The following is a 56,065-nucleotide window of genomic DNA, read 5'->3' as shown; positions in this document are numbered from 1 at the left end:
CGGTGGCTGGCCGCTATTTCCTGGTGAAGTCGGTGCTCGATGATCCGAGAGAGACCAGCACCTACTGCATCGATGCGGGGACGAAGAAGGCGCTCGCCAACGTCATCCGCAAGGCGTCGGCCGCCAGCTACGACGCCGATCCCGTCGGCAATGCCGGGCTGAAGGACCAGCCGCTCGACGGTCTCGCCTACAGCGCCGTCGTCGACTACATCCTGACGACGGCGAACAACTGGGCCGGCCCGATCGGGCATTTCCGCCTGATCGTCGACAAGGGCGCGCCCGGCAATGTCGTCAGCCTCTGCCGGGACGGCCTGAAGAAGACCTCGCCGACGACCTTCACCTTCGAGGCGACCGACTACGTTCCCGAACGCGATCTGAAGATCCTGTTCGCCTCCCCCGACAATACCGGCCTCGGCGCGGATTAGGCGGGCCTGCCGCTACGGCTGCCGTATCGCGCGGGAAGCCTACCGCCGGCCCCGGGCGCGCAGCCGCGCGGCCTCGACAGCGACGGTCAGGAGCGTCTGGCGGACGATGGTGCCGGCGAGCGCCGATTCCTTGCGGCTGGCGAGAATATCGGCCTCGATACCGGAAAGCACCGGCGCCACCGCGTCGAGGCTCCACAGGCCGACGGCGGCCTCCATCGCGGCCTTGCGGCGGAAATGCGGGCGTCGGCTCTCGACGACGCGCGACACCGTCTGGCCGCCGCGCTCGACCGACTGGCGCATCAGCTGCAGCGCCTGGAAATAGCGCAGCAGTCCCTGGTGCAGGAGGAAGGGCGCGGTGCCGGCGGAGGTGAGGCGGGCGATCAGCTCGGGCAGCTTGCGCACTTCCCCCGAAGCGGCCGCGTCGATTGTTTCCTCGACGGTGTCGACCGAGACGTCGCCGACGATCGCCTCGATGTCGGCCTCCTCCACCGCGGTCTTGCCGAGGCAGTAGAGACAGAGTTTCTGCACCTCGCCGCGCGAGGCCAGACGGTTGGCGCCGAGACGGGCGCGCAGCGCGTCCTTGGCGTCGCGCGAAATGGCGAGGCCGGCCCGCTTCATCTCCTCGTCGATCATCCGGTCGAGGGCCTGGCCTTCGTCCTGGTAGCAGGGCAGCGCCATGGTCGCCCGGCCCTTTTCGGCGGCGGTGCGCAGCGGTGCGCTCTTCTTCAGATCGCCCGCCTCGACGACGATGGTGACGTCCACCGGCGGCTCCTTGCCGAAGACGGCGACGGCCTCGGCCAGGGCCTTGCCGCTGCCGGTGCCGGCGCCGCGCACCCGGATCAGCCGGCGGCCGCCGAACATGGAAATGGTGCGCACCTCGTCGTGGAGACGGCCGATGTCCTTTTCGAGCTCGTCGGCGGCGAGCGAAATGGCGGCGAAGGGGTCCTTCAGGTCGACGCCCGAGAGGGCGGCGATCTTCGCCGCGCGCTCGGAAACGAGGCCGGCGTCGGGGCCATAGAGGAGGACGGTCGGAAAGCTGGTGTCGGGCCGCGACAGAAAAGCCTCGACCTCGCCGGCCTTCTTTTCCGCCATCAGGCCGACGCCGCGCCGCGGCTCATTTCTGCAGATCCTTGCGGATCGCCGCGGCGACGGCGATCTCGACCTGACCGGCCACCAGTTCTCCGGCCCGCTCCTGCGCGTCGAGGAGCGCGCGCGAGGAGGAGAAGAGCTGGGACGAGCGATCGAACGGCGCCGTGGCGTTGCGCGAGCCGGTGGCGATGACGGTCTGGTCGGCGAGACGCACGACCTGGTAGGTCGAGGTCATCTTGTAGGTGCTGGCCGACGGCACGCCCGAACCCGCTTGGATGGACACCACGGTCTCGGTGCCCGCGACCCTGTTGCGGACCTCGTAGACCGGCGCCTCGGGCTTCTTGCCGCCGTTCAGATTGAACAGGAGGGCATTGCGCACGATCTGCGTCGTGCGGTTGTCGGCCGGCGAGACGCTGATGCGGCCGCGCATGTCGGCGAGGCCGGGGGTCGGCAGGCCGGCCGAGAGCCCGTCGGCCGGCGGCTTGGCATAGAGCGGCGCGACCGTGCAGGCCGAGCCTGAGAGGGCCACGAGGGCGAGGCAGACAAGCGTTCCGGCCTTCATGCGGCGAGCCCGATCAGACGACGACATTCACGATCCTTCCGGGAACCACCACGATCCGCTTGGGGACGCGGCCTTCCAGTGCCGCCTGGACGAAGTCGAGCTCCATCACGGCGCTTTCGATGTCAGCCTTGCCGGCCTTGACCGACACCGTCAAGTCGCCGCGCTTCTTGCCGTTCAGCTGGACCGGCAGGACGATCTCGTCGACGACCAGGAGATTGGCCTCGACCACCGGCCAGGGCTCAGCCGCGCAGAGGCCGGCGTGACCGAGCGTCGTCCAGCATTCCTCGGCCAGATGCGGCATCATCGGCGCGACGAGGCGCGTGAGGATCGACAGCGACTCGGCCGCCGCGGCCTCGATGCCAGCGAGGCTCCGACCCTCGCCGAAGGCGGCGAACAGCGTGTTGACGAGCTCGTAGAGCCGGGCGACGGCCTTGTTGAAGGCGAGCCGCTCGATGTCGTCGGCCACGCCCGCGATGGTGCGATGCGCGGCTCTTCGGATCTCGGTCGAGCGGGCGGCGTCAATCTCGCCGGCGGCCGACGCGGAAAGGCGCGGCGCGGCGTCGGCGACGAGGCGCCAGAGCCGCTGGACGAAGCGGTGGGCGCCCTCGACGCCCGATTCCGTCCAGATCACGTCGCGCTCGGGCGGGGAATCCGAGAGCATGAACCAGCGCGCGGTGTCGGCACCGTAGGAGGCGATGATGTCGTCGGGGTCGACGACGTTCTTCTTCGACTTCGACATCTTCTCGATGGCGCCGATCTCGAGCACGGCGCCGTCGCTCATCCGCGTCGCGGTACGGACGCCTTCCGCCTCGGTGATGCGGATGTCGGCCGGGGCGACCCAGTCGCGGCCCGCGCGGTAGGTCTCGTGCACGACCATGCCTTGCGTGAACAGGCCCTTGAATGGCTCGTCGATGGCGACATGGCCGCAGGCCTTCATCGCCCGGACGAAGAAGCGGGAGTACAGAAGGTGCAGGATCGCGTGCTCGATGCCGCCGATATACTGGTCGACCGGCAGCCAGGCATTGGCGCGCTGCGGATCCGTCGGCTCGGTCGCATGCGGCGCGGTGAAGCGGGCGAAATACCAGGAACTGTCGACAAACGTGTCCATCGTGTCGGTCTCGCGCAGCGCCTGGCCGCCGCATTGCGGGCAGGTGGCGTGGCGCCAGGTCGGATGGCGATCGAGCGGGTTGCCCGGCTTGTCGAAGTCGATGTCGTCGGGAAGTTTGACGGGCAGGTTCTCGCGCGCCTCGGGCACGACGCCGCAGGAATCGCAGTGCAGGACCGGGATCGGGCAGCCCCAGTAGCGCTGGCGCGACACGCCCCAGTCGCGCAGGCGGAAATTCGTCTCGCGCGTGCCCCAGCCCTCGCGCTCGAAGATGGCGAGCGAGGCGTCCATCGCCTCCTGGCAGGTCTGCACCGTCTCCTCGCCAGCCCATTGGACGTAGCGCACTTCCTGCGTCTTCGGCGGGACGAAGGCGACGTCCTTCACGCGCTCGCCGGTGTCGGCGGGGACGAAGACGTCGATGACGTCGAGCCCGTATTTGCGCGCGAAGTCGAGATCGCGCTGGTCATGCGCGGGGCAGCCGATGATGGCGCCGGTGCCATAGTCCATCAGCACGAAATTGGCGATGTAGAGCGGCAGCTGCCAGCTTGGATCGGCGGGATGGGTGACCTTGATGCCTGTGTCGAAGCCGAGCTTTTCGGCCGTGTCGATCTCGGCCTGCGAGGTGCCGAGCCGGCGGCAGGCCTCGACGAAGGCCAGAATCGTCGGCTGCTCGGCGGCCAGCGCCTTGGCCAGCGGGTGGTCGGGCGCGATGGCGGCGAAGGTCGGGCCGTACATGGTGTCCGGCCGTGTGGTGAAGACCGGCAGCGTCTCGAAACCTTCGGGCGCGCCGACGAGACCGAAATCGAAGCGCAGGCCTTGCGACTTGCCGATCCAGTTCTTCTGCATCACCCGGACCTTTTCCGGCCATTGCGGCAGGGTGTCGAGCGCGGCGAGGAGGTCCTCGGCATAGTCGGTGATGCGGAAGAACCACTGCGTCAGCTCGCGCTGCTCGACCGGTGCGCCCGAGCGCCAGCCCTTGCCGTCGATCACCTGCTCGTTGGCGAGCACGGTCATGTCGACCGGGTCCCAGTTGACCTTGGCATTGCGGCGGTAGGCGATGCCCGCTTTCAGGAAGTCGAGGAAGAGCATCTGCTGGCGGTGGTAGTATTCGACGTCGCAGGTGGCGAATTCACGGGACCAGTCGAGCGACAGGCCCATGGACTTCAGCTGGGCGCGCATCGCCGCGATGTTCTGGTAGGTCCAGTCGCGCGGATGCACCTTGTTCTGCATCGCGGCGTTCTCGGCCGGCATGCCGAAGGCGTCCCAGCCCATCGGGTGCAGCACGTTGAAGCCGCGCGCCCGCTTGTAGCGCGCCACGACGTCGCCCATGGCGTAGTTTCTGACATGGCCCATGTGGATGCGGCCGGAAGGGTAGGGAAACATCTCGAGGACGTAGTATTTTTCGCCCGGGGCGTCGTCGTTCGTCTCGAACAGCTTTTCCGCGTCCCAGGCGGCGCGCCAGCGCGGTTCGGCTTCGCGGGGATTGTAGCGTTCGGTGGACATGGATTTCGCTCACTGGGACGGCGGGGTTCGGCCGAACGGCCGCCGGAAGAAGGGCCGCGGCGGGGCGTTCGATGCCGCGTCCTAGCATCCGGGCGGCATCATTCCTAGACTTGGGCGTGGCCGGAGAGTGGTCTTCGGCTTGACAGGGCGAGCCGGCGGCGGCTCTTCAGCACGAAGTGCCGCGCTGGCGGCGGCGATGGGGGAGGCGAGGATGACCGAGAGCGTCGAACAACTGGCCGCCGTGCGCGATGCCATCGCCCGGGCGGCGGGCAGCCAGCCACCGGCGACGCTGGTGGCGGTCTCCAAGACCTATGACGCCGAGGCCATCCTGCCGGTGCTGGAGGCGGGTCAGCGTGTCTTCGGCGAGAACCGGGTGCAGGAGGCGATGGCGAAGTTTCCGGCTCTGCGCGAAAGATTTCCGGACATCGAACTGCACCTGATCGGACCGCTGCAGTCCAACAAGGCGGCCGAAGCGGTGGCGGTCTTCGACGTCATCGAGACCGTCGACCGCGAGAAGATCGCCAAGGCGCTGGCGGTGGAAATGGCGAAGCAGGGACGGACCCCGCGCCTCTACGTGCAGGTCAATATCGGCGAGGAGCCGCAGAAGGCCGGCATCGCACCGGCGGAGGCCGTCGCCTTCGTCGCCCGCTGCCGCGACGTGCACGGGCTCACGATCGAAGGCCTGATGTGCATTCCGCCGGCCGAGGACGAGCCGGGCCCGCATTTCGACCGGCTCGCGGACCTCGCGCGCGCGGCGGGGCTGGACAGGCTGTCGATGGGCATGTCGGGCGACTACGAGACGGCCATCGCCCATGGCGCCACCTCGGTGCGGGTGGGATCGGCGATCTTCGGGGCGCGGCCGAAGCCGGTTTAAGGGGCACGGCGGGCCATCGGGCCCCAAGGGCGGCGGATCCTAGCGGGCCGGGGCTGCTGCCGGGGGCGCCGGCTCGCCGCGCAGCGTGGCGCTCTTGGCGCCGAGATCGTCGAACGTGTTGGGGACGGTCGTGACCGCCCGGTTCATGCCGCCGCAGCCGGCAAGCAGCATCAGCGCCGCCGTCAGTCCGATCACCTGTCGCATGTCGTCTCCCTCTTCAGCCCTCCTGCCTGCCGCGCAAACATGGCGCGGTGACGGCCGCTCAGCGCCGCTTGACGAAGCGCCAGGTGATGGCGTCGTGGTCGCGCGGGTCGAAGGGGACGACGATCTGCAGCGTGCGCCGCGCCCCGGAATTGTCGGCGAAGAAGATCGAATCCTCGATCTCGACCGGGGCACTGGCGGAGAAATGCCATTCCTCGCGGCCGGCGGCCAGCGTCACGCCCTCGCCGGTGCGCAGCGCCGCGACGCCGGGATGGAGATGGAAGCGCAGCGCCGCGGGCGTGCGGTCGGGCAGGCGGACGGGACGCTTGCCCGCCGGAAACAGCCGGTCGGCGCCCTCGATCAAGCCGCCGCCGCGGGCCAGGAACAGTGTGCGCTCGTGCGCCAGGCCGAAGCGGGCGGCATAGCCGTCATGCGCGGCGGTGAAGCGCTGGCCGGCGTCGCTGTCGTCGCGGCTGACCGGCACGCGCCGGGGACCGCCGATCAGCGGCGCGCCGAGAAAGCGCTCGACGAGGCCGGGGCTGGAGAAGCGGGCGGAGGAATGGTCGGCGACCGTCAGCGTCGAATGGGCGGCGGTGGTGCGGGCGAGGCGACGCCAGTCGGCGTCCTGGCGGGCCGGCGCGCCGCAATTGACGACGAAGCGGTGGGCGCCGCTGGAGAACTCGAAGGCGAGCGTGCCGGCATGCGCCTCGCCGGAGAGGGCGATCGGCGGCGGCATGCCGGTATCGGCGATGACCACCGTGCCGCCGGCGGCGAGCCGCTGGTAGCCCGAGGGCCGGGCATGGCTGATCGGGTCGCCGAGCGTCTCGTCGTGACGCAGCAGTGCGGTCATCAGATGCGCCTCGGACACGCCGGCGCCGTTGAACAGCGCCAGCGCGCCGTCGCCATGGCGGAAGAAGCGCAGCGCCGGCAGCATGCGGTCGATGGCGCCGATCAGGCCCTTGGGCACCGGCTGGTTCTGCTCGGCAAAGGTCTGGCGCAGCGGCAGGAGGTCGGCGAGGATGACGAGGCCCATGGCCGGATTGCGCGAGAGATGGACGCCGTCGGCCAGGATCTGCCGGTCGAGCTCGTCGGAGAGGTGACGGGCGGCGCTGCGCATGTGGGCGACGCCGGTCGGCAGGCAGAGCGACAGATAGGCCAGCGCGATCCGGGCGCGCAGGCGCGGCAGGCCGTCCGGCGCCTCGGGCGCCACCGAGCGCAGGAACCGCATTTCGCGGGCGAGGCTCCTGAGGAAGCGGCGGTAGAAGGCGAGATCGGCGTCGGCGAGGATCAGATTGGCATTGGTCAGCCAGGCGATGGCGCGCCGGGCGGCGACGTCCACTTCGTGACTGCGGCCGGCGATCGCCGAGCCTGCCTGCCGCTGCCAGTCGGCGACCAGCGCGCGGGCATTCGCCGCGGCCAGGGCATCGCCCGCGGCGCTGAGATGACGCAGCCATTCAAAGGACTGCAGCTCGGCGTTCCAGCCGGGCGTCGGCGGCACGGCCTGAAAGGGCGACTGCCCCGCCGTGTCGACGAGCCGGCCGGAAAAGTAGAACTTTCCGGCATAGAGATCGGCGGCGATCAGCGGGTCGCCGCGCCGGAGCTCGGTCGGCGTGACCAGCAGGCGGTCGGGCGCGCCGCCGGCGAATCGCCAGCGGTAGAGGGGCCCGATCCGCAGGCGCCGACGGGCCCGTCGCCAGGCCTCCTTCAGCATCAATGCCGCCAATTGCGGTTCTTCGGCCAATTGCGCTGCCACTCCCGCCTGCTCCAGACAGATCCACGATGACCCGTCCGAACCCCAGGGAACGACCGAGCGGGGGCGAACACAGGATGTGTCGCCCCACGCCAATTTCCGTCATTAAGGTAAATGCATTGCTAAGGCGGCGCGAATGGCTTGCTCAGTAAGCTACGCATCCTCCGCCGCCGGCAGAGGCGGCGGGGACGGACGACCCGCGGAAACGCTTGCCGGAAGGCCTCAGGCCTTGCGCAGCCGCGCGGCGAAAAAGCCGTCGAGACCAGCGAGTTTCGGGTCCTCCGCCGGCAGCATGTCGGGCCTCGTGCGCAGCATGCCGCGCGAATCGATCGCCGCTTCGAGGCCGGGAAGTTCTTCGGCGCGGACCGGATCGACCGAGAAATCGCCGTGCGTGGCCAGGAAGCGGGTGATCATGTGCTCGCCCTCCTCGGGGTCGAGCGAGCAGTTGGAGAACACCAGGAGGCCGCCCGGCCGCACCATGCGCGCGGCTTCGCCGAGGAGCCGGGCCTGGACCTCGGCGAGCTTCTCCACCTCGGCGGCGTCCTTGGTATAGGCGACGTCGGGATGGCGGCGGATGGTGCCAGTCGAGGAACAGGGCGAATCGACGAGAACCGCGTCAAACGGCGTCTCGGGCATGTAGCGGGCGAGATCGGTCACCACCGTCTCCACCTCGAGCTGCAGCCGGCCGAGATTTTCCTGCAGGCGCTTCATCCGGTTGGCATTGATGTCGAGCGCCGTGACCTTGGCGCCGGCACTGGCGAGCTGCGCGGTCTTGCCGCCCGGGGCGGCGCAGAGGTCGGCGATCCTGAGGCCCGCGACGTCGCCGAAGAGTTTCGCCGGCAGCGCGGCGGCGGCGTCCTGCACCCACCAGGCGCCCTCGGCAAAGCCCGGCAGCCCCGTCACCGGCCCGTCGAAGGCGCCGAGCCGGACCGTGCCGGTCGGCAGGAGGATGCCGCCGAGTTTTTCGGCCCAAAGCGCTGCATCGCCCTTCACCGTGATGTCGAGCGGCGCGGGCGTCAGATGCGCGGCGGCGATGGCGAGCGCGCGCTCCTTGCCGTACGCGGCGACAAGGCGCTGCATCAGCCATTCCGGCACGTTCTCGCCGGGCTTGGAGACGAGCTTCAGGCTCTCCTTCTCGCGCGCCAGGCGCCGCAGCACGGCATTGACCATGCCGCCGAAGCGCTGGCTGCGCGAATCCACGGCGCAGGCGGCGACGGCAAGGTCGACGGCGGCCGAATCCGGCACGTCGAGATACAGCACCTGCGCGGCGCCGACATGCAGGATGTGGCGCAGCGCCGTGGCGTTCGGCGGCAGCGGCCGGTCGAGGCAGCGGTCGATGGCGCGCTCGATCGTGCCGCGAAAGCGCAGAGCCGTCAGGATGATCGCCTTGACGAGGCCCTGGTCGCGTCCCTCCAGCGCCCGGAAGCCGGGATGGCCGTTGCCGCCGTCGAGCAGGCCGTCGGCCGAGGTCCTGGCATCGACGATCGCCGACAGGAGTTTGGCGGCCACGAGGCGGGCGCCGAGACCCGGCCGGTCGCCGGCGGAGTAGCCGTCCTGGACATAGGAATCATGGCCGCCGAAGGGCGCGGACTTGCCCGGCAGCGGCTTCTTGCGGGGAGCGGAACGGGTGGCGTCGAAATTGCCCCCGCGGCGCGGTGTGTCGGCGCTCAACCCCACGGTCCCTTGCCCGAAGGCGGTGTCCTTCGATCGGCGCCGCGCGACCAGGGGCCGGGCTGGCCGTTGATGGCAGCGCGCGGCGCGCGCGCATCGCGGGCGAGCGAAGGTCCGGGCCGCGGACCGATATCGGTCATCGCCTGCAGCGCCGCGATGCGGTTGGCGGTGTCGGGATGGGTGGAGAACAGGCTATCCATGCGTTGGCCATTCAAGGGGTTGATGATGAACATGTGGGCCATGGCAGGATTGCGCTCGGCATTCTCGTTCACCGTAAGGTGGGCGGCGCCGGCGATCTTGGCCAGCGCCGAGGCGAGCGACATCGGCGATCCCGAGATCTCCGCGCCGCGCCGGTCGGCGGCGTATTCGCGGGTGCGCGAGATCGCCATCTGCACCATCATGGCGGCGAACGGCGCGACGACCATCGCCACGATCACGCCGATAAAGCCCAGCGGGTTGTTGTTGTCACGGTTGCCGCCGAAGAAAAAGGCGAAATTGCCGAGCATCGAGATCGCGCCGGCGAGCGTCGCGGTCACCGTCATGATCAGCGTGTCGCGGTTTTCGACATGGGCGAGCTCGTGCGCCATGACGCCGGCGACCTCGTCCGGCGTCAGACGGGCGAGAAGCCCGGTGGTCGCGGCGACCGCGGCATTCTGAGGATTGCGGCCGGTGGCGAAGGCGTTCGGTTGGTCTTCCTGGATGAGGTAGACGCGCGGCATCGGCAGGCCGGCATTGTGCGCCAGGCGCTCGACGAGGGCGTAGAATTCCGGCGCGGTGCGGGCGTCGACCTCCCTCGCATTGTTCATCCGCAGGACGAGCTTGTCGGCATTCCAGTAGGAAAAGACGTTCATGCCGAGCGCCACGACCAGCGCGATCATCATGCCGCCGCGGCCGCCGAGAAGCAGGCCGATGCCCATGAACAGGGCGGTCATGAAGGCGATCAGCATCGCCGTCTTCATCATGTTCATGAAACTCTCCAAGGCAGTGGCGAACGGGCCTCATAGCGGCGCCGTCGGACCGACGAACACCCTGGCGAATTGGGGATCGGGCGTTCCGCGTTCAAGCTGGTAGCCATCGCGAGCCCGCTGGCCGACCCGCACCGCTACACATTCCGTCCGCCATCGCTACATGTGAGTAGCACAGGCGCGCCCTGCCGGCGATGGCGCGGCGCCGAACGACAAGCGGACAAGATGGACACCATGACCGACCAGCCGACCGACCGGCAAGCCACCGAAGAGACCCAGACGCCGCTGGCGCGGGTGGTTTCGCCTGCGGCCGAGCGGGCGCTCGCCGAAGCGGCCGAGCGCCGCCGCCGGGAGGCGGAAACCGAGCGGCCGCCGGAACAGGGCGGTCGCGCAGGTCCCGATCCCGTCCGTTACGGCGACTGGGAGCGCAATGGCATCATCTCGGATTTCTGAGCCAACCCTTTGACGCGTAGGATCGCAGGCCTATTCGTGGGCGGCGGGCTCGAGCACGATTACTGGCGCGGATGAGCCGGTTGATCTCCTTTTGTTTTTCGTGCCAACCCTTTCGGGCAGGAGCCAGAGCTGTCGTTGACCGCTCGAACCGCGCCGTGGTATAGGATTATTGTCCTTTAATCCTGATGATTCGATCGCGCAGCATGATGAAGAAAACGGTCCTGGGCGGCAGCCTCGTGCTCGTACTTGCCGCCACCGGCGCGGTGCACGCGGCCGAGCGCGACATCGCCGGTCCTGTGGCCGCCGATGTCGTCAAGGTGCGCGATGGCGACACGATCGAGGTCGAGGCGCATATCTGGCCGCAGCAGTTCGTGCGCGTCGCGGTGCGGCTGCGCGGCATCGACGCGCCCGAGCTGAAGGCGCGTTGCGACGCGGAGAAGACGGCGGCGCTCGCCGCCAAGGCGCGGCTGACCGCACTTCTGGCGCCCGGCGGCGTCACCCTGACGCGGATTTCCGGCGACAAGTATTTCGGCCGGGTGCTGGCGGAGATCAGCGCCCAGAACGGAGCCGACATCGCCGCCACGCTCCTGCGCGAGGGCCTGGTCGTCCCCTATCGCGGCGCCGCCCGGCGCGACTGGTGCGCCGGTGTCGCGCTACCACAGGGCGCCGCGGGCGAAGGATAGCTACGCAGTTGAGCCGCGGTGCCGACCCTCGTCCTTCGACAAGCTCAGGATGAGGGTGGTGGGGTGGGGCGCTCGTGCCTGCTTAATCCCACCAAAGGACCATCCGGCGCCTTCCCCCCAAACCCTCATCCTGAGCTTGTCGAAGGATGAGGGTCGGCACACACGCACCATGATCGCGACAGCCGGCGGCAAAGCACGCAGTTGAAACGAGGTGCCGACCCTCGTCCTTCGACAGGCTCAGGATGAGGGTGATGGGGTGGGGCGCTCGCGCTTGCTCAATCCTGCAGGAGAAAACGGCGACGCGACGCGCTTCAGGCGTCCTCGTCGGGCACCGGCACGTCGAAACCGTTCAGCGTTACCGAGACCATGCAGTAGAGCCCGACCAGGGTGATCAGCTCGTGTGTGCCCTGCGGGCCAAAGGCGCCCACGGCCGCGGCATACATGTCGTCCGGCAGGGCGCCGCCGCCGATCAGGGCGAAGGTCACGTCGTGCGCGATCTCCTCCTCCGGGGTCAGGTCGTCCGGCTTGTCGCCGGCCAGCATGGTCTGCAGGCGGGCTGGGCTGAAGCCGTCGCGTTCGGCGACGGCGATGTGAGCATAGATCTCGTAGGCCGCGTCGAAATCCACGCCGACGACGAGGATGGCGATCTGGCGGATGTTGTCGGGCAGGCAGGAGTTTTCCGTGAGGGCCCTGGTCAGGGCCCAGATCGCGCTGCCGGTCTTCGGCTCGTGCAGCCAGGGATTCCACGGGCCGAGCAACCGCTCTTCCCTGTCCACGGCCTTGAAGCCGGTGAATTTTTCCGCGATGCCGGCCTTCATGTCGGCATAGAGGGGCTTTTGCGCCTCGGTGAGGTCGGCGGGATCGACGAGGGGAAGACGCATGAGCGGGACTTTCGCTGAGGGCGGGGCCGAACGGGGGAGGATGCCGGGACGACATCCGGGGACGCTTCAGAAATCGAGGGTGTCGAAGATCAGCGTGACGTCCTTCCAGCTCTCATACTGCTCCGGCGGCAGTTTGTAGGGCGCGCATTTGGTGATGGCGGCCGCGGCGCTTTCGGCGAACACGCCGCCGAGCCGTCCTGCCGGCTTGTCGATGATCGCCGGCGGGGCGGCGAGCGACCCGTCCGGCAGAAAAGTCACCCGGATGCGGGCGATGCCGCCCTCGGCGAGGTCGCCCGTCATCACCGGGACCGACCAGCATTTCTGGATCTGGCTGTCGAGCACGCCCGGGAGAAGTTCGGGGCCGCCCGGCACGAAGGAGGGCCGGACCGGCGACGCCGGGCTCGTCGCGGCGTCCGACGCAGCCCCATCCGGCGCGACCCCCGCCGGCGCGGGGAGCCCGGGGACATCGGTCGCCGTTCCGGAGATCGGGGGAAGGTCGGGCTGCGGCGCCTCCATGGCCTCCTGCGCCCAGCCCGCGACCGGGGCCGACAGGAGCAGGGCAGCGAGCGCCACGGTCCTTCCGCCAGATCGAGCCATCTTCATCCCAGGGGTCCATCGCATTCGGCATTTCCTATCCCGGCCAGTGTCTCACGTGAGACACGCACGGCCTTCCCGCCCTCACATGTTGCAGCAAGGCCGCGTGACAAGGCGCGCAGGATCGTCTTAGCTTGCCCCAGGGGAAAGCGGGAGCTGGGCGATGGATGTCAGGATTGCGGACGGCAAGGTGCAGGCGCGGGCGGATGCCTTCCGGACATTTCTCGCCCATGCGCGGGAGCGCCTCGGCCTCGATCTCGGCTTCCGGCTGTGGGACGGCTCGCGCGTGCCGTCAGACCTTTCCGACGACGCCTTTGCGATCGCCTTCGCCGACGAGAACCTCGTCGCCGCCCTGATCCGCCGGCCGACCATGGACACGCTCGCCAATCTCTGGGTCGCCGGCCGCATCGACCTCGTCAACGGCTCGATCTTCGATCTCGTCGCCCACCGTCCGAGGGTGAAGACGGCCGAATTCCGCCGGACGGTCGACAAGATGCTGGCGCTGCGCACCAATCTGAAATTCCTGTTCCTGCCCCGTGGCGGGCCCTGGCCGCTGGAGGCGGTGGCCGAGGAAAAGCCGAGTGACGGCAGCCCGGCCGAGAACAAGAAGAACATCGCCTATCACTACGACGTCTCCAACGCCTTCTACGCGCTCTGGCTCGACCGGGAGATGGTCTACACCTGCGCCTATTGCACCGACTGGGACAACGACATCGACCGGATGCAACAGGACAAGCTGGAGCTGATCTGCCGCAAGCTGCGCCTCCAGCCCGGCGACCGGCTGCTCGACATCGGCTGCGGCTGGGGCGCCTTGTCCTGCTATGCCGCGCAGCATTACGGCGTCACCGCGCTCGGCGTGACGCTGTCGGAGCAGCAGGTCGCCTATGGCCAGGAGAAGGTGAGGCGGCTCGGCCTCGAGGACCGGGTGCGGATCGAGCTGCGCGACTATTCGACCATCGAGGGAAAATTCGACAAGGTCGCGGCCATCGGCATCCAGGAGCATATCGGCATCGACAACTACCCGACCTATTACCGCACGGTGAAGCGGGTGATGACCAAGGACGGCCTCTTCCTGCACCACGCCATCACCAGGCCGGCCAAGCGCACCGACCGCGTCTTTCGCCGCAAGCGGCCGGAGTTCGCGCTGCTGACCAAATACATCTTTCCCGGCGGCGAGCTCGACAACATCGGCACCACGGTGAAGAGCCTGGAGCAGAACGGTTTCGAAGTGCACGACGTGGAGGCCCTGCGCGAGCACTACCAGCGCACCTGCCGCCACTGGCACGACCGGCTGCTCGCCCGCTACGACGAGAGCGCCGCCGAAGTCGGCGCGCCGAAGACGCGGCTCTGGCTCGCCTATCTCGCGGCCTGCGCGATCTCGTTTGAGCGCAACACCGTCTGCCTCTACCAGACGCTGTCCTCCCGCCGCCACCGCGGGGCCTCCGGCCTACCGCCGACGCGGGCGGATCTGTATCGGTGAGGCGCCATTGCCTCGGCTTCGGGGCTCGGCGAAAGGCAGCCTGGTCGCGCGTGTCGTTGGACGCAGAACCCGAAAGCTCATACATTGGCGTCATCGAGATCGGTTCATATTCAGGAGGCTGTCATGGGAGACGTCCGCAAAGTGCGCGCAGACGAGCGGGCCGAGACACCGGAGCCGCGGGAAGTCCGCTTTGGCGACGACGATGCCTTCGTCGAGGCTGCCCGTCGCATCATGCAGCGTGACAAGCGCGTCATGGAAGAACTCGCGAAATAGCGGATGGAGATTTTCCTCCCGACCGTCCGGGCGGTCATCCGTATCCACGCAGCAGAAAGCCGCGAACGACGGACGGCCCCCGGCATTCGGGACCAGGGTCTTCTCGAATCGGCAATCGGGCGTGCCGCCAGCCACTTGGCCCACGCCGATGCGCCGACCCTTGCGAGTGCGGCGGCGTCGCTGGCCTATGGACTCGCCAAGAACCATCCCTTCGTCGACGGCAACAAGCGCGCTTCCTATCTCGTCACCAACGCCTTTTTGGAAGTCCACGGCCAGAGCCTTGCGCAGATCGACGAGGACGCGCGGGTGGCCGTCTGGCTATCGCTGGCCGACGGAAGCCTGAGCGAAGCCGAACTCTGCGAGTGGATTGCTAACTCGTGCAGGCCGATAGGACAGTCTGGCGGTTAAGCCTGTCCTCGAGCGGCAGGGTCGGCGCTCTGTTTTTGGCGGATGATCGGCGATTTCAAGACACAAACGCCATGCCCCACCCTTCGCAGCTCAGGTCCCACGGCCTTAAGCAGGAACGTTCCAGCCTTCTCCCCCTGAAACACAAAAGGCCGCTTCCCATCCCTGAGAAGCGGCCCCGTGAAGTCTGTCATGCCGGCGGTCGTCGGACCCGAGCCGGATCGACATATCTTAAGCGCGTGAAGGAGACTGCTCCTTGGAAACACCGAGATACAAAGACCCAGCCGGCATTTGGAAATCACTCGACATTGGATCACCTCCTTTCACTGCGTTGAACACGAAAGAAAGTATGGGGCGCGAAATGAGGCAGCGCAAGGGGGGTGGAGAAAATCGCGCCAGCTTTGCGCAAGCCACGGGGAAGGCAGGGGGATTGGCGGCGGCCGAGGAGCGGGTAGAGGTTGTAAGCCGGCGCAGTGAAGCTTCCGCCGGCCTGATCTCTGCCGGTTATCGTCACCCGGGCTTGACCCGGAATCCATTCCAATTCGTTGGCAGCACGGACGCCCTTCCTGAACCGGAGTGATGGTGCGGTCGTTTCGGCATGGATCCCCGGGGCCATGGCCCCCGAGGATGACGAAATGGGAGGTCGCGGCGTAGGCTAGCGGTGAGCGTTCACGGGCATGTGGCTTCCCCAAATCTCGTCATCCTCGACTTCAGCGCCGGGGATCCATGCCCTGACATCACCGCGCTCCGACGATCGACCGGAGAAACTCCACAAACGCCGGGGCATGGATCCCGGCTCAAGGCCGAGATGACGAGGCGGACAGGGTGGCGCCCCCGTGTTTCACGTGTGTCAGGCGGCGAGGCTTCTGCCGCTGCTGCTGCCGCGACTCCTCCTGTCTGCCGCAAACACGCCCACGTTGGCCGTTGCGCTGGCCGGCCTCCGGGCCGGCAGCCGGTCCGCCGCACCAGCCAGACCGCGCTAGCCCTCCTTGTTCTGCCGGTGCTCGATCAGGTCATCCACCACCGCCGGGTCCGCCAGGGTTGACGTATCACCGAGCGCGCCAAAATCGTTCTCGGCGATCTTGCGCAGGATGCGGCGCATGATCTTGCCGGAGCGGGTTTTGGGCAGGCCGGGGGAGAACTGGATCTGGTCTGGCGAGGCGATCGGGCCGATCTCGTTGCGCACATGCGCGACGAGCTCCTTCTTCAGCGCCTCCGAGGGCTCTTCGCCGGTCATCAGCGTGACGTAGCAGTAGATGCCCTGGCCCTTGATGTCGTGGGGATAGCCAACGACCGCCGCCTCCGACACTTTGGGATGCGACACCAACGCCGATTCCACTTCCGCCGTGCCCATGCGGTGGCCGGAGACGTTGATGACGTCGTCGACGCGGCCGGTGATCCACCAGTAGCCGTCCTCGTCGCGCCGCGCCCCGTCGCCGGTGAAATACTTGCCGGGATAGGTGGAGAAATAGGTCTGCTCGAAGCGCTCGTGGTCGCCATAGACGGTGCGCATCTGGCCGGGCCAGGAATCGGTGATACAGAGATTGCCGGAGACGGCGCCCTCGAGCACGCCGCCTTCACTATCGACGAGCTCCGGCTTCACGCCGAAGAAGGGCCGCGTGGCCGAGCCCGGCTTCAGGGCGATGGCGCCCGGCAGCGGGGTGATGAGGATGCCGCCGGTCTCGGTCTGCCACCAGGTGTCGACGATCGGGCAGCGCTCCTCGCCGACGATCTTGTAGTACCAGTTCCAGGCTTCCGGGTTGATCGGCTCGCCGACGGAGCCGAGCACGCGCAGGCTCTTGCGCGAGGTTTTTTCGACAAAGGCGTCGCCGGCGCCCATCAGCGCGCGAATGGCCGTGGGGGCGGTGTAAAAAATGTTCACCTGGTGCTTGTCGATCACCTGCCAGAAGCGCGAGGCGTCGGGATAGTTCGGCACGCCCTCGAACATCAGCGTGGTCGCGCCGTTGGCGAGCGGGCCGTAGACGATGTAGCTGTGGCCGGTGACCCAGCCGACATCGGCCGTGCACCAATAGACCTCGCCTTCGCGCAGGTCGAAGACGTATTGGTGCGTCATCGCGGCATAGACGAGATAGCCGCCGGAGGTGTGGAGCACGCCCTTCGGCTGGCCGGTCGAGCCCGAGGTGTAGAGGATGAACAGCGGATCCTCGGCGCCCATCGGTTCGGGCTCGCAGCTGGCCTCGACGGTTTCGCGCGCCTCGTGCCACCAGATGTCGCGGCCGGGCGTCACTGCGACGTCGCCGCCGGTGCGCTGGACGACGAGGACGGTGGAAACCACCTGGCCGGCCTTGGCGGCGATCTCGACGGCGCGGTCGGCGTTCTTCTTCAAGGGCACGCTCTTGCCGCCGCGCCTTCCCTCGTCGGCGGTGATCAGCACCGAGGAGCCGGCACCGGCGAGGCGCCCGCCCAAGGCATCGGGCGAAAAGCCGCCGAAGACGACCGAATGCACCGCGCCGATGCGGGCGCAGGCGAGCATGGCATAGGCGGCTTCCGGAATCATCGGGAGATAGATGGTGACGCGGTCGCCCTTCTGGACGCCGTGTGCCTTCAGCACGTTCGCCATGCGGCAGACTTCGCCGTGCAGTTCGCGGTAGCTGATGGCGCGGGAGTCGGCGGGATCGTCGCCCTCGAAGAGGATCGCCGTCTGCTCGCCGCGGGATTCCAGGTGCCGGTCGAGACAATTGGCGGAGACGTTGAGGACGCCGTCCTCGAACCATTTGATCGAGACGTTGCCGGGAGCGAAGGAGGTGTTCTTCACCTTGGTGAAGGGCGTGATCCAATCGACCCGCTTTCCGTGCTCGCCCCAAAAACCCTCGGGATCCTCGACGCTTCGCCTGTACCAGGCCGCGTAGTCGGCCTCCGAGAGCAAAGCGCCCTGTTTCCACGCGTCCTTGACCGGAATCGTCGTCATCTTGGCCTCCCCGCCGTTTCCTGCAGCTTCCGCCGCGGTCGCCGGGCTTTTGCCGCCGGCGCGATGGGGGGCAACTTAGGAGCAGAGCGGAAAAGGGTCCAGCGGGAAGGGCTCATACTTTCGCGGGGCGGGTGCGGGGGAGCCAGCCTCCCTGCCCAATTCACCCTCCTGGCAAATGCCCATCACTACGGTGCAACCCCTCACCCTCATGGTGAGCCTGTCGAACCACGAGGGTCGGCACCGCGGTGGAGCGGGGTTGGCCTGGCGCTGCGGGGGCAGATGGGCGCTGGCTGGAGCCCTCGTGGTTCGACAAGCTCACCATGAGGGTGTGGGGTGACCACAAGGGTGGCTTACCACGAGGGTGGCTTGCCACGAGCTGGGATAGGTGCGCGGCGCCTTAGTTTCCCCGCCCGCAAAACCGCGGCGCGGCGGTGACGGTGGCGCCTTCGGCCTTCGCCGTCGCGGCCCGGCGGGCGGAGAGCTCGTCCGGCGTCAGCGGGCGCAGCGTCACCCGGCAGGCAGCGCCCGCGATCTCCGTGACCATGCCGACGGCCTCGAAGCGGCGCTCGGTCTTTTCGACGGCGGTGACGATATGCAGCCGGCCGCGGGTGCGCAGCACGCGGCCGATCTCCGGCGCGTTCCAGGCGTCCATCTCCTTGACGAAACCCGTCATCGCTTGTCTCCGCAGCGCCCCGGGCGCGATGATAATAGACTCATGGCTTAAAGCATCATCGGCATTTAAGGTTAATCAGACTTTAATCCTGCTCAGGCCTTCTGTCAGGATCGTCTTTATGCCGGACAAGCCTTTATGGCGGCAAGACGTTATGGCCAGTCCGGCTTTCAGCCTAACCGTGCTTAAAGCCATTGCGCTCTTTAAGCCGTTGCAGATTGAAAGCGTATCCCTGTTTTAAGACCGATCCCTCTTAGTATTTCTTTCACGAACCGGCCCTAGAACGGTCCTCACAGCAGCGGTCCGACGAGGCGAGCCCTCTCACCGCAGGCATGAAGCCGATGCTGTTCGACGGTCCGCCGTCATGTCCCGCTTTCTCGTTTTGGGACGAACCTCATGACCTCCATCAATTTCAATGCCTCGGCCACGACCGCTCTGCGCACGCTGCAGCAGACGAACTCGGCGCTCGAGACCACGCAGAACCGCGTCGCCACCGGCCTGAAGATCGGCGAAGCCAAGGACAACGCGGCCTACTGGGCGATCTCGACCACGCTGAAGTCCGACAACAAGTCGCTGGCGACCGTGAAGGACGCGCTGAGCCTCGGCGCCGCTACGGTCGACACCGCCTATCAGGGCCTCAACAAGGCCAAGGACGTTCTCGACGAAATCAAGTCGAAGCTGACCGCCGCCACCCAGGACGGCGTCGATCGCGAAGTCATCCAGAAGGAAATCTCCGAGCTCCAGAACCAGCTGAAGTCTATCGCCTCGTCCTCGACCTTCTCGGGCGAGAACTGGCTCTCGATCGACTCCGCTGCCACGGGCTTCAGCTCGACGAAGACTGTGGTTTCCTCCTTCTCGCGTGACACCACCGGCGCTGCGACCATCGGCACGATCGGTGTCGATATCTCCAACGTCGCGCTGTTCGACGCCAATGCGGACGACGCCAAGAACGGCATCATCGACGCCAAGGTCTCCCTCAGCTCGGGCGGACGCGATCTCGCCTTCGGTGGCACGGTCTCCGCTTCGGCTACGGGCAACACCTCGACGGCGGGCCTCGTCGACGCAACGGACACGGGCCTCACGGCCGCGGTTCTCACGGATGCCGGCGCGGTTTCTGTCCAGGCATCGGCTTCCTATGCCGGCTTCACCCCTGCAACCTTCGCTGCTGGTGTCGACGGTATCGAGTTCACCATCAACGAGATCAGCATCGACGGGACAACCGGTGCACAGACGGCCACACCGCGGACCGTGCAGATCTTGCAGGCTGACATCTTGGCCGTCGGTAACGCCGACAATGTCGTCGATAGCGTCAATGAACTGGTTGCTGCCTTCAACGCTCAGCCCGGCGCCGAAATCGGAAATCTCGAGGCCTATGTCGACAACGGCACGCTCGCGGTCCGCAACAAGCTGCCCGGCGCGCTCAACGGCGTTCAGATCGTGGCCGTTCCGACCGCGGTCGCTGGTGGCTCCGCGCTGGGCCTGACGGCACCGACGACGACGGTTCGGCTGGGTGCGGGCAATGCCCAGATCTCGTCGACCAGCCTCAACATCGCGAACTTCACGGCAAATGCGACCGACAAGATGCAGCTGTCGTTCAAGTTCGATGGCGGCAACACGCACACCTATGACATCACACCCGGTGCGTCCCTGACGAGCCTCGTGTCCGCCCTGAACGGCGCAGGCAACTTCAGCACCTATGCGGTTGCATCGCAGGTTGGCGGTGAGCTGGTGATCACTGGCAAGACCGTGGGTGCCGACAAGACCGTCGAAATGACCGGCGTGACCTACACTGACGCGGCAGGTGTCTCGAAGGAAATCGCCACGGCGACCGGTCTGCCTTATTCCGAAAAGGCGAAGGTTTCGAGCGGCACTTTCACCGGCCCGATCACCCTCGACGCCGACGACAAGATCCAGTTCGACGTCAGCGTCAATGGTGGTTCGTCCAAGCTGGTGACGATCGACAAGGCAACGATCGATGCTGCGCTCAGCGTCGGTACGGGCACGATCAACGACGCCGGCAACTACGTCACGGTTCTGAACCGGGCCTTGACGAATGCCGGCGTGACCGGAGTCTCGGCAAGCGTCGGCCTGATCGGCGCTGATGCCGGCAAGGTCATCTTCACCACCGCCGGCCGCGGCAACACGGCGTCCGTTTCGATCTCGGACGTCAACGCCACGAAGGCTGCTCAGCAGGTTTCGGTCGATACGATCGATATCTCCTCGGCGAAGCTGACGTCTCTTGGTGCCGACACCGGCGACAAGATCCGCCAGGCGATCACGGCCTACGTTTCGGTCGTGAACGATGCGATCAGCAAGCTCACCACCGCGGCCTCCAACCTCGGCGCGGTCTCCAGCCGCATCGACATGCAGACCTCCTTCGTCGACACGCTGATGGACACCATCGACAAGGGCGTCAGCAACCTCGTCGACGCCGACCTGTCGGAAGAGTCGACGAAGCTGCAGGCCCTGCAGACCAAGCAGCAGCTGGGCATCCAGGCGCTGTCGATCGCCAACTCCTCGCAGCAGAACGTCCTGCGCCTGTTCCAGTAGGATCGGGCCTGATAGTGGGTGGCGCCTCCGGGCGCCACCTGAATGCCGCACCTCCGGACCCTTCATTGGGCCCGGGGGTGTTTTCGTTTTTTGGGGCGGGTTCGGGATGGGATGGATGGGCGCGCTGGCTGCCGCCCCTAGGCGCCTGAGGTGGGCGATTCCCACCGTCACCCTCATGGTGAGCTTGTCGAACCACGAGGGCTCCAGCCAGCACGCCTTTCCACGCTGTGACAGATGTGAAATTCGATCTTTCACGCCGTGCCGACCCTCGTGGTTCGACAGGCTCACCATGAGGGTGATGGGTATTGCTCCATGAGGTGAGTGGGAGAGGGTGGCGCACAAGCCCTCCATCCCCCGGGTCGCCCAACATTGCCCCTCTTCGCGTGGCGCGGTATCACCGCGGCGAAAGCGGATCCCTGCCGCGCCCCTGTTTCCGAGGATCTTCCATGGCCGTTTCCGCCAATGCCTTTCCCGCGCCCGACCGGGTCAAGGTGCGCCGTGCGCTCTTGTCGGTTTCCGATAAGACGGGGCTTGCCGAGCTCGCGCGCGCGCTGGCGGGGATGGGCGTCGAGCTCGTCTCGACGGGCGGAACGCGCAAGGCGCTGGAGGCGGAGGGGCTTGCGGTGCGCGACGTCGCGGAGCTGACGGGCTTTCCCGAGATCATGGACGGGCGGGTGAAGACGCTGCATCCGGGCGTGCATGGTGGGCTGCTCGGCGTGCGCGCCGATCCGGCCCATGCGGCAGCGATGGAAGCGCACGGCATCGCCGGCATCGACCTCCTCGTCGTCACTCTCTATCCCTTCGAGGCGACGGTGGCTTCCGGCGCTGACTACGCCTCGTCGGTCGAGAACATCGACATCGGCGGCCCCGCGATGATCCGCGCCGCGGCGAAAAACCACGCCTACCTCACCGTCGCGACCGACCCCGCCGACTATGCCGAAATCCTCGCCGCGCTGACGGAAGGGGAGGGAGAAACTTCCCTGTCTCTGCGTCAGAAGCTCGCGGCCCGCGCCTTCGCCCGCACCGCCGCCTATGACAGCGCGATCGCCAGCTGGTTTGCCGGCGAAGTCGGGAACATGGCGCCGGAGAAGGTCAGCTTCGCCGGGACGTTGGCGGAAACGCTGCGCTATGGCGAGAACCCGCACCAGTCGGCCGGCTTCTACCGCCACGGCGCGGCGCGGCCGGGCGTCGCGACTGCCCGTCAGGTGCAGGGTAAGGCGCTCTCCTACAACAACATCAACGACACCGACGCCGCCTTCGAGCTCGTGTCCGAGTTCGATCCCGCCCGCACGGCGGCCGTCGCCATCATCAAGCACGCCAATCCCTGCGGCGTCGCGGAAGGGGTCAATCTCGCCGACGCCTACCGCGCGGCGCTGGCCTGCGACCCCGTCTCGGCCTTCGGCGGCATCGTTGCCCTCAACCGGACGCTCGATGCCGAGGCGGCGCGCGAAATCGTCGAGGTGTTTACGGAGGTGATCATCGCCCCCGACGCCAGCGCCGAGGCGATCGAGATCGTCGCCGCCAAGAAGAACTTGCGCCTCCTCCTCACCGGCGGCCTGCCGGACCCGCGCGCGCCGGGCAAGACGGTGAAGTCCGTCGCCGGGGGCCTGCTCGTGCAGTCGCGCGACAACGGCGTCGTCGACGATCTCGAGCTCACCGTGGTGACGAAGCGGGCGCCGACGGCGGCCGAGATGGACGATCTGCGCTTCGCCTTCCGCGTCGCCAAGCACGTGAAGTCGAACGCCATCGTCTATGCCAAGGATCTCGCCAGCGTCGGCATCGGCGCGGGGCAGATGAGCCGCATCGATTCCTCGCGCATCGCCGCCCGCAAGGCCGAGGATGCGGCGCGGGCGATGGCGACGGAGCGCTCCGGCGCCGAGGTCGCCGCGGGCCTGGCCGCCGGCCACGCCATCGTACCGCTGACGCACGGCTCGGTGGTCGCTTCCGACGCCTTCTTCCCCTTCGCCGACGGCTTGATCTCGGCGATCGAGGCGGGGGCGACGGCGGTGATCCAGCCCGGCGGCTCGATGCGCGACGCCGAGGTGATCGCCGCCGCCGACGCCCACGGCGTGGCCATGGTGTTCACCGGCATGCGCCATTTCCGGCACTGACAGACGGTTGCCTGAGGCGGTCGCCGGCGGCCGTCGCCTGGGCGGCGTGTCCTCGGCGGTGATCCTGCGGGGTAGCCGGAGCCCGTGACGGGGACGCGGGGCACTGTCCGGCAAGGCACTGGCAGGGCAGGAGTGTCCCCGCTAGAATGGCGCCTCTCCCCAGGGGATGGTCGCGATGACCGCCGAGACGATCCTTGCCTTGCTCGCCCGCCACGCGCCCGAGTTTCGCGCGGCCGGCGTCACGCGCATGGCGATCTTCGGATCGCACGCACGCGGCGATGCTCGGCCGGGATCCGACCTCGACATCGCGCTGCGGTTTTCCGACGAGGCGAAGGCCGAAGGATTTGCCTATTTCGGCCGCATCGAGGCCTTGCGCGACAGACTGCAGGCCCTGGTTCAGCAGCCGGTCGACATCACGGTCGAACCCGTCCGCTCGCCAGAACTCCAGGCTTCGATGCGAGCGGACGAGCGCGTTGCCTTCGAATAGGCCGCTCCGGCGCCTTCACGACAGCGCCGTGAACATCGACCGCATCCTCGCCTACACCGCCGGCCTCACGGCCGACGCTTTCGCTGCCGACGAGCGGACGCAGGACGCCGCCAAGCGCTGCCTCCAGCGTCTGTCGGAGGCGGCGGTCAAGCTCGGTCCCGTGGCCGAGGAAGCCATGCCGCAGCATGCCTGGGCAGGAATCCGAAGCATCGGCAATGTGCTGCGGCAACGACTATGACCGCGTCGACCCGTCATCCTGTGGCGCATTATCCGCCATGAGCTGCCACCCTTGCGGCAGGATATTCTCGCCCTCATCGCTGGCTGGCAGGACGATGCCAAGGACTGACGGCTGCCTGTGCGTCAGGCCGTGCTGACGGCCTGCCGCTCCGGCGAGGGCGTGCCCCACAACAAAGCGAGCCCGACGAGGAAGAAGGCGAGGATCGCCGACATGCCGATGCGTGTCGCCAGTTCGGGGCTCGTCCACTGCGCCGCGAGGTAGGTCAGCGCCGCGACCGAGAGCGTCGCGAGGAAAGAGGTCGCCCGGCCGGTCAGGGAGTAGAGGCCGAAATAGCGGCCGGCTTCGCGGGGGCTCACCGATTGCGCCAGCCAGGCGCGCGAGGAGGCCTGGATCGGGCCGAAGGCGAGGCCGATGAGAAGGCCCCAGCCAAGATAGGCGCGTTCGGCGGGCGTCGCGAACAGACCCGTGCCAGGCGTTGGCGCCGGCCAGGCGAGGAGGCCGAACAGGGTCGACTGCGTTCCGGTCGAGACGATGCCGAGCGTCGCCAGGATCAGGCAGAGGATCGAGGCGAGGATCACGCGCTTCGACCCGAGTTTTGCCTCCAGGAGGCCGGCGATGGCGCAGCCGAAAATGGCGGTGACGGTGAGGAGGATGCCGAACAGGCCGGTCTCGGTCACCGACCAGTCGAACATGCCCGCCGCGAAGGCCCCACCCAAAACCAGCAGCGCGTTGACCCCGTCCTGATAGGCCATGCGGGCGAGGAGAAAGCGGAACAGCGGCCGGCGGGTGCGGGCCTCGCGGAGCGTGCCGGCGAGATCGCCGAGCGCGTCGCGCACCGCCCGCCCGATCGGCTCGCGCACGGCGACATCGGGCGTGAACAGGAACATCGGCAGGACGAAGACGAGGTACCAGAGACCGGCCATCGGCGCCGTCGCGCGTGCGCCTTCGCCCGTGGCCGGATCGAGCCCGAACAGTGGCGGCAGGCCGGCCAGCGTCTTTCCTGTCTCCGGGCTCGCGGCGACGAAGGCCAGCGTCAGGCCGAGAAAGATCATGCCGCCGAGATAGCCGAGGCCCCAGGCGAGGTTGGACACGCGCCCGATCTCCGCCGGCCGGACGAGACGCGGGATCATCGCGTCGTTGAAGACGATCGAGAATTCCGCCGCAACCTGCGCCAGCACCAGCAGCGTCAGCGCGGCGAAGAGGCTCGTTCCGGGCGCCGCCGTCCACAGTGCGCAAAGCGCCAGGATCTTGACCGCGGCGAAGCAGGCGATCCAGGGTTTGCGCGGGCCGGTGCGGTCGGCGACGGCGCCGAGGAAGGGCGAGAACAGGGCGACGAGGATCGAGGCCGCGGCCGCCGCCAGCCCCCAGGCCGTCTGGCCCGTGGCCGGGTCGGCCGCCATCTGCGAGACCAGATAGGGGCCGAAGACGAAGGTGATGACCACGGTGAAGAAAGGCTGGGCGGCGAAGTCGAAAGCCATCCAGCCCCAGACCGCCTTCTGCCGGAACGGGCGGGGAAAGGGCGGCGTGTCGGCTGTCGGCATGAAGCTTCCGGGCTCGGGCGCAGGCGGCGACGGCCATCCGCTCGCCGGCATTGTGAAGCTGCCGGGCGCAAGAAGCCAGCGCCTCGCTCAAAACCGGGGCTGAGAAGGCAGCGTGCGGGCGGTCGCGGCGGGCTCTTGGCCTTGCAAAATCCCCCTGCCTCGCCGCATCGGCGCATGCTAGGTTCGCCCACCTTCAACCCGACGAGGAAAAAGACCATGGCCAAAGGTCAGATGCGCAGCAACAAGGAAACCCGCAAACCGAAGGCCGACAAGGCCAAGGCGGCGGTGCCCTCGACCGTCCCCGGCAAGTTCGCCGCCGCCCAGACGACGGGCGCCGACAAGAAGAAGTGAGGCGAGGGGGGCTCTCGGTCTTAGGAGAGACTTGGCGCCACGACGGCCGATGTCCGCGCCGCCCCCTCTCCCGTCCGGCGCTTCGCGCCGGCCCCGGGGCGAGCCACCGGTCTCGCCCGTCCTTCGGACCCCTCTCCCCTGCGGGGCGAGGAATGGCGCCAGGTTCTGAATTCGTGGCGCCATTCTTCTCCCCACCGGGGAGAAGGTGGCCCGAAGGGCCGGATGAGGGGGCCCACGGTGGAGGAGATCCTGCTCTAACGCCGCCCCCCACGCCCTCCTACGCCGACAGATCCGACAACAGCCCCGCCGCCACCGTCAGCCGCGCGACCGAGGTGTCGCCGCTGCCGGCCAGGGCCGCGATCTGCTGGGTGATGCGCCCAACTGTCGCCTGGCGGCTTTCGGCCCAGGCGGCGACGGGATCTTCCGCCCCGCCGAACTCGGCGAGCGCCCTTGCCGTCAGCCGGCGGCGGGCGCCGGCGATCTGGCTGGCGGCGCGCTCCAGCGCCAGGATCTCGTAATAGTCGACCGGCTCCAGCCGCTGCAGCGCCGCCTCCAGCCGGCCGATCTCGAACAGCCGCGTGATGGCGAAATAGGCCGACAGCGCCGGCTCGAGCGGCGTGTCTGTTTCACGTGAGACAAAGGCGATGTCCGGCACCAGCGCCAGGAGCGGCAGGAGCGCGATCTCGGCGGCGAGATCGGCCGGCACGCCCTTGTCCACCCACTGCCGGCACCGCTCTTCGGCCTCCTCGCGGGCGCGTGGGCTGGCGAGCGTCAGAAGGCGCGGCCGCAGCGTCGCGGCGATGTCCTGGACCGCCGCGATGGCGGTGCCCAGACCCTTGCCGAGCTCGCCGTTCTGCACGAACCAGCGCGTCACCCCCTGCAGCATGGCCGAGGCCGCGGCATAGAGGGCGTTCTGCGTCTCGCCGTGGATCTGGCCGTCGAGCCTGTCGATCCCTGTGAGAAGGGCGCCGCCGCCCAGGCCGTCATAGGTCGCCACGAAGGCGGCGACGATGTCGCCCGGCGCCGCGCCCGTCGCATCGCGCACCGATGTGACGAAGGTCGGGCCGACGGTATTGATGGCAAGGTTGGCGACGACGGTGGAGACGATCTCGCGGGCGAGGCGATGGCCCTCGATGTCGCTGGCGTAGCCCTGCCGCATGGGGGCGGGAAAATACTGGAAGAGGCGGTCGCGGAGATAGGGATCGTCGGGCAGCGTGCTGTCGATCAGCTGGTCGAACAGGACGATCTTGGAATAGGCCAGAAGCACGGCGATCTCCGGCCGGGAAAGACCGAGGCCGGAGGCGCGGAGATCGGCGAGGCCGGCATCGGTCGGCAGCAGCTCGACGCTGCGGTCGAGGAGTCCTGCCTCTTCCAGCACCGTCATGAAGCGCGCCTGCAGCGGCAGCGCCGAGACGCCGCGCCGCGCTTCCAGGGACAGTGCCAGCGTCTGCTCGTAATTGTTGGCGAGGACGAGCTTTCCCACCTCCGCCGTCATCGACGCCAGCAGCACGTTGCGGTCCGGGCGGGTGAGGCGGCCCTCGGCCATGGCGCTCTTCAGCGCGATCTTGATGTTGACCTCGACGTCGGAGGTGTTGACGCCGGCGGAATTGTCGATGGCGTCGGTGTTGATGCGGCCACCGTGGCGGGCGTATTCGATGCGGCCGCGCTGGGTGACGCCGAGATTGGCGCCCTCGCCGACGACCTTGGCGCGGATTTGCGCCCCGGTGACGCGCAGGGCGTCATTGGCGCGGTCGCCGACATCGGCATTGGTCTCGGCAGTCGAGCGCACATAGGTGCCGATGCCGCCGAACCAGAGGAGGTCGGCCGGCGCCTTGAGGATGGCGTTGATGATTTCCGCGGGCGTGCCCGACGTCCGGTCCCAGCCTATGGCGGCGGCGGCTTCCGGCGACAGGCGGATCAGTTTTTCGCGGCGGGAGAAGACGCCGCCGCCGGAAGAGATCAGCGTCCTGTCGTAGTCGGCCCAGGAGGAGCGCGGCAAAGCGAAGAGGCGCTGGCGCTCGGCGAGCGAGGCCGCCGCATCGGGGTTGGGGTCGATGAAGATGTCGCGGTGGTCGAAGGCGGCCAAGAGCCGCGTCTCCGGCGAGAGCAGCATGCCGTTGCCGAACACGTCGCCGGACATGTCACCGCAGCCGACGACGGCGAAGGGCGTGGTCTGGATGTCGCGGTCCATCTCGCGGAAGTGGCGTTTCACCGCTTCCCAGGCGCCGCGGGCGGTGATGCCCATGGCCTTGTGGTCGTAGCCGACCGAGCCACCCGAGGCGAAGGCATCGTCGAGCCAGAAACCGTTCGCCTGGGCGATGGCATTGGCGGTGTCGGAGAAGGTCGCGGTGCCCTTGTCGGCGGCGACGACGAAATAGGGGTCCTCGCCGTCATAGCGCTTGACGTGATCGGGCGTGACGATGGCGGCGCCGTCGATGTTGTCGGTGACCGACAGGAGCGAGGCGATGAAGACGACATAGGCGGCGCGGCCGGCCTCGAACCACGTGTCGCGGCTGGCGGGATCGCCGAGGCGCTTGGGGAAGAAGCCGCCCTTGGCGCCGACGGGCACGATGACGGCGTTCTTCACCTGCTGCGCCTTGACGAGGCCGAGCACCTCGGTGCGGTAGTCCTGGCTGCGGTCGGACCATCTGAGGCCGCCGCGGGCGACGCGGCCGAAGCGCAGGTGCACGCCCTCGACGCGGGCGTCGAAGACGAAGATTTCGCGGAACGGCACGGGGGCCGGCAGGCCCTCGACGGCGGATGAATCGAGCTTGAAGGCGAGCGCCGGCGAGACATGGGTCGGCGTCGAGCCCTCTTCGGCCGAGGTGCCGTCGACGGCGTAGAAGTTGGTGCGCAGCGTTGCCAGGATCACGCCGAGGAAGCGGCGGATGATGCGGTCGTCGTCGAGGCTGTCGACGGCATCCAGCGCCTCGATGACGGCGTCGAAGCATTTGGCCGCGCCGTGCGCCTCGGCCAGACGCCGCTGGACGGCCTGGGGATCGGCGGGGTCCTCGGGATTGTCCGACGTGGCCGGCGCCGGGACGGGGGCATGGGCCGGGTTGAAGCTGGCGTCGAAGACCTGCCAGAGCTGGGCTGCGATGGCCGGCTGGCGCAGCAGCGTCGCGGCAAGAAAATCCTGGCCGTAGGCGATGCCGGCCTGGCGCAGATAGCGCGCATAGGCCCTGAGCACATTGGCCTGGCGGTAGGCGAGGCCGGCTTCGAGGACGAGGGCGTTGAAGCCGTCGTTTTCGATCTGGCCGGCCGAGACGGCGGCAAAGGTCTGCTGCAGCGATCTTCCGTCGTCGGCGAGCGGGATCGCGCCGCCCTTCTGGCGCACCAGATCCATGTCGTGCAGGTGCACCGTCTGCCCGTCCGGCCGGCGGACCTGAAAGGTCCGCTCGGAGACGGAGGAGAAGCCCATGTTTTCGAGGATCGGCACGCGCGTCGACAGCGCCACGGCGGCGCCGAGATGGTAGATCTTCAGGCGCACCAGCGCCTCAGGGTCGCCGGGGCGGCGGTAGAAGTCGACCGAGAGCGCCGCGCCCTCACCCAGGAGCGCCATGCGCTGGGTGTCCTTCACCGCCTCGGCCGGCGCGATGACGTCGCGATAGCTGTCCGGCAGGCCGGGGGTGAAATGCAGGAGCTCGTGCGCGGCGCCGGCGGCATGGATCGCCCGGATGAAGCCGTCCTCCCAGGCCTTGGCCATTTCGGCGATGCGCTGCTCCAGCGCTTCGGCATCGACCACGGGCGTCGTGCCGCCCTTGCGGCCGACGATGAAGTGGACGCGCGTCAGCCCGCCTTCGGGAAAGGCCGGATAATAGGCCGAGATATGGCCGTCGAAGCGTTCCGCCAGGAGCTGGCCGATGCGCTCGCGCAGGCGCGAATCGTAGCGGTCGCGCGGCACGAAGACGAGGACGGAGACGAAGCGGTCGAACCGGTCGACGCGCGGCAGGACACGCACCCGCGGCCGCTCGCCGAGATCGAGCACGATGCCGGCGAAGCGCTCGAGGAGGTCGACGTCGATCTGGAACATCTCGTCGCGGGGGTAGGATTCCAGGACGTTGAGGAGCGCCTTGCCGGAATGCGAATTGCTGGCAAGGCCAAAGCGCGCGATCACCGTCTCGGCCTTCAGCCGGAGATAGGGGATGGTCAGGATCGAATGGGTGTAGGCCGAGGAGGTGAACAGGCCGACGACGCGCAGTTCGCCGACGAAGCTGCCGTCCTCGGCGTAACGCTTGACCCCGATGTAATCCATGTAGGTGCGGCGGTGGACGAGCGCACGCGAATTGGCCTTGGTGACGATGAGCGGATTGGGCGCCTGCAGAAAGGCGCGGATCTCGGCCGTCGTCGTCACCGCCTGGCCGGCGCGGCTCAAGACGCGCACTTCCGGGTCCGAGAGAATGCCGAGCGCTTCCTCGTCGCGCCGCTCCAGCGCCTCCTCCTGCGCCGCGCCGACATAGTCGAACTCGCGGGCGCCGAGGAAGATGAAGTTGTCGGCGAGCAGCCAGTCGAGGAGCTTGGCCGATTCCTCCACCATGGCCTGCTGGGGCGTGCCGGCCAGCGAGGTGGCGCGATCGCCCATCGCCGCGGCCGCCTCGCCGACGCGTTCGCGCATGGCGCCGAAATCGCGCACGGCCAGATGCACCTGGCGCAGGATGCGCTCCAGCGCGGCGGCGAGGCGCCCGCCGCCTTCGGGATCGGCGTCCGGCTCGATCGCCACCTGGATCAGACTGACGCGGGCCGGGTTTCGGGAGGCCGCTTCGCCCGGCCCGGCGGCGGAAAAGCGCGCGATGGCGCCGGCCGCATCGCGCGCGACGTCGAGGATCGGATGCGAGATATAAGCGATGCCGACGGCCCGTTCGGCGATTTCGGCCATCACCGAGTCGAAGAGGAAGGGCATGTCGTCGTTGACGATCGTGACCAGGCGAAGATCGGTGCCGGCGAGGCTGAAGGCCGCGTGCTCCTCGACGGCGACGACCGGCAGCCCGACGCGGTGGGCGGCGAGGGCGGCGACGGCGCGGCGGGCGGCGAGCGCCAGGGCCGCCGGCGCAAAGCCCTCGAGATCGTCGGCCGGCGGGCGGTCGAACAGCAGCGGGGTGAGGATGGCGGCATCGCCCGCAGCACCGAGGGAGCCCAGAATGGCGGTCAGGATGTCGGCTTTGGCGCGGCTCATGCGGTCGATTCCTCCAGCGGTCGGTGCCCCAGCATAGGGCAGGCGACTGATTCGCGCGCCCCCGCCCGGCACTCATGGCAGGCTTCGCTCCAGGCACGCAGCGGGGCGACCGACCGGTCGCCGCGTGCCTTCCCCGCCTCATGCCCGGTCTGGCCGGCTCCGCGGCGACCGCCGCCGGCCGGCCGTCGGAAATGGCGCCGAGGCCGGAGCGGCCGGTCAGAGCTCGACGAGGCGGTCGGGGATCTCGTTCGGATTGCGGCCTTCCGCCGGAAAATGCCGGGCGAGGATCTCTCCGGCCTTCGCGATCGCCTCCACATAGCCGTCGGCGAGACGATCGGCCTTCGCCGCCGCGACCAGGACAGCGACCAGGGCATCCCAGTCGGCCTGGGGCACTTTGGCGTTGATGCCGGCGTCCGCGATGACCTCTGCATGGTGCTCGGCTTCGGAAACGAAGATCAGGATGCCGGTGCGGTTCTCCGTCGCCTGCAGGTCGTGGGCCATGAACTGCGCGAGGGCCGTGCGGTGGGCGCGCTCGGCCTTCAGCCAGGCCGGCACGAACAGCATGCGCAGCGGCACGGAAAGGCGCAGGGCCAGGAGGAGAAACAGCGCGAAGCCCAATTCCGTCAGCTGCAGCGTCAGGCCGGAGACCGAAATGTCCGCGACCGTGGCCAGGACGGCCGAGACGAGGGCCGCGGCGAAGGTCAGGACGAGGGCGAAGAAGGAGGAGGCGAAGACGTAGCTGTCGCTCGCCCGGGTGAAGACGGCAAAAATCTCGCCGCGCGTCGTGGCCTCGGCCGCGCGGATGGACGCGTTGACGCGGGCGTGGTCGTCCTTGGAAAAGGCGAGAGGTTTCACCATGAGCCGGACGAGCCTCCACCGCCGAAGGAACCGCCGCCGCCGGAAAAGCCGCCGCCCGAGGAGCCGCCGGAAAATCCACCGCCGCCGAAGGAGCCGCCCGACCGGCCTCGGCCGTTCGTCTGCGAGAGCGCCCAGACCATGCCGAGCCAGCGCCAGCGGTTCTTGCCGACCTTGGTGCCGAAGCGGCGGGCGAAAAAGCTCATCACGCCGGCGCCCATGACGAAGAGCCAGACCAGCGCGAACAGCACGAAGAACACCGCGCCTTCGACATCCTCGCTTTGCCAGCCTTCATTGCGCTCGGCCCGCGCCTGCAGTTCGGCGGCGTCGCCGGAGAGCACCTTGAGGATGCCGTCGACGCCCTTGGCGATGCCGCCGGGGTAATCCCCCGACCGGAAGGCGGGAAGGATGTCGTTCTGGATGATCAGCGACGACAGGGCATCGGTCAGCGTGCCCTCGAGGCCGTAGCCGACCTCGATGCGGACCTTGCGGTCGTCGCGCGAGACGAGGAGGATGACACCGTTGTTCTCGCCGGCCCGCCCGATCTTCCAGGCGCGGCCGAGCGCCACGCCGAATTCCTCGATCGCCTGGCCCTGGAGATCGGGCACGGTGGCGACGACGACCTGGTCGGACGAGGTCCGCTCGAAGGCGGCGAGCTTCTGGTCGAGGGCGGTTTCGGTCGCCGGATCGAGCAGGCCGGCGGCATCGACGACGCGGCCGGTGAGGGCGGGAAACTCCTGCGCCGCGGCTGGGTGCAACAGGCTGGCCAGGAGGACGACGGCCAGCGCCAGCCACAGGATCGCTGGATGCCTTCTGCCGGCCAGGCTTCGGGCCGCGGGCGCGATCATCGGCAGAAGCGCCATGCCGCCCGCCTCAGTTGAACTTCACCGCGGGCGGCTGGTCGGAGCCGGCCTCGGCAGTGAAGGACTCCATCGGCTTGGACTCCGGATAGAACCAGCTCGCATACCAAGAGCCGGGAATGGTCTTCAACTCGGTGTTGTAGACGCGCACCGCGTCGATGAAGTCGCGCCGGGCGACGGCGATGCGGTTCTCGGTGCCTTCGAGCTGGCTCTGCAGGGCCAGAAAATTCTGGTTCGACTTGAGGTCGGGATAGGCCTCGACGGTGACGAGGAGGCGCGACAGCGCGCCGGAGAGCTCGCCCTGGGCGGCCTGGAACTTCTGCACGGCGGCGGGATCGGTCAGTTGGCTGGCGTCGATGTTGGTGGCGGTCGCCTTGGCGCGCGCCTCGACGACGGCGGTGAGCACTTCCTTTTCCTGCGCGGCATAGCCCTTGACGGTCTCGACGAGGTTGGGAATGAGGTCGGAGCGGCGCTGGTACTGGTTCTGCACCTGGCTCCAGGCGGCCTTGGCCTGCTCTTCCATCGTCGGAATATTGTTGATGCCGCAGGCCGACAGGAGCGGCGCGAGCAAAGCGAGGACGAGCAGCGGGCGGAGGAAGCGGGCGGCAGCGGTCATTTTCGGCTCCGGAAGGCGGATGGGCAAACCCGGCGTCAGCCCGGACGAGGGGCCGGTTGCGCGCAGCCTCTCTACCACGGCAAATGCGGGCGCGACAGACGGCGCGCGGCTTGCCCTCGACCGGCTTTTCGGTCAGGCTTCCCGGCATGAGCGAACCACCCAAAACCCCTTCCCGGCAGGATTCCGGCGATGCGGCGCGCGCGCGCGAAGCGGCGGCCATCCTGCGCCGCATCAACGAGGAAACCAGCCCGCAGATCGGGGCCGGCACGGGGCGTCTCCTGTCCAACACCTGGGGGCATCTCTCCGCCGTCGATGCGGACCAGGACGATCCGATCGAGGTGCTGGGCACGCGCATCGGCCGCATCCTCGGCTTCGTCGCCTTCCTGGTGCTGTCGGTTTCCCTCGTCCTCTATCTCATGCGCAGCTGATCCCATGAGCGAGACACATGCATCGGCACGGCAGGATCGGCCCGCCGTCCTGTCGATCTCCAGCCATGTCGTGCGCGGCACGGTGGGCAACCGCGCCGTCGTGCTGGCGCTGGAATCCCTCGGCTTTCCCGTCTGGGCCGTGCCGACGGTGACGCTGCCCTGGCATCCCGGCCATGGTCCGGCGACGCGCATCGTGCCACCGGCGGAAGATTTCGCCGCGCTCGTCGCCGATCTCGGCCGGGCGCCCTGGCTCGGCGAGATCGGCGCCGTCGTCACCGGCTATTTCGGGGCGCCCGAACAGGTCGAGCCGGTGGCGCGCCTGATCGAGGCGATCCGCCGGATCAACCCGAAACTCGTCTACCTGCTGGATCCCGTCCTCGGCGATGGCGGCAGGCTCTACCAGCCGGAGGCGACGCTGGTGGCGATCCGCGACCGCCTGCTGCCGCTCGCCGACATCGTCACCCCGAACCGCTTCGAGCTGGAATTCCTCACCGGCCTCGAATTCTCCGACAATTCGCACCTGATCGAGGCGGCGAGCGCGCTCGGGCCGCCGACGGTGGTGGTCACCTCGGCGTTTCCGCTCCTGAAGGGCGGCACCGGCAATCTCCTCGTCGACGGCTACCAGGCGGCGCTGGCCGAGCACCGGCAGATCGCGAACGCGCCGAACGGTCTCGGCGACCTGACCTCGGCGGTGTTCCTCGCCCGCATCCTGTCAGGCATGACGGGGGAGAAGGCGCTGCAGACGACGACGGCGGCGGTTTACGAAATCCTCGCCCGCACGACCAAGCGTGGCGCCAACGAGCTGACGCTCGAAACCGATACCGACAGCCTGAAGCATCCGATGGCCATGGTGCAGATGCGCCGCCTCGGACTGCCGAACGGCAACCGGCGGGCGTGACGCCCGGCGGCCGCCCGGCGGAGGCGCCGGACGCGGAAGGGCAGGTGATCGCCGGCGTCGACGGCTGCCGCGCCGGCTGGGTGGCGGTGATCGGCCGTGTCGGCAAGCTGGGGCCAGGAGCCTTGCCGTCCCTCCCGGAAAGCCTGCAGGCGCGGGTCTTTCCGCGCTTCGATTTCCTGCTCTACGCCCTGCCCGAGGATGCGGTGATCGCCGTCGACATGCCGATCGGCCTGCCCGAGCGCATCGAGGGGCCAGGGCGGGCGGCGGAAAAGGCGACGCGGCCGCTGCTGGGCGAGCGCCAGTCGAGCGTCTTCTCGATCCCGGCGCGGCCGGCGGTGGAGGCCGGCGCCGGCCCGTTCCGCTCCGAACTGCATCGCCGCGAGGCCTATCGCGCCGCCTGCGCCATCGCCGAGCGCCTGTCGCATCCCCCGCGCCGCATTTCGATCCAGGGGTTCGGCCTGTTTCCCAAGATCATCGAGATCGACCGGCTGCTGCTCGCCGATCCCCGCCGCGCGACGCGCGTGATCGAGGGCCATCCGGAGCTCGCCTTCCGCCTGTTGAACGGCGGCACGCCGGTGTCGAGCCCGAAGAAGATCCAGGGCCGCGTCGATGCGACGGGGATGGAGGACCGGCGGCGGCTTCTCCTCGAGGCCGGGCTCGGCCGCGATTTTCTCTATGCGCCGGCCCCGGCGGGGGCGGCGCAGGATGATTTTCTCGATGCCTGCGCCATGCTGTGCGTCGCCGCCCGTCATGCCGCCGGCATCGCCGTCGCCCATCCGTCGCCGCCGGACCGCGACGCGCGCGGCCTGCCGATCGCGATCTGGGCCTGAGCCTCTCCCTCTTCGGGCGCGGCGCGCGAGGCGATTGCTGGCGGCGATGCGATGCGCTAGGAGCAAAACATGGCTCTGCTTCCCGACCATCTCCTCGCCGGCCACAAGGCCTTCATGTCCGGGCGCTACCGGACCGAAGAGCAGCGCTATCGGGAACTCGCCCGCGCCGGGCAAGAGCCCGAAACGCTGGTCATCGCCTGCTGCGACTCGCGCGCGGCGCCCGAGACCATCTTCGACGCCGCGCCTGGCGAGCTCTTCGTCATCCGCAACGTCGCCAACCTGATGCCGCCCTATTCGCCCGACGGCGAGTACCACGCGACCTCGGCGGCGCTGGAATTCGCCGTCCAGGCGCTGAAGGTCAAGCACATCGTCGTGCTCGGCCACGGCCGCTGCGGCGGCATCAAGGCGGCGCTCGATCCGGAGTCGAAGCCGCTGTCGCCGGGTGACTTCATCGGCAAGTGGATGAGCATGGTCGAGGCGCCGGCGAAGATCGTCAGGGGCAACGAACTGATGACGGCCGGCGAGCGCCAGACCGCGTTGGAGCGCATCTCGATCCGCTTCTCGCTCGCCAATCTGCGCAGCTTTCCCTGCGTCTCCATCCTCGAGGGCAAGGGTCGCCTGACGCTCCATGGCGCCTGGTTCGACATCTCGACCGGCGAGCTCTGGGCGATGGACCCGGAGACGGGCGATTTCCAGCGCCCGGTGATCGACATCCCCGACCCGGACCCCGCGGCCTGACCTTGTCGGCCTGCTGCACCGGAGCGATCGGCTGTGGCGTTTTGGCCGATCTCGGGCGCCGATTGGCATTTTTGCGTGCATTTGAGTCGAATGCGGGGGAATTTCGCCTTGCGAAAGCCGGCCTCCCACCGCTTTAAGTGGGAATGGCGCATTGTTGCCGCTGTGGGCCGGCTCTGCCGTCCTGCTTCCGGCATCAGCGGGTCTGTCGACGGAAGGGCGGAATCCAGCCTCTCTTCCCTGTCGAGGGATCGGAATGCGATCGAGAGGGTTAGCGCCAAGAGCGCTGTCGGCCAATCAATGCCGCGGAGCCGGCATCGGGGAAAGACCAAGTGATGATACGGACGATGAAGACATGTGCGGTTCTGGTCGCGGTTCTGGCGGCTTCGGGCTGCACCCGCTCGGTTTCGCCGATGGCCGACAGCGGCCCGGCGCCGCTGCGGCCGGCGCCGACCGGCCAGGTGTCGTCGAGCCAGCTGCCGCCGCCGCCGGCTCCGCCGCCGCCGGTGACCGCCACGGCCGCGACCACGCCGCCGACCGATCCCCTGGCCGGCACGCAGCCGGGCGCCCCGGCCGCCGCGCCGGTCCAGACCGCCTCGGCCGGGCCGGTGACGCGCGAGGGTCTCGTCGGCGCCTGGAAGGTTTCTTCCGGCGGCGGCAACTGCCAGATCTTCATGGCGCTGACCAAGTGGACCGGCGGTTACCGCGCCGCGTCGCGCGGCTGTCCCGGCCAGGTCGCCGACGTCTCGGCCTGGGACGTTTCGGGCAGCCAGGTCGTCCTGAAGGATTCGAGCGGGTCGACGGTGGCGAGCCTCAACAATTCCGGCGGCACCCGCTATGACGGCCAGACCACCGGCGGCGCGGCGATCAGCCTTTATCGCTGAGGTTTCGGGCAAGCGGACGCCGGGCCGTTCGACTCATCGCTACGCCCCATCTGACGGCAACGCGATGCGGTCAGATGGACGGTTCGGCCTTCTGGGACTTGGAAGGTTCGTCATCCCGGGCTTGACCCGGGATCCATGCCGGACCGTCGGAGCCCCGATGCCGTTCAGAATGGAGTGGTGTCGGCCATCCACTCAGCTCATGGGCGTTTGAGCAATGGATCCCGGGTCAAGCCCGGGATGACGAGCCGTTTGAGGCGCGCTTTGCCCCTTGTCGGCCGTCGATCGTACAGCGATGCCAGGGCCGCGGGAGAGAGCGTCCACCCCGTCGGCATCCCGACTGTCCCTGCGACGGGCTTCGCCCTACGCTCTCATCCTTCGCCAGCCGCACCCGGGTTCTCGCCATGACAAACTCCTCCGCGCCGATCCGCGAGCGTCAGGGCCCGGTGCGCTCGGCGCTCGACCGGCTCGTCGCCAGCGGCGAGATCGAGGCCGATCCGGCGCAGCGCCTTCTGGCAGACCGCCTCGACCGCCTCGACAAGCAGCTGTCGACCACCAGTCTCGCCTCCAAGCAGAGCGCGCTCGGCTGGCTGTTCGGCAAGGCGAAGCCGGCCGAGCCGCCTCGGGGGGTCTACATCCACGGCGAGGTCGGCCGCGGCAAGACCATGATCATGGACATGTTCTACCGCCAGTCCTCGGTGAGCTCGAAGCGCCGGGTGCATTTCCACGCCTTCATGGCCGAGGTGCACGAGCGCATCGGCGCGCACCGCGCCGCGGTGAAGGAAGGGTCCGCGCGCGGCGACGATCCGATGCCGCCGGTCGCCGCCGACATCGCCGCGTCGGCCAGGCTCCTGTGCTTCGACGAGTTCTCGGTGACGGATGTCGCCGACGCACTGATCCTGTCGCGGCTGTTCAAGGCGATGTTCGAGGCGGGCGTCGTTTTGGTCGCCACCTCCAACGTCGCGCCCGACGATCTCTACCGCGACGGCCTCAACCGCGGCCTGTTCCTGCCCTTCGTCGACGAGTTGAAACGCCATGTTGACGTCATCCGACTGGATGCTGCCGAGGACTACCGGCTGGCGGCGATCGGCGAGGACAATCTCTATCTCACGCCGCTGGATGCGGAGACCGACGCGCGCCTCGACGCGGTCTGGACGGCCCTCCTGGCGGGGCAGAAGCCGGCGCCCGCCTCGCTCTCGGTCAAGGGCCGCACCGTGCGCGTGCCGCTCGCCGGCAACGGCGCGGCGCGGTTCAGCTTCGACGATCTCCTGAAGCGGCCGCTCGGCGCGCAGGACTATCTGGCGCTCGCCCGGCGCTTCCACACGCTCGTGCTCGACCGCGTGCCTGTTATGGCCGAGGCCGAGCGCAACGAGGCCAAGCGCTTCATCACCCTCGTCGACACCCTCTACGATGCCGGCCGCCGCATCGTCATCTCGGCCGAGGCGCCGGTCGGTGAGCTCTATCGCGGGGTGAGCGGCACGGAGGCCTTCGAGTTCGCCCGCACCGTCTCGCGCCTGACCGAGATGCGGTCGGCCGACTATCTGGCGGCGGCTTCCGCCGGCGAAGACCGGCCGGCCTGATCCGCCTCGGGCCCGCTCTGCCGGGCGAAAGGCACCCTCGCCTCTCGCGGCGGGGCGACCTCCACCCGGTCCCGGCCGTTCCGCTTCGCCCGGTAGAGCGCCGCATCGGCCGCCGCGACGAGCTCGACCCGGTCGTCATGGCCCCACGAGTCGGCGATGCCGAAACTGGCGCTGACGCGCACAGCCACGCCGTCGGCGGAAACCTGTTCGGCGGCGATCGCCTGCCGGATCCGCTCGGCGATCGTCTGGGCCCGTGCCGCGTCGGCAGCCGGCAGGAGGATCAGAAACTCCTCGCCGCCATAGCGGGCGACCAGATCGACGTCGCGCACGCTCTGCCGCATCACGGCGCCCAGGCGCTGCAGGACGGCATCGCCGACATGGTGGCCGAAGCGATCGTTGACGGACTTGAAATGGTCGATGTCGACGAGGATCACGCTGAACTCCCCGGCGCCGCGGCGAAAGCCGTTCACGTCGAGCCAGTGGTCGACGGCCCGGCGATTGCCGAGGCCGGTCAAGGGGTCGACGAGCGCATCGCCGCGAAGACTGCGCTCGCGATGGATCATCCCGATCTCGCGCCGCATCATCCAGCCGAGCGTCAGGGTTCCCGCCAGGCAGGTGGCCCAGATCGAGGGAAAATAGACCGCCAGGAAGCCGTCCGGCAGGCCGTCGCCGGTGGGATGCAGGACGACGACCGAATGGCAGGCGATCATCACGGCCAGAAGCAGCAGGCTGGGAACGGTCTCCTGCCGCTCGGGCGGAACGAACCGACGCCAGGCCAGCCCCGCGATGCCGGCCAGCGCGATCGCCATCAGCCCGTAGGGCGTGCCGCTGCCGCCGATCCAGAGACGATAGACGGCGGCCATGGCACCCGAAATCAGAACGGCGGGCAGGCCGACAAAGGCGGCGGAGAGACCGATCACGACCGCCCGCGCATCGATCAGGACGCCGGGCTTGACGGGGGAGGGCGTCATCATGGCGAAGATCGCGCCGAGGCCGAAGATGACGCCGAGGAGGCAGGCGCGCACGCCCGGCCGGCAATCGAGCCGCTGTACCATGCCAAAGAAGACGGCCACCAGCGCGAGCTGACCGAGGCCGTTGATCATGGCGACGACGATGTTCATTGCTGCTTTCCCAGCTCCAATCGGACGCCCCGTGCTCCGGGAGAGACGGGTTGTCCCACTGACATTCGTGAAGCATTTCCTTCGCATGCCGGCGCCTCCGCCGGAAGCGCGGCGTCGGCTTCGACACGCGCCACGGCGTCGGAAATCGTCGAACCTTGGTTGTCGGCGTTGGGCAATAGAAATGTTCGATGAATTTCCTGTCACAGTCTTCCTCCGCGCCTTCACCTTGATCCGACAGCGGAAACACTCTTCCGTTTACGTAACTGCCGAGACATCTAAACGGTTGAAAACGTTACGCTGCGATGCGAGCTGTTGAAACTTGGCGCGAAGCGCTTTAAGCCCTGCGGCAGAGTGCCGCCCGTGACAGACGCCCTGCGTCCGACGTGGGCTGCGGCGGGACCGGGATGAGTTTTTTGGACCCGACCGTCAATCAACTGTCAGTGATCGCGGCGTAGAGACGCCGAACAAACCGATACGAAGGACATCCATGGCCCGCAAGAAGATCGCACTCATCGGCTCCGGCATGATCGGCGGCACGCTCGCCCACCTCGCCTCGCTCAAGGAACTCGGCGACATCGTGATGTTCGACATCGCCGAGGGCACGCCGCAGGGCAAGGCGCTCGACATCGCCCAGTCCGGCCCGGTGGAAGGCTTCGACGCCAAACTCTCCGGCGCCAACGACTATGCCGGCATCGAGGGCGCGGACGTGTGCATCGTCACCGCCGGCGTGCCGCGCAAGCCCGGCATGAGCCGCGACGACCTGCTCGGCATCAATCTGAAGGTCATGGAGCAGGTCGGCGCCGGCATCGCCAAATACGCGCCGGACGCCTTCGTCATCTGCATCACCAACCCGCTCGACGCCATGGTCTGGGCGCTGCAGAAGTTCTCCGGCCTGCCGAAGAACAAGGTCGTCGGCATGGCCGGCGTGCTCGACTCCGGCCGTTTCCGCACCTTCCTCGCCACCGAGTTCAACGTCTCGGTGCAGGACGTCACCGCCTTCGTGCTCGGCGGCCACGGCGACACCATGGTGCCGCTGACGCGCTATTCGACGGTCGCCGGCATCCCGCTGACCGATCTCGTCAAGATGGGCTGGATCTCCAAGGAGAAGCTGGAAGAGATCGTCCAGCGCACCCGCGACGGCGGCGCCGAGATCGTCGGCCTCTTGAAGACCGGCTCGGCCTATTACGCCCCGGCGGCCTCGGCGATCGAGATGGCCGAGAGCTACCTCAAGGACAAGAAGCGCGTCCTGCCCTGCGCCGCCGCCCTCAAGGGCGAGTACGGCCAGAAGGACATGTACGTCGGCGTTCCCTGCGTCATCGGCGCCGAGGGCGTCGAGCGCGTCATCGAGATCGAGCTGATCGGCGACGAACAGGCGCAGTTCGAGAAATCGGTCGCCTCGGTGCGCGGCCTGATGGACGCCTGCGCCGCCATCGCCCCCAACCTCGCCTGATCCCGAAGGGCCGGCCTCGCGCCGGCCCTTTTGGCATCCGACACCTGGCGCGCCGAGAGGCTGCGACCGCCCCACGGAAAAGAGATTTTCGATGAACATCCACGAATACCAGGCCAAGGAAGTCCTGAAGAGCTTCGGCGCGCCCGTCGCCATGGGCGTCGCCATTACCTCGGCCAGCGAAGCGGAAGCCGCGGCCAAGCAGCTGCCGGGCCCGCTCTACGTCGTAAAGAGCCAGATCCATGCCGGCGGTCGCGGCAAGGGCAAGTTCGTCGAGCTCGGCCCCGATGCCAAGGGCGGCGTGCGCCTGTCGCGCTCGATCGAGGAAGTCGTCGCCAACGCGAAGGAAATGCTCGGCCACACGCTGGTGACGAAGCAGACGGGCGATGCCGGCAAGGTGGTCAACCGCCTCTACATCGAGGACGGCGCCGACATCGACCGCGAGCTCTATCTCTCGATCCTCGTCGACCGCTCGGTCGGCCAGGTCGCCTTCGTCGTCTCCACCGAGGGCGGCATGGACATCGAGACGGTGGCGCACGACACGCCGGAGAAGATCGTCACCGTCGCGATCGACCCGACGGCCGGCGTCACCGATGCCGATGCCGCCAAGCTCTGCGACGCGCTCGAGCTCGAGGGTCAGGCGCGCGCCGATGGCCTGCTGCTCTTCCCGATCCTCTATGACGCCTTCACCCAGAAGGACATGGCGCTGCTCGAGGTGAACCCGCTGATCGTCATGAAGGACGGCCGTCTGCGCGTTCTCGACGCGAAAATGTCCTTCGACGGCAACGCGCTCTACCGCCATGACGACATCAAGGCGCTGCGCGACGAGAGCGAGGAGGACGCCAAGGAGATCGAGGCGTCGAAATACGACCTCGCTTATGTCGCGCTCGACGGCGACATCGGCTGCATGGTCAACGGCGCCGGTCTCGCCATGGCGACCATGGACATCATCAAGCTCTACGGCGCCGAGCCCGCGAACTTCCTCGATGTCGGCGGCGGCGCCAACAAGGAGAAGGTCACCAACGCCTTCAAGATCATCACCGCCGACCCGAACGTGAAGGGCATCCTCGTCAACATTTTTGGCGGGATCATGAAGTGCGACGTGATCGCCGAGGGCGTCGTTGCCGCGGTCAAGGAGGTCGGCCTCACCGTGCCGCTGGTGGTCCGCTTGGAGGGCACGAATGTCGAGCTCGGCAAGAAGATTTTGAACGAGAGCGGGCTGGCCATCACGGCGGCCGACGATCTCGACGACGCGGCGAAGAAGATCGTCGCCGCCGTCAAGGGTTGAAGCTCAACACAGGATCACACATAATTGGGCTGTGTGATCCTGTGGAGATTGGAAGCATGAAGAACGTCACGCTCGCCATTGAAGACGAAGTTCTCGACCGAGCCCGGGCTTATGCGGTCAAGCGCGGCACGACGCTGAACGCCATCGTGCGTCAGCATCTGGAGAGCCTGGGCGAAAACGAGGAACGTCTCGCCCAGGCCATGCGCGAACTCAGGGCCATGAGCGAGACGACGGTAGCGCGTCTCGGGCCGGACTATCGTTTCGATCGGGAGGGCATCTATGCGGAGCGAATGCTTCCTCGACACGAACGTCCTGATCTACGCGGCGACGGGGAGACATGAGTATCCCCGGCACTGGGAGATCGCCCACGAGATCCTGGGCGCCGGTGGCAACGGGCTGTCCGGACAGGTGCTGGCGGAGTTCTATGCCAACACCACCAAGAAGCTGGGGCTACCGCCGGGCGAAGCCTACGAGTGGATCCGGCGCTTGGCCTTCATGCCCGTCGTTGCCGGCGACGCGGACCTCGTCGTCGAGGGCATCGCGCTCTCGCAGCGATACAAGATTTCATACTGGGACGCGGCCGTCATCGCCGCGGCCGAGCGTCTCGGAGCCGGGACGCTCTACACCGAAGACCTCAATCACGGGCAGTTCTACGGCACTGTCCGCGTTTGCAATCCCTTCCTCGATCGCTGAGGCGACCGGGGCTCTTTCATCCAGCGCCTACCCGCGCGACGGAGCCATCTGACTCATGTCCATTCTCGTCGACAAGAACACCAAGGTCATCGTCCAGGGCCTGACCGGCAAGACCGGCACCTTCCACACCGAGCAGGCGCTGGCCTATCACGGCACGCAGATGGTCGGCGGCACGCACCCGAAGAAGGGCGGCGAGACCTGGACCGGCTCGAAGGGCGAGAGCCTGCCGATCTTCACCTCGGTCGCAGAGGCCAAGGATCGCACCGGCGCCAACGCCTCGGTGATCTACGTCCCGCCGGCGGGTGCCGCCGCGGCGATCCTCGAGGCGATCGAGGCGGAGATCCCGCTGATCGTCTGCATCACCGAGGGCATTCCGGTGATGGACATGGTCAAGGTGAAGGCGCGGCTCGACGCCTCGTCGTCGCGGCTGATCGGCCCGAACTGCCCGGGCGTGATGACGCCCGACCAGTGCAAGATCGGCATTATGCCGGGCAACATCTTCAAGAAAGGCTCGGTCGGTATCGTTTCGCGCTCGGGAACGCTTACCTATGAGGCGGTCTTCCAGACGACGAACGAGGGCCTTGGCCAGACGACGGCCGTCGGCATCGGCGGCGATCCGGTCAAGGGCACCGAGTTCATCGACATGCTGGAGATGTTCCTGGCCGACCCCGAGACGCAGTCGATCGTGATGATCGGCGAGATCGGCGGCTCGGCCGAGGAGGACGCGGCGCAGTTCATCGCCGACGAGAAGAAGAAGGGCCGGTCCAAGCCCATGGTCGGCTTCATCGCCGGCCGCACGGCACCGGCCGGCCGCACCATGGGCCATGCCGGCGCGGTCGTCTCCGGCGGCAAGGGCGGCGCGGAGGACAAGATCGCGGCGATGGAAGCCGCCGGCATCCGCGTCTCGCCCTCGCCGGCGCAGCTCGGCAAGACGCTGGCGGCGCTGCTGCGCGGCTGAGGCGGCAGGCGGCGACAAATGTCGCTGTCGGCATCAGATTGCCGATTTCGGTCGGCATAAGGACCCGCGCCGCCGGCATTGTCGGCGGCCGGAAATGAGCCGGAGGCGCAGGGCGGTGCGTGGATCCGGCAATGAAGGCGCAGCGCGGGGACATGGGGTCCCGGTTGCGCGCAACCCAGATCGAAGGAGACGGCGTCCCGACGGCGCCGCGACATACGATGGCACGCACGACCGATAACGACACGCTGGCGCTGACTTCCTTCCTCTATGGCGGCAATGCCGACTATATCGAGGACATGCACGCGCGCTACGAGACCGACGAGTCCTCGGTGACGCCGGAATGGGCCGACTTCTTCCGGTCGCTGAAGGACGACAAGGCCGCGGTGATCAAGAGCGCCGAGGGCGCCTCCTGGACGCAGAAGAACTGGCCGATCGCCGCCAATGGCGAGCTCGTCTCGGCGCTCGACGGCGACTGGGGCACGGTCGAGGCGAAGGTCGCCGGCAAGGTCAAGGCGACGGCCGAGAAGGCCGGCGCCACCCTCAGCCAGAAGGACGTGACGCAGGCGACGCAGGATTCGGTGCGCGCCATCATGCTGATCCGCGCCTTCCGCGTGCGCGGCCATCTCCACGCCAAGCTCGATCCGCTCGGCATCGCCGCCCAGCCCGACGACGACTACAACGAGCTGTCGCCAAAGGCCTACGGCTTCACCGAGGCCGACTACGACCGCAAGATTTTCATCGACAACATGCTCGGCATGGAGTTTGCGACGCTCCGCCAGATCGTCGACATCCTGACGCGGACCTATTGCTCGACCTTCGGCATCGAGTTCATGCACATGTCGAACCCGGCCGAGAAGGCCTGGCTGCAGGCGCGCATCGAAGGCCCGGACAAGGGCGTCGCCTTCACGCCCGAGGGCAAGCGCGCGATCCTGAACAAGCTGATCGAGGCCGAGGGCTTCGAAAAGTTCATCGACGTCAAGTACAAGGGCACCAAGCGTTTCGGCCTCGACGGCGCGGAATCGCTGATCCCGGCGCTCGAGCAGATCATCAAGCGCGGCGGCCAGCTCGGCCTGAAGGAAATCGTCTTCGGCATGGCCCATCGCGGCCGGCTGAACGTGCTTTCCCAGGTCATGGCCAAGCCCCACCGGGCGATCTTCCACGAATTCTCCGGCGGCTCGTACAAGCCCGAGGACGTCGAAGGCTCGGGCGACGTGAAATACCATCTCGGCGCCTCGTCGGACCGCGAGTTCGACCAGAACAAGGTGCATCTGTCGCTGACGGCCAATCCCTCGCATCTCGAGATCGTCAATCCCGTGGTGATGGGCAAGGCCCGCGCCAAGCAGGACGCGCTCGTCGGCGGCACGCGCACCGAGGTCGTGCCGGCCGAGGTTCGGGCCCAGGTGCTGCCGCTCCTCATTCACGGCGACGCGGCCTTCGCCGGCCAGGGCGTCGTCGCCGAATGTTTCGGCCTCTCCGGCCTGCGCGGCCACCGCGTCGGCGGGTCCGTGCATTTCATCATCAACAACCAGATCGGGTTCACGACGAACCCGCGTCTGTCGCGCTCTTCGCCCTATCCGTCCGACGTCGCCAAGATGGTCGAGGCGCCGATCTTCCACGTGAATGGCGACGATCCGGAAGCGGTGGTCTATGCGGCGAAGATCGCCACCGAATTCCGCATGCAGTTCCACAAGCCCGTCGTCATCGACATGTTCTGCTATCGCCGCTTCGGCCATAACGAGGGCGACGAGCCCGGCTTCACCCAGCCGATCATGTACCGCTCGATCCGCAACCACCCGACGACGCTCGAGATCTATTCCAAGAAGCTGGTCGACGAGGGCACGCTCAGCCAGGAGGACATCGACGCCCGCAAGGCGGAGTGGCGCGCGCATCTCGAAGCCGAGCACGAGGCCGGCCAGCACTACAATCCGAACAAGGCCGACTGGCTGGACGGCGCCTGGTCGGGCCTGCGCCGGGCCGAGCAGGAGGACGAGCCGCGCCGCGGCGTCACCGGCGTTCAGCTGAAGACGCTGAAGGAAATCGGCAAGAAGCTGTCGGAAGTGCCGGAGGGCTTCGAGGTCCACAAGACCATCCAGCGTTTTCTCGACAACCGCTCGAAGGCGATCGAAACCGGCGAGGGCGTCGACTGGGCGACCGCTGAAGCCTTGGCCTTCGGCACTCTGGTGACCGAGGGGTCACCGATCCGGCTGTCCGGCCAGGATTCCGAGCGCGGCACGTTCTCCCAGCGCCATTCGGTGCTCTACGACCAGCGCGACGAGACGCGATACGTGCCGCTGGCGAACCTCGCCAAGGGCCAGGCGATCTACGAGGTCATCAATTCGATGCTCTCGGAAGAGGCCGTGCTCGGCTACGAATACGGCTACTCGCTGGCCGAGCCGAACGCGCTGACGCTTTGGGAGGCGCAGTTCGGCGATTTCGTCAACGGCGCGCAGGTCGTCATCGACCAGTTCATCTCGTCGGGCGAGGCCAAGTGGCTGCGCATGTCGGGCCTGGTGATGCTTCTGCCGCACGGTTACGAAGGCCAGGGACCGGAGCATTCCTCCGCCCGTCTCGAGCGCTTCCTGCAGCAGTGCGCGCAGGACAACATGCAGGTCGCCAACGTCACCACGCCGGCGAACTATTTCCACATCCTGCGCCGGCAGATGAAGCGCGACTTCCGCAAGCCTTTGATCCTGATGACGCCGAAATCGCTGCTGCGCCACAAGCGGGCGGTCTCGAACCTGTCGGAGATGTCGGGCGACACCTCCTTCCATCGCCTGCTCTGGGACGATGCCGAGATCAAGAAGGACGGCCCGATCAAGCTGGTCAAGGACGCCAAGATGAGGCGCGTCGTGATCTGCTCGGGCAAGGTCTATTACGACCTGTTCGAGGAGCGCGAGAAGCGCGGCATTGACGACGTCTACCTCCTGCGCCTCGAGCAGCTCTATCCGTTCCCGGCGAAAGCCCTGATCGGCGAGCTCTCGCGCTTCAAGCAGGCGGAGATCGTCTGGTGCCAGGAAGAGCCGAAGAACATGGGCGCCTGGTCCTTCATCGACCCCTATCTGGAATGGGTGCTGGAGCATATCGGCGCGGAAAAGCGCAAAGTTCGCTATGCCGGCCGCGCCGCCGCGGCCTCGCCGGCCGCCGGCACGATGTCGAAGCACCTGTCCCAGCTCGAAGCCTTCCTCGAAGAGGCGCTCGGCTGACGCCGAGCCCCTCTCTCTCCCGCAGTCTTTCGTGATGCGCGAAAGCTTTCCTGGCCGAACCTCGAAGAGATCGATCATCCGATGAGCACCGAAATCAAAGTCCCGACGCTTGGCGAATCCGTCACCGAAGCCACGGTCGGGCAGTGGTACAAGAAGGTCGGCGACCGCGTCGAACTCGACGAGACCATCGCCGAGCTGGAAACCGACAAGGTGACGGTGGAAGTGCCGTCGCCCGCCGCCGGCATCCTTGAGGAGATCCTCGTCCAGGACGGCGAGACGGTCGCCGCTGGCGCGCTGCTTGGCTCGATCGGCGAGGGCGGTTCCGCCTCCGCTACCCCGGCCAAGCCAGCCGCGGCGGCCCCTGCAGCGGCAGCGCCCGCCGCCGCCGCACCGGCGCCGAAGGTCGAGGCGCCGGCGGCTCCTGCTGCCGCTTCCGGCAGCATGCCGGCCGCGCCCTCGGCGCAGAAGCTGATGACCGAGAACAACCTCACCGACGTGGACGGTTCGGGGCGTCGCGGCCAGGTGCTGAAGGGCGACGTCCTCGCCGCCATCGCTCGCGGCGCGCCGTCCGCGCCGGCGGAGAAGGCGCCCGCCGCGCCCCGCGCCCCATCCTCGGCCGAGGACGCGCCGCGCGAGGAGCGGGTGAAGATGACCCGCCTGCGCCAGACCATCGCCCGCCGTCTGAAGGACGCGCAGGACACGGCCGCCATGCTCACCACCTTCAACGAGGTGGACATGTCGGCGGTGATGACGCTGCGCACCAAGTACAAGGACCTGTTCGAGAAGAAGCACGGCGTGAAGCTCGGCTTCATGGGCTTCTTCACCAAGGCGGTCTGCCATGCGCTGAAGGAGATCCCGGCCGTGAACGCCGAGATCGACGGAACCGACCTCGTCTACAAGAACTACGCCCATATCGGCGTCGCCGTCGGCACGCCGAAGGGACTCGTCGTGCCGGTGGTGCGCGATGCCGACCAGATGTCGATCGCCGAGATCGAAAAGGAGATCGGTCGCCTGGGTCTGGCTGCCCGCGACGGCAAGCTCGGCATGGCCGACATGCAGGGCGGCACCTTCACCATCTCGAACGGCGGCGTCTACGGCTCGCTGATGTCGACGCCGATCCTGAATGCCCCGCAGTCGGGCATTCTCGGCATGCACAAGATCCAGGAGCGGCCGGTGGCGATCGGCGGGCAGGTCGTGATCCGCCCGATGATGTACCTGGCGCTCAGCTACGATCACCGCATCGTCGACGGCAAGGAAGCGGTGACCTTCCTCGTCCGCGTCAAGGAGAGCCTCGAAGACCTGGAGCGTCTGGTTCTCGACCTCTAGGAACGGCAAGGGGAGGGGGCGGTCATGCAGACCTGGATCGCCCTCTCCGAAATCCTGCGCAATCTGGCTCTGGCTGTCGCGGCCGGCATCGGTGCTTTCCTGGCCTGGCGTAAGCTCGGGCCGGAGACGTCGCAAGTGGAGCTCGCGCGGCGGGCGCATGTCACCGAACTGTTCAATCGCGCGGCCGGCCAGCTGGGGGACGAACGTCTTGAGGTTCGCCTGGCGGCGATCTACGTTCTGAGGGAAGTGGGACGCGACTTTCCCGATCTCTCAAGGCCGGTCTTCGAACTGCTGCAGATCCATCTTCAGGGGAAGCAGGCCGAGTACGGTGATCGCGAGCCTCCCGTGGACATCCGTGTCCTGATCGAAGTCTTGAGCCGGGGAAGGAAAGGGCATTGAGCGCAGTGTTCGACCGTGATCCTTTTCGTATCAGACTGCGCGACGTTTTCATGCGCCGCACCGATTGGAGCGGGGCCGACCTGATCGAGGCCGACCTTTCCGGATCGGATCTCAGCCACGCCAGCCTCGCCGGGGCCAATCTCGAAAGCGCCAAGCTTGATGGCACCATCCTCCGGGGCGCCGATCTGACCGACGCGCAGAACTTGACGGTCGAGCAACTCCGGGGCGCCATCCTCGACGCCGAGACGAAACTGCCCGCCTATATCGATGGCTCCTTGCTGAGCCTGGCTGCGGCGGAGTGAGGCGTCTCCAACCCAAGTCTGGAACATCATGACGGACAAGGTGATCATCGTCACCGGCGGCAGCCGGGGCATTGGCGCCGCCACGGCGATCCTGGCGGCCAAGGCCGGCTATGCCGTGGTGGTCAACTATGCCGCCAATGCTGAAGCGGCGGCTGCCGTCGTCGCCGAGATCGAGGCGACGGGTGGCCGCGCCGTCGCTGTCGCCGGCGATGTGGGTGTCGAGGCGGATGTCATGGCGATCTTCGCCGCCGCCGACAGGCTCGGGACTCTCGCCGTGCTCGTCAACAATGCCGGCGTCGTCGACCTGCCGTCCTCCGTCGCGGACATGAGCGAAGCGCGCCTCGAGCGCATGTTCCGCATCAACGTCATCGGCAGCTTTCTCTGCGCGCGCGAGGCGATCAATCGCATGGCGCTGTCGAAGGGCGGCAAGGGCGGGGCGATCGTCAACCTCACCTCGGCCGCCGCCAAGCTCGGCGGTCCCGGCCAGTTCGTCGACTACGCCGCCTCCAAGGGCGCCATCGACACGTTTACCGTCGGCCTCGCCAAGGAAGTCGTGGGCGAAGGCATCCGCGTCACCGCCGTTCGCCCTGGCATCATCGAGACCGACATCCACGTCTCCGGCGGCACGCCCGACCGGGTGGCCGAGATGACCCCGAACCTGCCGATGAAGCGCCCCGGCACGGCCGAGGAAGTGGCGAAGGCGATCCTATGGCTCGCCTCGCCGGAAGCGAGCTATTCCACCGGCGCGATCCTCGACGTCTCCGGCGGCCGTGCGATCCTGCCGTGAGCATCCCGTTCGCCAAGGCCCTGTGGCGGAGCGGTCCTCTGTTGGCCCTCTTCCTCGCGCTGCCGTTCGGCGCCAGCGTCCCCGCTTCTGCCGCCGAGCCCTCGCCGCCGGACTACCGCGACGACCGCTCGACGCCGGAAGCGGTGATCGGCTCGCTCTACAACGCCATCGACCGCCAGGAATATCTCCGCGCCTATTCCTATTTCCGCGACGAACCAGACCTGCCGGACTTCGAGACTTTCGCGGCGGGCTATGCCAAAACCGCCCGGACCCGGGTCAGGATGGGGCAGCCGACCGAAGAGGGCGGCGCCGGTTCGCTCTATTTCTCGCTGCCGGTCGCCGTCGAGGCGATCGGCACGGATGGCAGGGCCGAGGTGTTCACCGGCTGCTACGAGTTGCGCCTGGTGCAGCCGGCTGTCCAGGTCACGCCGCCCTTCAAGCCGATGGGCATCGTCAAGGGCAAGCTCGCCAAGGTCACGACGCCCTTCGACGCCGCCACGGGCACCTGCCCGGACCGCGGACTGCAATGACCGGCCATTTCGGCCCGAGGACATGACATGAACACGCCCCTCCCGATCGAACTGACGATCCTCGCCTGGTCCGTCCTTCTCCTCTTCGTCCACATCTCGCTGCAGGGCATGCTGGCGACGCGCGAGCGCGGCTCGGCCTGGAATGCCGGCCCGCGCGACGGCGAGATGCCAGCGCTCAGCCCGCTCGCCGGTCGCGCCGACCGTGCTCTGGCCAACTTCAAGGAAACCTATCCGGCCTTCATCGCCGCTGTGCTCGCCGTCGTCGTCTCCGGCCGCATGGGTGGCTGGTCGGAGGCCGGCGCCTGGCTCTGGCTCGTCGCCCGCCTCGTCTACATTCCGCTCTATCTCGCCGGCATTCCCTACATCCGCAGCCTCGTCTGGATGGTTTCGGCCGTCGGCATCGTCCTCGTCCTTTCGCAGCTCCTCTGAAATCCCCACATCCCTCTCAACCCTTCCGGCAATTCAAGAGAACATCATGGCTGACAGCACCCTCTACGATCTCGTCGTCATCGGCTCCGGCCCGGGCGGCTACGTCGCGGCGATCAAGGCGGCGCAGCTCGGCCTGAAGGTCGCCGTCGTCGAGAAGCGCATGACCTACGGCGGCACCTGCCTGAACGTCGGCTGCATCCCGTCCAAGGCGCTGCTGCACGCCTCCGAAATGTTCGCCGAGGCCGGCCACTCCTTCGGCGAGCTCGGCATCCAGGTCTCGCCGACGCTCGACCTGCCAAAAATGCTGGAGCACAAGGACAAGACGGTGAAGGCCAATGTCGACGGCATCGCCTTCCTGTTCAAGAAGAACAAGATCACCGGCATCACCGGTACCGGCACGATCAAGGCCGCCGGCACCGTCGAGGTCGCCAAGGCCGACGGCTCGACCGAGACGCTCTCGGCCAAGGCGATCTGCATCGCCACGGGCTCGGAAGTCGCCGGCATTCCCGGCGTCGACGTCGCCTTCGACGGCCAGGTGATCGTCTCCTCCGACGACGCCATCGCCCTGCCGAAGGTGCCGAAGAGACTCGTCGTCGTCGGCGGCGGCGTCATCGGCGTGGAGCTCGGCTCGGTCTGGTCGCGGCTCGGCGCTGAGGTGACCGTGGTCGAATATCTCGGAAAGCTGCTCGGCAGCATGGATGCGGACGTCTCGGCGCAGTTCCAGAAGCTCATCGTCAAGCAGGGCATCGAGGTGAAGCTCAATGCCAAGGTCACCAACGTCGTGCGCAACGGCGAGGGCGCTTCGGTGAGCTTCGAGCCGGTCGCCGGCGGCGCGGCGGAGACGCTGGAGGCCGACGTCGTGCTCGTCGCCACCGGGCGTCGCCCGTTCACCAAGGGCCTCGGCCTCGAAGAACTCGGCATCGCCACCGACCGCGTCGGCCGCGTCGAGATCGACGCGCATTTCCAGACGAGCGTTCCCGGCATCTACGCCATCGGCGACGCGGTTCGCGGGGCGATGCTGGCGCACAAGGCCGAGGACGAGGGCGTCGCGCTCGCCGAGATCCTCGCCGGCCAGGCCGGGCACGTGAACTACGGCGTCATCCCCGCCGTGGTCTACACGTCGCCGGAAGTCGCCTCGATTGGCCGGACGGAAGAGGAGCTGAAGGCGGACGGCATCGCCTACAAGGTCGGCAAGTTTCCGTTCACCGCCAATGGCCGCGCGCGCGCCATGCTGCACACCGACGGTTTCGTGAAGGTCCTGGCCGACAAGGACACCGACCGGGTGCTCGGCGTCCACATCCTCGGCCACAGCGCCGGCGACCTCATCCACGAAGGCGCCATCCTGATGGAGTTCGGTGGCTCGGCCGAGGATCTCGCCCGCACCAGCCACGCCCATCCGACGCTGTCGGAAGCCGTGCGCGAGGCGGCCTTCGCCGCCTTCTCCGGCAAGCCCATCCACGCCTGAGGCGAGAGTTCGCCCGGGCGGGCGGCCTCGAAACAACAAAGGCCCGGACCTGCCTTGGCAGGATCCGGGCCTTCGCCTGTCTGGAGGACAGTTCTGGTCGGGGCGATCAGCCCCTGTCGACGCCCGGCGTCGCGACGACCGGCGGCGTGCCGGAAGCGGTCTTCTGCGAGTAGGGGCAGGCCAACGCCGAGGTGGCGAAGCTCACGAGACTGAGACTGAGGACGGCGGCAGAAATCTTCTTCATGCAGGTCTCTCCTTCACGGTTACGGTCGAACGAGACTACGAACGGGGACGGCACGAGCGCAAGTCGCGCGCGGTTCACGTTCCGGTGCAGGCTCAAGGGGATAGGTTCGGCATCCGGCCCCGCGGGCGGTGCGGAAGCCCGATCGACCGGACGCCGGCCTCTCAGTCGAGACGCGTCACCGCGTATCCCTGCGCCCTCAGGAGCGCCACCAGACCCTCGTCGCCCGGCAAATGCAAAGCGCCGACGGCGACGAAGACGCCGCCCGGCTGCAGCAGCGGCGCCAGCCGCTCGGCCATACGGTGGTTGCGATCGTTGACCAGCCGACGCTCGAAGGCACCGGCCTCGCGGGCGAGGGCCGCGCTGCCGGGCGGCATCAGGACCTCCACCAGCGGCGATATGAGCGCGATGCGCCCGTCGAGATAAAGCTGCGTCATCGTCTCGAACAGGTCGGGCAGGCGGTCGCCCAGCGCGAGGGTCGAGACGAGGCTGGCGACCTGCAGATCCCAGGACATCGAGGCGAGCGCCTCCAGCTGCTCGCCGCCGCTTTCGAGGCCGAGCACCCGCTTGTCCGCCGCCTTCGCCTCCGCCGCCAGTGCGAGGTCGAGCGGCTTCTGGCCCTCAGCCAGCCGCGCCGTCTCGCAGGCCGGCAGCATCAGGCTGACCGCGACGAACCAGGGCTGCAGCGTCTCGACCGAGGCTGCGGGGATGCCGAGCCTCTCCAACTCGGCCGTGACAGCGACGGCCTGCGGGTCGGTGAGGATGTCGCTGAGTTTTCGGCCGGGCGGCAGATAGAGGAGATCGGGCCGCGCCAGCATCATCGCGGTGGTGGTCGCCGGGTCGAGAGCATCGGTGGTCTCGATGACCAGAGTGTCGGCCGCGCCGAACGCCTTCCTCGCCTCAGGCAAGAGGTCGAGCCGGGGATCGCTGAGATGCATGGTGCCGTAGAGAAACGAGGCGGTCTCGCCCGGGCGTTCGATCCGGTAGAATTTTCCCTCGCCGTCGGGCGTGGCCGCGGCCGCGGCCTCGAGCGGTGCGAGCTTGCCCGATTGGCGCAGTTCCGGCAGGAGATTTCTGCCGGCACAGGCGGTATCGGCCCGGGCGGCCGAGAACGGCGCTAGCAACAGCACGACGGCCAGCCAGGCCACAAGCCCAGGCCGGCCTCTCCCGTCGGGGCGCCGAAGGCGCGAGCACGACGCCCTTACCGGCCTTGCCTCGGCAGGCGCAAGGCATGGGACGGCCTTGTTCAGGACAGGGCGCAACATGTTAGCGCCGCCGCGCCCGGGGATGGGCGCTCTCGTAGATCGTCATCAGCCGGCCCTGGTCGACTGCGGTATAGTTCTGCGTCGTCGACAGCGAGGCGTGGCCGAGCAGATCCTGGATGGTCCTGAGGTCCCCCCCGGCAGCCAGGAGATGCGTGGCGAAGGAATGGCGCAGCGCATGCGGCGTCGCCGTGTCGGGCAGGCCGAGGGCGCCGCGCAGTTTCTGCATCTCCCGCTGAATGAGCTGCGGCCGGAGCGGCCCGCCGCGGTGGCCGCGAAACAGCGGCTCGGTCGCCACGAGATCATAGGGGCAGAGGCGGCGGTATTCGGCGGCGGCGGCGAGCACCGCCGGCAGCAGCGGCACGAGGCGGGCCTTGCCGCCCTTGCCTGTCACCGGCATCGAGCGGGCCAGGGGATCGGACAGCGCGTCGCCGGGCAGATCGAGGGCTTCGGAAATGCGCAGGCCGCAGCCGTAGAGGAGAGTCAGCACCGCGACATTGCGGGCCGAGATCCAGGGCTCCATGCCGAGCGCGCCGGCATCTTCGGAAACCTGCAGCGCGTCGGCGACGCTGAGCGGCCGCGGCAGGTTCTTGGCTTGCTTCGGCGCGCGCATCGCCTTGGCGCCGGCGGCGGAGGCCATGCCCCGCCGTTCGAGATGACGCAGGAAGGAACGCACGCCGGCGAGCCCGCGTCCCAGCGTCTTCGCCCCCGCGCCGTCGCGGCGGCGGGCGGCGAGAAAGGCGCGCAGGTCCGCGGGCCGGAGATCGGCGAGATCCTGGGTGTCGGCCGGGCGGCCCTGGTGGCCGGTCAGGAAGGAGAGAAACTGCCGGAGATCGCGCTCATAGGCCTCCAGCGTATTGGCCGCGGCGCGGCGCTCTTCCTCCAGCGCGCGCAGCCAGGCGGTCTTTTCGGCGAGCAGCGCGGGCGAGGCGTGGACGAGAAAGGGTTCGGCCATCAGGCACCTCTTCGGATCGGCCCCGCAGGATAGGCGCGGCGGGCGGGGATGGCGAGCCCGGGCGCCAGCGGCCGGCGCGAAAGCCGGGATGGGGGGTGAAAAACGGGCCGACCTTTCCTAGATGCGGTGGGCCCCACCGGCCTTTCCGGAAGAGGGCGACCGATCCATCCAACGGGACAGGAAATCCGATGAAACGTCACGCAACCGCGGTCTGGCACGGCGCTCTCGGCGACGGCAAGGGCGACCTCACCACCCAGTCGGGGGCCCTCGACCACCACGGCTATTCCTTCAAGGCTCGCTTCGAGGACGAGAGTGGCAAGTCCGGCACCAATCCGGAAGAACTCCTGGCCGCGGCCCATGCCGGCTGCTTCGCCATGCAGCTGTCGCATTTCCTGGCCGAGAACGGCACGCCCGCCGAAACGCTCGAGGCCAAGGCCGTAGTGACCCTCGATCCGTCCGCGGGCCAGGTGACGTCCAGCGCCATCACGCTGCGGGGCACCGTGCCCGGAATCGACGCGGAGACTTTTCAGGCGCTCGCCGAGAAGGCGAAGGCCGGATGTCCGATTTCCAAGGCGCTCGGCGCCATCACCGTGACGCTCGACGCCGCGCTCGCCTGACGGCGGCGCGCCGGCCTGGGGTCGGCCAGTCAGCGTGACGAAATGTCGAACCGGTCGCGTCCGCCTTCGGGCGCCGCGGCCGGAGAGGTCGGGGAGGCGGCACTGCCCGCCCCCGGCCCGCCAGAATGCCCAGCAAACACGCATCTTGTGCGCTGTTTTGGCTCACGCTTCGGCGATGCGCTGACCCTGGGGAAGAGCGGCGGTGGACCTTGTGACAGCGGGGTGACGCAGCGCAGCCCCTGCCCGGCAAGGCCTCGGTCGTGGCCAACCAATCCCAACCGTTTTCGAAATTTCTCGAAAAAGGTCGTTGACACTTTGGGATGGCGGGGCCTATAAACCGCCCATCGACGGAGACGGCGCCGCCGGCGAGCCAAACAGCTCGCACTGAGGTTAGC

Annotated in this window: 52 protein-coding genes (1 of these 52 cut by a window edge); 32 read left to right on the top strand and 20 right to left on the bottom strand. The window is 68.0% G+C overall.

Annotated features, from left to right (window positions below):
* Positions 1-425, top strand: the 3' portion of a protein-coding gene (locus tag IEX88_RS00260) for a DUF4424 family protein (protein WP_188848415.1). 604 nt of this gene lie to the left of the window's left edge; 425 of the gene's 1,029 nt are visible here — the last part of the coding sequence; its start codon lies beyond the left edge, outside the window; its stop codon occupies positions 423-425.
* Positions 426-464: 39 nt separating this feature from the next.
* Here IEX88_RS00260 and holA read toward each other — a convergent pair whose 3' ends face one another.
* Genes holA through leuS form a run of 3 tightly spaced genes read right to left on the bottom strand, consistent with a single transcriptional unit; the run spans position 465 to position 4,684 of the window.
* On the bottom strand, positions 465-1,517 hold the full coding sequence (gene holA / locus IEX88_RS00255; RefSeq protein WP_188848413.1) for a DNA polymerase III subunit delta: 1,053 nt from the start codon (positions 1,515-1,517) through the stop codon (positions 465-467).
* Between the two features lie 22 nt (positions 1,518-1,539).
* On the bottom strand, positions 1,540-2,103 hold the full coding sequence (locus tag IEX88_RS00250) for a hypothetical protein (RefSeq protein WP_188848411.1): 564 nt from the start codon (positions 2,101-2,103) through the stop codon (positions 1,540-1,542).
* Entirely contained in the window at positions 2,090-4,684 is a 2,595-nt protein-coding gene (leuS, locus tag IEX88_RS00245) for a leucine--tRNA ligase (RefSeq protein ID WP_188848409.1), read from the bottom strand. Before leuS ends, IEX88_RS00250 begins: the two co-directional genes overlap by 14 nt.
* 211 nt (positions 4,685-4,895) lie before the next feature.
* Here leuS and IEX88_RS00240 point away from each other — a divergent pair, with 211 nt between their 5' ends.
* Entirely contained in the window at positions 4,896-5,558 is a 663-nt protein-coding gene (locus IEX88_RS00240) for a YggS family pyridoxal phosphate-dependent enzyme (RefSeq protein ID WP_188848407.1), read from the top strand.
* Positions 5,559-5,597: 39 nt separating this feature from the next.
* Here IEX88_RS00240 and IEX88_RS00235 read toward each other — a convergent pair whose 3' ends face one another.
* The 4 genes from IEX88_RS00235 to htpX form a co-directional block, all read right to left on the bottom strand.
* Entirely contained in the window at positions 5,598-5,762 is a 165-nt protein-coding gene (locus IEX88_RS00235) for a hypothetical protein (RefSeq protein WP_188848405.1), read from the bottom strand.
* A 58-nt stretch (positions 5,763-5,820) separates the two neighbouring features.
* Positions 5,821-7,512 (bottom strand): heparinase II/III family protein, encoded by a 1,692-nt coding sequence (locus tag IEX88_RS00230; protein ID WP_188848403.1) that lies wholly within the window; start codon positions 7,510-7,512, stop codon positions 5,821-5,823.
* A 219-nt stretch (positions 7,513-7,731) separates the two neighbouring features.
* A complete protein-coding gene (locus IEX88_RS00225; RefSeq protein WP_188849250.1) occupies positions 7,732-9,111 on the bottom strand; it encodes an RsmB/NOP family class I SAM-dependent RNA methyltransferase in 1,380 nt (459 codons plus the stop codon).
* A gap of 65 nt (positions 9,112-9,176) precedes the next feature.
* Positions 9,177-10,148, bottom strand: a complete 972-nt coding sequence (gene htpX / locus IEX88_RS00220; protein ID WP_188848401.1) for a zinc metalloprotease HtpX — start codon at positions 10,146-10,148, stop codon at positions 9,177-9,179.
* 222 nt (positions 10,149-10,370) lie between these two features.
* On the opposite strand from htpX, the gene IEX88_RS00215 reads away from it, so the two are divergent.
* Both IEX88_RS00215 and IEX88_RS00210 read left to right on the top strand, forming a co-directional pair.
* Positions 10,371-10,598 (top strand): DUF1674 domain-containing protein, encoded by a 228-nt coding sequence (locus IEX88_RS00215; RefSeq protein WP_210319220.1) that lies wholly within the window; start codon positions 10,371-10,373, stop codon positions 10,596-10,598.
* 203 nt (positions 10,599-10,801) lie between these two features.
* On the top strand, positions 10,802-11,281 hold the full coding sequence (locus IEX88_RS00210) for a thermonuclease family protein (RefSeq protein WP_244639748.1): 480 nt from the start codon (positions 10,802-10,804) through the stop codon (positions 11,279-11,281).
* A gap of 311 nt (positions 11,282-11,592) precedes the next feature.
* Here the strand turns inward: IEX88_RS00210 and IEX88_RS00205 are convergent, their stop codons facing one another.
* Both IEX88_RS00205 and tolA read right to left on the bottom strand, forming a co-directional pair.
* Positions 11,593-12,162 (bottom strand): carboxymuconolactone decarboxylase family protein, encoded by a 570-nt coding sequence (locus IEX88_RS00205; RefSeq protein WP_188848399.1) that lies wholly within the window; start codon positions 12,160-12,162, stop codon positions 11,593-11,595.
* A 66-nt stretch (positions 12,163-12,228) separates the two neighbouring features.
* Positions 12,229-12,735, bottom strand: coding sequence for a cell envelope integrity protein TolA (tolA, locus tag IEX88_RS00200; protein ID WP_188848398.1), 507 nt, complete (start codon positions 12,733-12,735; stop codon positions 12,229-12,231).
* A gap of 184 nt (positions 12,736-12,919) precedes the next feature.
* Between tolA and IEX88_RS00195 the strand changes: the two genes are divergently transcribed.
* The 3 genes from IEX88_RS00195 to IEX88_RS00185 all read left to right on the top strand — a co-directional run bounded on the left by IEX88_RS00195 (position 12,920) and on the right by IEX88_RS00185 (position 14,917).
* Positions 12,920-14,236, top strand: a complete 1,317-nt coding sequence (locus tag IEX88_RS00195; RefSeq protein WP_188848396.1) for a class I SAM-dependent methyltransferase — start codon at positions 12,920-12,922, stop codon at positions 14,234-14,236.
* Positions 14,237-14,359: 123 nt separating this feature from the next.
* Positions 14,360-14,509 carry a hypothetical protein gene (locus IEX88_RS00190; RefSeq protein ID WP_188848394.1) on the top strand — a complete coding sequence of 50 codons (150 nt, stop codon included), beginning with the start codon at positions 14,360-14,362 and terminating at the stop codon, positions 14,507-14,509.
* Positions 14,510-14,512: 3 nt separating this feature from the next.
* A complete protein-coding gene (locus IEX88_RS00185) occupies positions 14,513-14,917 on the top strand; it encodes a type II toxin-antitoxin system death-on-curing family toxin (protein ID WP_188848392.1) in 405 nt (134 codons plus the stop codon).
* Positions 14,918-15,893: 976 nt separating this feature from the next.
* Here the strand turns inward: IEX88_RS00185 and acs are convergent.
* Together acs and IEX88_RS00175 are read right to left on the bottom strand one after the other, a co-directional pair.
* Complete coding sequence (gene acs, locus IEX88_RS00180) at positions 15,894-17,843, bottom strand: acetate--CoA ligase (protein ID WP_188848390.1); 1,950 nt, start codon at positions 17,841-17,843, stop codon at positions 15,894-15,896.
* Positions 17,844-18,240: 397 nt separating this feature from the next.
* Positions 18,241-18,516, bottom strand: coding sequence for a hypothetical protein (locus IEX88_RS00175; protein WP_188848389.1), 276 nt, complete (start codon positions 18,514-18,516; stop codon positions 18,241-18,243).
* Positions 18,517-18,909: 393 nt separating this feature from the next.
* Between IEX88_RS00175 and IEX88_RS27160 the strand changes: the two genes are divergently transcribed.
* The 4 genes from IEX88_RS27160 to IEX88_RS00150 all read left to right on the top strand — a co-directional run bounded on the left by IEX88_RS27160 (position 18,910) and on the right by IEX88_RS00150 (position 23,899).
* On the top strand, positions 18,910-21,063 hold the full coding sequence (locus tag IEX88_RS27160; protein ID WP_308423808.1) for a flagellin N-terminal helical domain-containing protein: 2,154 nt from the start codon (positions 18,910-18,912) through the stop codon (positions 21,061-21,063).
* 446 nt (positions 21,064-21,509) lie between these two features.
* Positions 21,510-23,174 carry a bifunctional phosphoribosylaminoimidazolecarboxamide formyltransferase/IMP cyclohydrolase gene (gene purH / locus IEX88_RS00160; protein WP_188848387.1) on the top strand — a complete coding sequence of 555 codons (1,665 nt, stop codon included), beginning with the start codon at positions 21,510-21,512 and terminating at the stop codon, positions 23,172-23,174.
* A 175-nt stretch (positions 23,175-23,349) separates the two neighbouring features.
* A complete protein-coding gene (locus IEX88_RS00155; RefSeq protein WP_188848385.1) occupies positions 23,350-23,661 on the top strand; it encodes a nucleotidyltransferase family protein in 312 nt (103 codons plus the stop codon).
* 28 nt (positions 23,662-23,689) lie between these two features.
* Entirely contained in the window at positions 23,690-23,899 is a 210-nt protein-coding gene (locus IEX88_RS00150; RefSeq protein WP_188848383.1) for a HepT-like ribonuclease domain-containing protein, read from the top strand.
* 122 nt (positions 23,900-24,021) lie between these two features.
* Here the strand turns inward: IEX88_RS00150 and IEX88_RS00145 are convergent, their stop codons facing one another.
* Positions 24,022-25,440, bottom strand: a complete 1,419-nt coding sequence (locus IEX88_RS00145) for an MFS transporter (protein WP_188848382.1) — start codon at positions 25,438-25,440, stop codon at positions 24,022-24,024.
* Positions 25,441-25,656: 216 nt separating this feature from the next.
* Between IEX88_RS00145 and IEX88_RS27005 the strand changes: the two genes are divergently transcribed.
* Positions 25,657-25,791, top strand: a complete 135-nt coding sequence (locus IEX88_RS27005; RefSeq protein ID WP_267461347.1) for a hypothetical protein — start codon at positions 25,657-25,659, stop codon at positions 25,789-25,791.
* Positions 25,792-26,068: 277 nt separating this feature from the next.
* Here the strand turns inward: IEX88_RS27005 and IEX88_RS00140 are convergent, their stop codons facing one another.
* From IEX88_RS00140 to IEX88_RS00125, 4 genes are all read right to left on the bottom strand, one after another.
* Positions 26,069-30,964 (bottom strand): NAD-glutamate dehydrogenase, encoded by a 4,896-nt coding sequence (locus IEX88_RS00140; RefSeq protein ID WP_188848380.1) that lies wholly within the window; start codon positions 30,962-30,964, stop codon positions 26,069-26,071.
* A 216-nt stretch (positions 30,965-31,180) separates the two neighbouring features.
* Positions 31,181-31,822, bottom strand: a complete 642-nt coding sequence (locus IEX88_RS00135) for a TPM domain-containing protein (protein ID WP_188848378.1) — start codon at positions 31,820-31,822, stop codon at positions 31,181-31,183.
* The gene (locus tag IEX88_RS00130) at positions 31,816-32,682 is read right to left on the bottom strand and encodes a TPM domain-containing protein (protein ID WP_244639747.1); all 867 of its coding nucleotides are present in this window, start codon (positions 32,680-32,682) and stop codon (positions 31,816-31,818) included. Before IEX88_RS00130 ends, IEX88_RS00135 begins: the two co-directional genes overlap by 7 nt.
* Before the next feature lie 10 nt (positions 32,683-32,692).
* Positions 32,693-33,295, bottom strand: a complete 603-nt coding sequence (locus IEX88_RS00125; protein WP_188848376.1) for a LemA family protein — start codon at positions 33,293-33,295, stop codon at positions 32,693-32,695.
* Positions 33,296-33,441: 146 nt separating this feature from the next.
* On the opposite strand from IEX88_RS00125, the gene IEX88_RS00120 reads away from it, so the two are divergent.
* From IEX88_RS00120 to zapE, 6 genes are all read left to right on the top strand, one after another.
* Positions 33,442-33,723 carry a hypothetical protein gene (locus tag IEX88_RS00120; RefSeq protein WP_188848375.1) on the top strand — a complete coding sequence of 94 codons (282 nt, stop codon included), beginning with the start codon at positions 33,442-33,444 and terminating at the stop codon, positions 33,721-33,723.
* Positions 33,724-33,727: 4 nt separating this feature from the next.
* Entirely contained in the window at positions 33,728-34,621 is an 894-nt protein-coding gene (gene pdxY / locus IEX88_RS00115; RefSeq protein ID WP_188848373.1) for a pyridoxal kinase PdxY, read from the top strand.
* Positions 34,618-35,451 carry a DUF429 domain-containing protein gene (locus IEX88_RS00110; RefSeq protein ID WP_188848370.1) on the top strand — a complete coding sequence of 278 codons (834 nt, stop codon included), beginning with the start codon at positions 34,618-34,620 and terminating at the stop codon, positions 35,449-35,451. The genes pdxY and IEX88_RS00110 overlap by 4 nt, the downstream gene beginning before the upstream one ends.
* Before the next feature lie 69 nt (positions 35,452-35,520).
* The gene (locus IEX88_RS00105; protein ID WP_188848368.1) at positions 35,521-36,189 is read left to right on the top strand and encodes a carbonic anhydrase; all 669 of its coding nucleotides are present in this window, start codon (positions 35,521-35,523) and stop codon (positions 36,187-36,189) included.
* 344 nt (positions 36,190-36,533) lie between these two features.
* Positions 36,534-37,070, top strand: a complete 537-nt coding sequence (locus tag IEX88_RS00100; protein ID WP_210319219.1) for a protease inhibitor Inh/omp19 family protein — start codon at positions 36,534-36,536, stop codon at positions 37,068-37,070.
* Between the two features lie 401 nt (positions 37,071-37,471).
* Entirely contained in the window at positions 37,472-38,647 is a 1,176-nt protein-coding gene (zapE, locus tag IEX88_RS00095; protein ID WP_188848364.1) for a cell division protein ZapE, read from the top strand.
* On the opposite strand, the gene IEX88_RS00090 is transcribed toward zapE, so the two are convergent.
* Entirely contained in the window at positions 38,605-39,768 is a 1,164-nt protein-coding gene (locus tag IEX88_RS00090; protein ID WP_188848361.1) for a diguanylate cyclase, read from the bottom strand. The two genes, zapE and IEX88_RS00090, sit on opposite strands and share 43 nt — an antisense overlap.
* 487 nt (positions 39,769-40,255) lie before the next feature.
* On the opposite strand from IEX88_RS00090, the gene mdh reads away from it, so the two are divergent.
* From mdh to lpdA, 13 genes are all read left to right on the top strand, one after another.
* Complete coding sequence (mdh, locus tag IEX88_RS00085; RefSeq protein ID WP_188848359.1) at positions 40,256-41,218, top strand: malate dehydrogenase; 963 nt, start codon at positions 40,256-40,258, stop codon at positions 41,216-41,218.
* Between the two features lie 91 nt (positions 41,219-41,309).
* Entirely contained in the window at positions 41,310-42,503 is a 1,194-nt protein-coding gene (sucC, locus tag IEX88_RS00080; RefSeq protein ID WP_188848358.1) for an ADP-forming succinate--CoA ligase subunit beta, read from the top strand.
* A gap of 56 nt (positions 42,504-42,559) precedes the next feature.
* Complete coding sequence (locus IEX88_RS00075) at positions 42,560-42,844, top strand: DUF6364 family protein (RefSeq protein WP_188848356.1); 285 nt, start codon at positions 42,560-42,562, stop codon at positions 42,842-42,844.
* The gene (locus IEX88_RS00070; protein ID WP_188848354.1) at positions 42,783-43,196 is read left to right on the top strand and encodes a PIN domain-containing protein; all 414 of its coding nucleotides are present in this window, start codon (positions 42,783-42,785) and stop codon (positions 43,194-43,196) included. The genes IEX88_RS00075 and IEX88_RS00070 overlap by 62 nt, the downstream gene beginning before the upstream one ends.
* Before the next feature lie 55 nt (positions 43,197-43,251).
* Positions 43,252-44,154, top strand: coding sequence for a succinate--CoA ligase subunit alpha (gene sucD, locus IEX88_RS00065; protein ID WP_188848352.1), 903 nt, complete (start codon positions 43,252-43,254; stop codon positions 44,152-44,154).
* 218 nt (positions 44,155-44,372) lie between these two features.
* Complete coding sequence (locus IEX88_RS00060; RefSeq protein ID WP_188848350.1) at positions 44,373-47,357, top strand: 2-oxoglutarate dehydrogenase E1 component; 2,985 nt, start codon at positions 44,373-44,375, stop codon at positions 47,355-47,357.
* Between the two features lie 81 nt (positions 47,358-47,438).
* On the top strand, positions 47,439-48,683 hold the full coding sequence (odhB, locus tag IEX88_RS00055) for a 2-oxoglutarate dehydrogenase complex dihydrolipoyllysine-residue succinyltransferase (protein ID WP_188848348.1): 1,245 nt from the start codon (positions 47,439-47,441) through the stop codon (positions 48,681-48,683).
* A 24-nt stretch (positions 48,684-48,707) separates the two neighbouring features.
* On the top strand, positions 48,708-49,082 hold the full coding sequence (locus IEX88_RS00050; protein WP_244639746.1) for a hypothetical protein: 375 nt from the start codon (positions 48,708-48,710) through the stop codon (positions 49,080-49,082).
* A gap of 5 nt (positions 49,083-49,087) precedes the next feature.
* A complete protein-coding gene (locus IEX88_RS00045) occupies positions 49,088-49,384 on the top strand; it encodes a pentapeptide repeat-containing protein (RefSeq protein ID WP_274604571.1) in 297 nt (98 codons plus the stop codon).
* Between the two features lie 28 nt (positions 49,385-49,412).
* Positions 49,413-50,171, top strand: a complete 759-nt coding sequence (locus IEX88_RS00040; protein WP_188848345.1) for an SDR family oxidoreductase — start codon at positions 49,413-49,415, stop codon at positions 50,169-50,171.
* A 41-nt stretch (positions 50,172-50,212) separates the two neighbouring features.
* Entirely contained in the window at positions 50,213-50,701 is a 489-nt protein-coding gene (locus tag IEX88_RS00035) for a hypothetical protein (RefSeq protein WP_188848343.1), read from the top strand.
* A 27-nt stretch (positions 50,702-50,728) separates the two neighbouring features.
* The gene (locus tag IEX88_RS00030) at positions 50,729-51,130 is read left to right on the top strand and encodes an MAPEG family protein (protein WP_188848341.1); all 402 of its coding nucleotides are present in this window, start codon (positions 50,729-50,731) and stop codon (positions 51,128-51,130) included.
* Positions 51,131-51,176: 46 nt separating this feature from the next.
* Positions 51,177-52,595, top strand: a complete 1,419-nt coding sequence (gene lpdA / locus IEX88_RS00025) for a dihydrolipoyl dehydrogenase (RefSeq protein ID WP_188848339.1) — start codon at positions 51,177-51,179, stop codon at positions 52,593-52,595.
* A gap of 106 nt (positions 52,596-52,701) precedes the next feature.
* Here the strand turns inward: lpdA and IEX88_RS00020 are convergent, their stop codons facing one another.
* The 3 genes from IEX88_RS00020 to IEX88_RS00010 all read right to left on the bottom strand — a co-directional run bounded on the left by IEX88_RS00020 (position 52,702) and on the right by IEX88_RS00010 (position 55,053).
* Positions 52,702-52,839 carry a hypothetical protein gene (locus tag IEX88_RS00020; protein WP_188848337.1) on the bottom strand — a complete coding sequence of 46 codons (138 nt, stop codon included), beginning with the start codon at positions 52,837-52,839 and terminating at the stop codon, positions 52,702-52,704.
* Between the two features lie 161 nt (positions 52,840-53,000).
* Positions 53,001-53,984: a TraB/GumN family protein gene (locus IEX88_RS00015; protein ID WP_244639745.1), complete on the bottom strand. Its 984-nt coding sequence runs from the start codon at positions 53,982-53,984 to the stop codon at positions 53,001-53,003.
* Positions 53,985-54,102: 118 nt separating this feature from the next.
* Complete coding sequence (locus IEX88_RS00010; protein WP_188848324.1) at positions 54,103-55,053, bottom strand: tyrosine recombinase XerC; 951 nt, start codon at positions 55,051-55,053, stop codon at positions 54,103-54,105.
* Positions 55,054-55,241: 188 nt separating this feature from the next.
* On the opposite strand from IEX88_RS00010, the gene IEX88_RS00005 reads away from it, so the two are divergent.
* Positions 55,242-55,670, top strand: coding sequence for an OsmC family protein (locus tag IEX88_RS00005; protein ID WP_188848322.1), 429 nt, complete (start codon positions 55,242-55,244; stop codon positions 55,668-55,670).
* Positions 55,671-56,065 lie beyond the last annotated feature (395 nt).

This window comes from Aureimonas glaciei (assembly GCF_014643375.1).
Lineage (GTDB): Bacteria > Pseudomonadota > Alphaproteobacteria > Rhizobiales > Rhizobiaceae > Plantimonas > Plantimonas glaciei.
This window is presented reverse-complemented; position numbering and strand designations above follow the sequence as displayed.

What these genes read in the sequence shown, in the direction of transcription:
- IEX88_RS00030 (WP_188848341.1), top strand. Translation starts at nt 50,729, where the DNA reads ATGAACACGCCCCTCCCGATCGAACTGACGATCCTCGCCTGGTCCGTC.
- IEX88_RS00130 (WP_244639747.1), bottom strand. Translation starts at nt 32,682, where the DNA reads ATGGCGCTTCTGCCGATGATCGCGCCCGCGGCCCGAAGCCTGGCCGGC.
- pdxY (WP_188848373.1), top strand. Translation starts at nt 33,728, where the DNA reads ATGAGCGAGACACATGCATCGGCACGGCAGGATCGGCCCGCCGTCCTG.
- sucC (WP_188848358.1), top strand. Translation starts at nt 41,310, where the DNA reads ATGAACATCCACGAATACCAGGCCAAGGAAGTCCTGAAGAGCTTCGGC.
- IEX88_RS00135 (WP_188848378.1), bottom strand. Translation starts at nt 31,822, where the DNA reads ATGGTGAAACCTCTCGCCTTTTCCAAGGACGACCACGCCCGCGTCAAC.
- purH (WP_188848387.1), top strand. Translation starts at nt 21,510, where the DNA reads ATGGCCGTTTCCGCCAATGCCTTTCCCGCGCCCGACCGGGTCAAGGTG.
- IEX88_RS00020 (WP_188848337.1), bottom strand. Translation starts at nt 52,839, where the DNA reads ATGAAGAAGATTTCTGCCGCCGTCCTCAGTCTCAGTCTCGTGAGCTTC.
- sucD (WP_188848352.1), top strand. Translation starts at nt 43,252, where the DNA reads ATGTCCATTCTCGTCGACAAGAACACCAAGGTCATCGTCCAGGGCCTG.
- acs (WP_188848390.1), bottom strand. Translation starts at nt 17,843, where the DNA reads ATGACGACGATTCCGGTCAAGGACGCGTGGAAACAGGGCGCTTTGCTC.
- IEX88_RS00205 (WP_188848399.1), bottom strand. Translation starts at nt 12,162, where the DNA reads ATGCGTCTTCCCCTCGTCGATCCCGCCGACCTCACCGAGGCGCAAAAG.
- mdh (WP_188848359.1), top strand. Translation starts at nt 40,256, where the DNA reads ATGGCCCGCAAGAAGATCGCACTCATCGGCTCCGGCATGATCGGCGGC.
- IEX88_RS00185 (WP_188848392.1), top strand. Translation starts at nt 14,513, where the DNA reads ATGGAGATTTTCCTCCCGACCGTCCGGGCGGTCATCCGTATCCACGCA.
- IEX88_RS00120 (WP_188848375.1), top strand. Translation starts at nt 33,442, where the DNA reads ATGAGCGAACCACCCAAAACCCCTTCCCGGCAGGATTCCGGCGATGCG.
- IEX88_RS00250 (WP_188848411.1), bottom strand. Translation starts at nt 2,103, where the DNA reads ATGTCGTCGTCTGATCGGGCTCGCCGCATGAAGGCCGGAACGCTTGTC.
- IEX88_RS27160 (WP_308423808.1), top strand. Translation starts at nt 18,910, where the DNA reads ATGACCTCCATCAATTTCAATGCCTCGGCCACGACCGCTCTGCGCACG.
- leuS (WP_188848409.1), bottom strand. Translation starts at nt 4,684, where the DNA reads ATGTCCACCGAACGCTACAATCCCCGCGAAGCCGAACCGCGCTGGCGC.
- IEX88_RS00195 (WP_188848396.1), top strand. Translation starts at nt 12,920, where the DNA reads ATGGATGTCAGGATTGCGGACGGCAAGGTGCAGGCGCGGGCGGATGCC.
- lpdA (WP_188848339.1), top strand. Translation starts at nt 51,177, where the DNA reads ATGGCTGACAGCACCCTCTACGATCTCGTCGTCATCGGCTCCGGCCCG.
- holA (WP_188848413.1), bottom strand. Translation starts at nt 1,517, where the DNA reads ATGGCGGAAAAGAAGGCCGGCGAGGTCGAGGCTTTTCTGTCGCGGCCC.
- IEX88_RS00215 (WP_210319220.1), top strand. Translation starts at nt 10,371, where the DNA reads ATGGACACCATGACCGACCAGCCGACCGACCGGCAAGCCACCGAAGAG.
- IEX88_RS27005 (WP_267461347.1), top strand. Translation starts at nt 25,657, where the DNA reads ATGGCCAAAGGTCAGATGCGCAGCAACAAGGAAACCCGCAAACCGAAG.
- odhB (WP_188848348.1), top strand. Translation starts at nt 47,439, where the DNA reads ATGAGCACCGAAATCAAAGTCCCGACGCTTGGCGAATCCGTCACCGAA.
- IEX88_RS00145 (WP_188848382.1), bottom strand. Translation starts at nt 25,440, where the DNA reads ATGCCGACAGCCGACACGCCGCCCTTTCCCCGCCCGTTCCGGCAGAAG.
- IEX88_RS00240 (WP_188848407.1), top strand. Translation starts at nt 4,896, where the DNA reads ATGACCGAGAGCGTCGAACAACTGGCCGCCGTGCGCGATGCCATCGCC.
- htpX (WP_188848401.1), bottom strand. Translation starts at nt 10,148, where the DNA reads ATGAACATGATGAAGACGGCGATGCTGATCGCCTTCATGACCGCCCTG.
- IEX88_RS00010 (WP_188848324.1), bottom strand. Translation starts at nt 55,053, where the DNA reads ATGGCCGAACCCTTTCTCGTCCACGCCTCGCCCGCGCTGCTCGCCGAA.
- IEX88_RS00235 (WP_188848405.1), bottom strand. Translation starts at nt 5,762, where the DNA reads ATGCGACAGGTGATCGGACTGACGGCGGCGCTGATGCTGCTTGCCGGC.
- IEX88_RS00190 (WP_188848394.1), top strand. Translation starts at nt 14,360, where the DNA reads ATGGGAGACGTCCGCAAAGTGCGCGCAGACGAGCGGGCCGAGACACCG.
- IEX88_RS00210 (WP_244639748.1), top strand. Translation starts at nt 10,802, where the DNA reads ATGATGAAGAAAACGGTCCTGGGCGGCAGCCTCGTGCTCGTACTTGCC.
- IEX88_RS00050 (WP_244639746.1), top strand. Translation starts at nt 48,708, where the DNA reads ATGCAGACCTGGATCGCCCTCTCCGAAATCCTGCGCAATCTGGCTCTG.
- IEX88_RS00100 (WP_210319219.1), top strand. Translation starts at nt 36,534, where the DNA reads ATGAAGACATGTGCGGTTCTGGTCGCGGTTCTGGCGGCTTCGGGCTGC.
- IEX88_RS00040 (WP_188848345.1), top strand. Translation starts at nt 49,413, where the DNA reads ATGACGGACAAGGTGATCATCGTCACCGGCGGCAGCCGGGGCATTGGC.
- IEX88_RS00125 (WP_188848376.1), bottom strand. Translation starts at nt 33,295, where the DNA reads ATGACCGCTGCCGCCCGCTTCCTCCGCCCGCTGCTCGTCCTCGCTTTG.
- IEX88_RS00140 (WP_188848380.1), bottom strand. Translation starts at nt 30,964, where the DNA reads ATGAGCCGCGCCAAAGCCGACATCCTGACCGCCATTCTGGGCTCCCTC.
- IEX88_RS00005 (WP_188848322.1), top strand. Translation starts at nt 55,242, where the DNA reads ATGAAACGTCACGCAACCGCGGTCTGGCACGGCGCTCTCGGCGACGGC.
- IEX88_RS00105 (WP_188848368.1), top strand. Translation starts at nt 35,521, where the DNA reads ATGGCTCTGCTTCCCGACCATCTCCTCGCCGGCCACAAGGCCTTCATG.
- IEX88_RS00175 (WP_188848389.1), bottom strand. Translation starts at nt 18,516, where the DNA reads ATGACGGGTTTCGTCAAGGAGATGGACGCCTGGAACGCGCCGGAGATC.
- IEX88_RS00060 (WP_188848350.1), top strand. Translation starts at nt 44,373, where the DNA reads ATGGCACGCACGACCGATAACGACACGCTGGCGCTGACTTCCTTCCTC.
- IEX88_RS00090 (WP_188848361.1), bottom strand. Translation starts at nt 39,768, where the DNA reads ATGAACATCGTCGTCGCCATGATCAACGGCCTCGGTCAGCTCGCGCTG.
- IEX88_RS00070 (WP_188848354.1), top strand. Translation starts at nt 42,783, where the DNA reads ATGCGGAGCGAATGCTTCCTCGACACGAACGTCCTGATCTACGCGGCG.
- IEX88_RS00155 (WP_188848385.1), top strand. Translation starts at nt 23,350, where the DNA reads ATGACCGCCGAGACGATCCTTGCCTTGCTCGCCCGCCACGCGCCCGAG.
- IEX88_RS00075 (WP_188848356.1), top strand. Translation starts at nt 42,560, where the DNA reads ATGAAGAACGTCACGCTCGCCATTGAAGACGAAGTTCTCGACCGAGCC.
- zapE (WP_188848364.1), top strand. Translation starts at nt 37,472, where the DNA reads ATGACAAACTCCTCCGCGCCGATCCGCGAGCGTCAGGGCCCGGTGCGC.